Below are 57,671 nucleotides of genomic sequence, written 5' to 3'. Positions count from 1 at the left end.
TCGTAACAAACTATCAAACATTTTTTGAAACCAAAGCATATTTAAAAATATTTTTTACATTCCTATTTTGCTCACCTGTACTTTTATTTATTAAAAAATGCACAGACAAAAAAACGTTTATTCTCATCTTGTTTTTTTCAGCATCTCCGTTGGCGCTAACCTTAATAGCATTTGATTATATTAGATGGATTGCACTATTCTTATTTAACTTGTCTGTAATATTCATGTCATTAGCAATAATGAATAAAATTGACAGAAATTTAATTACATCAAACTTCATGAGTTTTAAAAAGCTCATATACTCTTATGCTCTTGTTTGCTTATTACTTGGCCCTTTAGGGATAGGCAATACCTTTATCAACTTCTATGAAGTAAACTTCCCTTGGGAAAAAAGAGAACAATGGGACCAAGACTTACTTGTTAAATTGAATGATCCAATCCCCTTATCTAATATTAGGTTAAGTATTGATGATGTTAACTCAATTACACAACTTTACTTTTTAAACCAAGAAAAAGTTAAGCAAGAGAAGATAAACAAAGCTGTTATTCGTTACTATATCAAAGCTTCAAATGAAGGAAATAGTGACGCCCAAAATACTCTCGGTTTTTTCTATTTCTATGGGATACATACATCTATAAACTATTGCTCGGCTTTAGAAATGTTTAAAATGGCTGCCCAAAATCAAAACAAGCATGCCTTATATAACTTATCTACTTTATATAGAAATGGAATTTGTGTCGAAAAAAACATTAAAAAGGCGAATAATTTATTAGCACAGGCCTCTTTACATGGAAATGACTTAGCTAAATTCATGTTAGCTATTAATTATTTACATGGTAAAAATGGGTTTGTTAAGAATAAAAAAGAAGCCTTGAAAATATTAGCTGAATTAAAAGGTAAAGGAAATTTACCAGCAGAAATTTCGTTGGAAGTACTTAAACTAAAATAACATCCAATATCTAAGTTTAACAGCAAGCCGTTCTAGAGTTCAGTACACTGGAGCGGCTCGCTGGTAATTTTTATTTTTTAAACCATTATCAGCCAGAACCAATCAAATAAATTAAATAAGCAAGCCTCAGATATTTTTATAGCCCAAACTTAGCTCTTGACCTCAATCTAAGTTGAGTTTTTATAGTTGTCCCTTAATCTACAAAATACGGATAGATAAATGGATAACTTGAATAAAACATTTCTCATATACGGCGTCAGTAAGGGACTAGGGAAAGCCATTGTTCAAGCTGTGCCAAAGCCAACAGATACCATCTATGGTGTATCTCGCACCCAACCACAAGAAATGCCGAATTTAAACTGGATTCGTGCTGATCTTTCTAAATCTGAACAAGCTGTAAGTGATATAAAGACGACAATTAGGCAGCAAAAAATTGATGTGCTGATTTACAATGTCGGCATTTGGGAACAACAAGCTTTTAGCAATGATTATAATTTCGAAGATGTTTCTGCTGCTGAAATCAACCAAATCATCAATACCAATATCACCACCTGTATACTGTCGGTTCAATCATTGATCGAAAATCTCAAACTATCCAACAATGCCAAAATCATTCTGATCGGGTCGACATGGGCTGTTGATAATCATAACGGTAAAGAGCTTGTTTTCTCCGCAACTAAATTTGCGTTAAGAGGCATTGCGCAATCCCTTCGAGAAATCTTGCGTGAACACCTGATTGGGGTCAGTGTACTGAACTTAGGCTACCTTGCCAGCGAATATGAAATTGATAAACCCACTAAAGACGTTTTAGAACAAACCGAATATTCCCTTATCCCTTTAGCCGATGTGATTCAGACAATTCATTTTATTCTTTCAACCAGTAAAGCAAGCTGTGTTAAAGAAATTTTGATGCCTGCAATGTTGGACACAAATGTTTAGCTGTTTATGAATAACCTAAATAGCCGACATAAGATGAGCCAATGTCTTCCAAGCCCATTTGGTGATAGAGTTTTATTGCTGGGAAATTATCGATGTCGACAATCAAATGTGCGATGCGTCCACTCTCAACGATTTGGTTGATTGCAAACGCTAATACACGCTCAGCATAACCCTGCCGTCGATATTCAGGAAAGGTGTAAGTTCCGCCTATACTGACCAGACGATGAGTTTCAATCCCGAATCGAACGATAGAGACAATTTGACCATCAACTTCATGCACAACAACCTTAGCCTGCTGAATAAGCACATTCCAATCAGATCTTTCATCTACCGAACGTTCTTGATTGTATAAGTGTTGATATTCAATTAGGCGAGGAATATCTGATGTCATGGCGAAACGGCCACTCGCCTGTGGGAAGCGATGCGAACAGACCATGACTGATTGATCATACTCTTGCAATATGCTCATTTGATGCCCCATCATAGAACGCAGTATATCTCGCCCAAAAGACGTAGTAATAATACGATGGGGTTGAAGTTTAACAATCGTTGAACAAAGTAATCCAGCAGAGCTGCTTTCCTCTGGTAACCAAAAACAAGTCCCTCCAACAAGTATGACTGCAACACCGAGGAGTTCATCAGACTGATTAGAATCATATAGTCTTAACAGTTGCCACTGTGTATCAATGCCTTGTGTACGATCAAGAAATACAGTGATCCCAAGAGAGTGATAAAATTGAGCATCCAGCCATTGAAAAATGAGTTGGCGCTCACTTTGAGATGTAAAAGATCCTCTTATAATTTTCACATCAGGATTTGCCTGCTCAATCTTGTTTTTCACTTTTCTTTTCTCTAACTCTGGTTATATCAATTTGAAACAAATGAAAATATCTGTGATATCCAAGCTAAGTTAATTTTCAACAATATGCTAAATATTTTAATTCTTTATTTTATTAAAAGATTATTGAGCTTTAGCTAACCTAGAAATGAAGAAAAATATGTCGTAACCATTAGTAATCAATCCTTCTGTAATGGCTTCCCTTCTCCCTTGATATTCAGATAAATTTAGCTAAGTGTCACAAATATTAATCATGATGTTACATCATTCAGAGGTACATTAAGGTTTGGTTTTTAGCTGAAAATTTAGTAAATATTTAAGGAAATATAGGGATGCAGAAGAAAAATATTGGCATTATATTTGGGGGGAAATCTACCGAGCACGAGGTTTCGCTTCAGTCTGCAAGAAATATTGTTGATGCGATAGATCGAGAAAAATTTGATGTGACATTGATCGGTATCGATAAAAATGGAATATGGCACCTGAATGAAAGTACTCATTTTTTATTAAATTCAGATAATCCATCTCTCATTTCACTACATCAATCAGGACGAAATATTGCGTTCATTCCAGGGAAAAATGAAAAACAAATCATAGAGTTTCAAAACAAAACTCTATCGCAATTGGATGTGATCTTTCCGATCGTTCACGGAACACTTGGAGAAGATGGCTCATTGCAAGGATTGCTAAGAATGGTGAACCTTCCATTTGTTGGTTCTCAAGTCCTCAGTTCTGCCATGTGTATGGATAAAGATATAACCAAAAGATTATTAAGAGATGCTGGCTTAAATATTACCCCCTTCATAAAGCTAACGAAGAAAAATAGAAAAGATATAAGCTTCGAAATTGCCAGTTCACAATTAGGCTGCCCATTATTTGTTAAACCCGCTAATCAGGGTTCATCAGTAGGTGTGAGTAAAGTCAGCACTCAAGATGAATTTGAAACAGCTCTAGATACAGCGTTCATTTACGACAATAAAGTTTTGATTGAACAAGGAATTAATGGCAGAGAAATAGAATGTGCCGTTATCGGTAACGATGAGCCTTCAGCAAGTGTTTGTGGGGAAATTGAGCTTGAAGATAGCTTCTATTCGTATGACACAAAATATATTAATGATAAAGGCGCAACAGTAACGATACCTGCAAATATATCTGATGAAATCAGCCAAAAAATTAGAGAGATCTCCATCAAAGCTTATGAAGTTTTGGAATGCACTGGACTCGCAAGGGTTGATGTTTTTTTAACAAAAAATGGAGAAGTTTTTATTAATGAAATAAATACCTTACCAGGTTTTACTAATATAAGTATGTTTCCAAAGCTATGGGAAGCGAGTGGGTTAAATTACTCTGACCTCATTACCCGTTTAATAGAATTAGCAATTGAACAGCATGAAAATGACGCTCAACTACAAAATACAGTTTTTTTAAATGAGATAGATTAATCGTATTTTCCCACTCAAAACCAAGGAATAAAAAAGGAAGCCTTCGCTTCCTTTTTCTTTACATCTAAAACTTAGATGCCATATTTTTCACGATAAGCCTGCATATTGGCTAAAGCGTCTTTTTCGCCTTTCGTATCTAGATAATCCATCAAATCTTTCATGGTGATCAATGCATGCACAGGAATTTCGAGTTCTTTTTGCACTTCCTGAATCGCAGAAAGCTGACCTTGGCCACGTTCTTGACGATCTAACGCCACCAATACACCTGCAATTTCAGCACCTGCATTTTTTAAGATGGTCACAACTTCACGAATCGCTGTTCCCGCAGTGATCACATCATCAATGATCCAGACTTTTTGACCTGCAACCGACGCACCCACCAACACACCGCCTTCACCGTGATCTTTGGCTTCTTTACGGTTAAAGCCCCAAGGTACACTTTTGCCATGCACTTGAGACAATGCCACAGCTGTTGCTGCGACAAAAGGAATCCCTTTATACGCTGGGCCAAAAATCACACCGACATTGTCACACTGTACCAGTTTGTCGGCATAGCCTTGCGCTAACAAAGACAGTGCTTCACCATCGTTTAACAAACCTGCGTTAAAGAAATAAGGACTGACACGGCCTGATTTTAAGGTAAACTCACCAAATTTAAGCACTCCACGTGATAATGCGAGTTCGATAAAAGCTTGCGGATGAAATGACACAGGCGTTGTCATATAAAGTGCTCCAAATTCTTCAATTGAGGTTAAACAGACGTATGATACCAAAGGATAGCTATCCAAGTGATGTAAAAATTCTTCGAGTCGTTTCAATTAACGTAAATGGCTTGCGCTCATCAGTTACCAAAGGTCTACTCGAATGGCTAGAACAGTCGGGTGCTGATGTGGTTTGTATGCAAGAAAGTCGCATTACCCATGAACAATGGACCGATAAATTTAAACCTGAAGGTTGGTATACCCACCTGTTCCCTGCTGAACGTGCCGGTTATGCAGGTACGGCGATTTATAGCCGTCTGCCATTCGTTTCAGTGAAAGATGGTTTAGGCTTTGAACTGGCTGATTCTCAAGGACGTTTTACGACTGCTGAATTTGATTTAGGGCTGTCACAAACTGTTCATATTGCCTCGCTATACTTGCCATCAGGATCAAGCGGTGACGAAGCGCAAGCACGCAAAGACGTGTTTTTACAAGAATACGCCAAAATACTCAAACAGTGGCGAGATGAAAATAAATCAATCATCGTGTGTGGGGATTACAATATCGTGCATAAACGCATCGATATTAAAAACTGGTCAGGTAACCAGAAATCTTCTGGGGTACTGCCACATGAACGTGCTTGGCTCGATCATATGTATGATGAGTTAGGTTATGTGGATACTTTCCGCGAAGTTCGCCCTGAAGCAGAATTGTATTCGTGGTGGTCCAATCGTGGTCAAGCACGTGCGAAAAATGTTGGGTGGCGTATTGACTACCATTCATGCTCTCCAGACTGGAAAGCACGTACAACAAATGCATGGGTCTATAAAGAACAATGGTTTAGTGACCATGCACCCGTGATTATCGACTATAAAATACACGAATAAGTGAACACCTGTTCACTTTGATCGCTTCTTTAGCTTACATAACTTGTCGCTTTTGTGTATTTTTATTTCGCATCTAGAACGGCATTATAGCTTCACGGCACAGGGAAGCGGTCAGGATGACCAAAAAGGGATAGGAAGCCGTAGGAAGATAAAATAAACTTAGATTAAGTTTATTTGCAAGGATGAGACATTGGACGTTGAAATGAGACCCGCATAATCAGGAAGATTATATGCGGGTTTTCTCTTTTCTAGATATTAGATTTTCTTTCTTGGCTTTGTCTTTAGCCCTTATGCTCAAATCACATGATCATTTTTGTCATTTAATTTCTGCTTCACATATTCTACCGATCAACTTGATAAAAAATTTCAACTGGTATACCACCCTTCTTTTGCGTTAGGCTTTGGCCCATATCTTTTATTCTTTTTATGGTTTTCGGTATGTTTAAAATTTACGGCATTAAAAATTGTAATTCGATGAAAAAAGCTTTTGATGCTTTACAAGCCAAAGGCATCAATTACGAATTTCATGATTATAAGAAACAAGGCATTGATACAGATACTTTAGCGATCTGGTTAAAAGAGATTGGCGCAGATAAAGTACTGAATAAAAAAGGCACCACATGGCGCAAATTAAGCGCGGATGAGCAAACACACGCGACCAGCAATGAACAGAACCTGATTGAAACCCTGATCGCGCAACCAAGCCTGATTAAGCGTCCTGTACTGCAAACCCCACAAGGTTTTGTGATTGGCTTTGATGAAGCCACTTATCAAGCTTTATCGGCTTAAATTCTATAAATCAACAATAATAAAAAACCGAGTCTTAGGACTCGGTTTTTTATTATTTAAATCTGGCTTAGTTAGTACGAATCCAAGTTTGGTTACGACCTAAAGCAGCTACACCGATATAACCACGTAATTTCAGCTTTTTACCACCTTCGATAATTTCAGCTTTCAATTTATAGGTTTTACCATTTTTAGGATCGATAATTGAACCACCATCGTAGTTCACACCACCGACATTTTTCAGGCCATTTACAATAGTCACGCCTTTCAGTGGTTTGTTATGGTACGTTCCTTCACATTTAGAACAAGCATTTTCCTGACCTGCCACTAAATATTTTTGAATCGACGCCGTTAACGTTCCATCCTTTTGCTCCGTGAACTTCACGATCGCCTTTGGCTGTTTTGTTTCATCATCAATGGTCTGCCAAACACTGCCATTCAGCGCATCCGCTGCATTGGCAAAAGTTGTCAAACCGAGCAATCCAAATGCTAAAGCAATTTTCTTCATTTTTGTAATATCCTTAAGGGGTCTTTCAAACTGAAAGTATTGAGAACTTCAATCAATATTGCAATTCTTGATTATGACTATTTGGTATAACCTGAGTAAGAGTGTCGTAGTGCACATTTTTTCAGATTTTATCGTCGTGCTTAGACATAGCTTATTTTCAAGAACTTTCTTATTGCTATACTGATCTAACAATATGGAAAAATTATGAAATTTGCTACTGTTTGGAAATATTATTTTACTGAATCCTTACTTAAAGCGACGATTCGGACACCTAGTCAATTTAACTTGGCTCCAAATGCATTACGTCCGTTGCTCGATCAACTGTGCCGTCTATTTCCACAAGATTCAACAGTACAAGTCCGTCCAATCCGTCTGGCTGGTGTGCGTGGTGAAGAAATCAAAGCGCAAGCAGCTGCTACACAACTGATTTTCCACATTCACGGTGGTGCTTTTTTCCTTGGCAGTTTAAATACTCATCGTGCATTGATGACAGATATTGCTGCACGTACTCAAATGCAAGTGATTCATGTCGATTATCCACTTGCGCCTGAGCATCCATATCCTGAAGCCATCGATGCAATTTTCGATGTTTACCAAGCACTATTGGTACAAGGGATTAAACCGAAAGATATTATTATCTCAGGTGATTCTTGTGGTGCAAACCTTGCCTTGGCGCTGTGTTTACGTCTCAAACAACAGCCTGAACTGATGCCAAGTGGCTTGATTCTGATGTCGCCTTATCTTGATCTCACCTTAACCAGTGAATCACTACGCTTTAATCAAAAACATGATGCCTTATTGTCGATTGAGGCCTTACAGGCAGGTATCAATCATTATCTGACCGATAATATTCAAGCCGATGATCCACGTGTTTCACCCTTGTTTGATGATTTAAAAGGGCTACCACCAACTTTGGTGCAAGTGGGTTCGAAAGAAATTTTACTGGATGACTCAAAACGCTTTAGAGAAAAAGCAGAACAGGCTGATGTCAAAGTTCAGTTCAAACTGTATACCGGTATGTGGCATAACTTCCAAATGTTTAACGCTTGGTTCCCTGAAGCCAAACAAGCATTAGCAGATATTGCTGAATTTGCACATGCGCTCGATCGTGACTAAGCAAAATAAAATCGTGTAAAAAATGGTCAGCTATGTCTGACCATTGTCATTCTTAATTCACTTTTGTCATCATAAAATAAAATTGATTGGATATTCAGATAACAGCTGATTTTTCAAAGAATTTTTCCCGTCCTATTTTGCACTCAAAAGCCCAGAACTAGACTTTTTTCTCATTCTAAAGATGCTATTGTTATTTTAATTATCGTTCCTCAATATTTTGACGACAGATATACAGTTCCTAGGAATCTCATTGCATAAAAGGATGCATGCCAATGGTGAAGATTCGTTTTAATAGGTCAACTGACACAACAGGATGGGGCTTTAGGCTTTCTTGGGAACATCACATTGTAGTCAATTGGACCATACTCAAAAAAAGTATTTTATTGCTGATCCTTGCGGCATTTATGAATCTGTTTTGGATCAGCTGGGATATTTTTGTCTTAATCAACCCACAGTACAATCAATGGGTGCACTTGAATCTGGTACGTTCACAACTATGGACCAGTTTGATCATGCTGGTCGTTTTATTATTGCTGATTATCCCTTGTCACCTATTTAGAGAACAGCTTTGGGCACAAAGTATTTTGCCCATTCTGAGCGTTCAGGTTTTTACTGCAATGCTGTGTCATAACAGCTATTTGGTTGGAAGTTTCAGTCCTGCTACTATGGTGGGTTATGTCAGCGTAGTCGGTGTAGGTTTGGTGCTGTTTGACCGTAGGATGGTCTACTGCGCACTCATTCCTGCAACATTTGCCTTATTGCTATGCAACTACCTCAGTATGGTTGGGGTACTGACTTATGCACCATTGTTTAATATGCAGCGGCTGAATGAAGTATCGATGCACCCATTTTGGGTCGGCAGTATGATGTTTTTCTTATTGCCGATCATGTTGGCCTGTTTATTTCTGTTTGAAATTCTGCTGACGCAATGGCGGACTCGGGAGATGACCATTCAAATCCTGAGTCGACTGGATCCACTGACCAATGTGCTGAATCGACGCAGTATCGGCAGTCACTTAGAAAAGTTACATCAGCAACCAGACCCGCTTTATTCGATTGTTCTGCTTGATCTCGATCATTTTAAAAGTATTAATGATCATTTTGGGCATAGCATGGGTGATCAAGTGTTGGTCACTGTGGCAAAATGCTTGGCAAAAAATTTACGTGACCAAGATATTATTGGTCGTTTTGGTGGTGAAGAATTTATTTTATTACTTCCCAACACCACCACAGTACAAGCAAGGAATGTAGCTGAACGCTGCCGCCTAGCGGTATCACAACTACAGTTTATTAGCGAAGATAAGCAAGAGTTTGTAGTAAGTGCCAGTTTTGGAATCAGTAGCTCACTCAGTGCCGATGAACCGCATCTCATCATTAGCCAAGCAGATCAGGCACTGTATGCGGTCAAAGCTGCGGGACGTAATCAAGTTAAAATTTTTACCGAACTTACTGCGAGTTAGAACAATGAAGGCACAATATGCCTTCATTGCAATATTGATTAATCTTTCAAAAACTCTTCGCGATGTTGACGATAAGGCTCATCAAAAGGTACGAACATCTGCTCTTGTCTAGCTTCGGTAATCCATTGCTGTACCGATGCCAAAGACAAGATCTTTTGTGCATAGGCTTGGCCTGATACTGACAGCGGTAGCTTAAAACATTCGAAGCGCATTACCACGGGTGCATAGAACGCATCCGCAATACTAAATTCACCACATAAAAAACTGTCTTCACTCGGACGTTCTGACCAGATCTGATCAATTCGAGCAACTTCGGCACGTAACTGTACATGCTCTGCCCAGAGTTGCTTGCCAATATGGGCCAAATCCGCTTCCACATTCATGGGGCAAAGATTTCGTAAGCTTTGAAAGCCACTGTGCATTTCTGCACTAATACAACGTGCTCTGGCACGTAATGTCTTCTCTTCTGGCCACAACCTCAGTTCAGGATGCTGTTCGGCAATATATTCACAAATCGCCAAGCTATCCCAGACCACCAAATCACCATTCACAAGTGCAGGGACTTTACCCGTTGGATTAAGTTTTAGAATCTCTGTTTTAAATTCACTTTCCGGTTCAAAGCTATCAAACTGAATAAGCTGTTCCTGAAAGGAAATCCCCGCTTGTGTAAGTAAAATCCATGGACGCATCGACCACGTGGAATAATTTTTATTGCCAATAAAGAGTTGATACATTGTTATTGTTTCCCTTTAAATAAAGCCAATTGTTGTAATAGCTCAGCTTTTTGGAATGCACCCGTTAAGCGTAGCGAGCGAATTTCTTGTTGTTGCTGATCTAGGAACAAATAAGTCGGTGGTCCTAAAATATCCCACTGTGCTAACAATGCTTGGTGTGACGCATCATAATGGCTTAAATCCATTTTAATTAAATAATAACCTGATAAAGCCTGCTGGACTTCGGCATCTTTTAAAATACGATGCTCAATCGGCTGACAAGCCACACACCAATCCGCATAGACATCAATCACAATGCCACGGTCTTTGGGTGCATTGGCTAAAATCTGCTGAAATTCATCTGCTGTTCTTGCTACATGCCATTCGGCCAATTTATCTGCCTGGACTGAACTGAGACTTTGAAAATGCTGATATTGATTAAAGGTCAATGCTGGAATCGCTAAGATCAGTAACAGTGCATATAACCATTGCAGCTTACTTTTCTGCCAAAACAAGCGATACGCTGCATAAATAATAAAGGCTAAACCCAGAATTAAGCTGAGAATTTGAATCGCTAACTCTGGCAGCAAAGGACGGATAAAGTAAATGCTCAATGCCAGCATTAAAAAGGCAAAAATCACCTTGATTTGGTTCATCCAGTCACCTGCTTTGGGTAAAGCTTTTGCCCCCAAAACACTGGCCAACAGCAATGGAATGCCCATGCCGAAACCCAGTGTAAACAGTAACAACCCACCTTGCCATTGACTCTGTGTTTGCGAAATAAACAGTAATACCCCAGCCAAAGGTGCGGTCATACATGGCCCGACCAACAGTGCAGAGATCATGCCCATAACACCAGCACCGACCAAAGTACCGCCTTTTTGATTGGACTGCAGTTGATCCAGTCGATTGACCCAGTTCTGTGGTAATTTCAACTCGAACAGGCCAAATAGATTGAGGGCAAACAGTACGAACAATAAGCTAAATGCAATCAGTGTCGCGGGTTGTTGTAACCAGCGTTGGAAATTCAATCCGGCCGCTGAAGCAATTAGACCTAATACTGCATAGACCAAAGCCATACTCACGACAAAAGTCAGTGCAATCGACCAAGCTTTAACACCTTTATTGTCACGCACAATCAATGAGGTCAGAATGGGTAACATCGGTAAGGAACACGGCGTAAATGCCAGTAATATCCCTAAACCCAAGAACAATAAAATGCTATAAGCCAAGGAATGCTGTTCGAGTGCACTTGACCATTTTTGGTCTTGTGCCATTACACCTGAATTATTTGAATTTGTCGTTTTTGCTGTAGGCTCAGTTTGTACTTCATCACTTGCTGCCATTTGAGCATTTAAGGTGTTGGATGAACGCGCCACATCCAAAAAGCTTTTTTGTGAGTTTGCACTGACATTCTGAGCACTGACCAGACCATCTGCATCGGTCTGAAATTCAATATTTTGTGGAGGATAACAAATTCGGTCTTTGGCGCAGCCCTGCCAAGTGACACGATAATGCTGCGAGGCTTGAGTTGGAATACTAAATTCAGCTTGTTGATAATAAACTTGGCTGTGACCATAGTTCTCATCATACTGCTCTACCGCTTTCGGTAAAGTTAGTGCGACGGGCTGATTGCCCTGCTGCACTTCAAACTTATGCTGATAGAGATAATAATTTGGCTGGATCGACCAATGCAAACGTGCCTGATTCTGTGCAGTCGATTCAACCGTAAATGCAAAAGCCTGTTCAGGACTAAGCAATGGTGCGGATGAATTCTCTTGGGCGTAAGTCAAAGACCCACATAACAGCAATAAAGTCCCAAGAAAGTAACTCATCAGCGGGAAAGATTTCCCAGCCTGAACAGACATTTTCATGATTATCTCACTATCACTCTCCTGAGCCTCCCTCCCACTTATGCAGAAGTAAATTTAAGAGAATTCAGGAGCATTCATTATTGTTAGAATAAAACCGATACGCCAAAGCCACCGTTATAACTTTTTTGATCACCATTGAGATCAACGCCAATGCTTGCATCTAATTGCGTGCGATTATTCAAGGCATAAATCAGGCCTGTACCGAGACCATACTCATAGTCTTGGCTCTCTGCTTTACGATAAACAAACTCTGAATAGCCTGATAATTTTCCTGCAATTTTATAATCAATCGTTGGAATGGCAGTCACTGCCCAGTCACTGTTCTGTGCTTCATAACGCATGGTGATCGACGTACCGATCAAATCACTAAATTCATAAGCAACAGCTGAAGTGAGACTATAAATATCATCATGATTGGTGAATTCATCATTACCCGTTGCAATAATCGCTTCAGCCAACAATGCCATTGATAAACGATCATCTTTTAGATCAATGGCTTTTTTCAAACCAATGCTCACATCGCCTAGACCATTACTTTCTTTTTTAGTGCCTGCACGTTTGTATTGCTGCCATACTGGACCTTGCCAGCCCAATTGTAATTCCAGTCCATCGGCCAAACCAGTACGCAATAACATGTCACCATTCAGCGTCAAGGTCTTGTCTTTGACACCATCAACTTTGCCTTCTTGGTAGCTCACGCTTGGTAGACTTTGCTCCCATGCTAACTTTCCAACAGGTGTGATCCCTGTGCCCATACCCGCGCCTGGGCGGTCAAAGGAAAAATCAGCCGCGAAAGCACTCGTGGTTATCATTGATGCAGCAATTAAGCTCAATGTTTGCAATGTTTTCATTCTATTCCTCGTTCTATTTCTAATGGCTTGGTTTATGCACCTAGCTCTTTTGACATTTTTGCACCATGCTGACGTAACAATTCCAGTGTTGCACGTTCTTCTGGCAAGGATTCTGACCAGTCAATTTCATCAAATTCACAGTCAAAGAAAAGCTGGCTAATAGATGATAAAACGGTTAAACCTTCTTCATCACGGGTATTTGGATCTACTTTTTCATCAAGTAAGCGTTGTACTACAGGCACGCAAGCAGAACTCGCCGCATCCCAAAGCGGACCATAGAACTCTTCTGAATCCCATAAATGTAAATTTGCTTTGGCTTGAATCAAAGCTTCTAAAATATCGATATAAACTTTGAGCTGTTGTTGCTTTTCTTCTTCAGTGAAAGGCTTGCCTGCTTCATAAGCTTCACAAATTTGTTCCCACCAAGCGAATAAACCATCGCAAACCACCGATACAGGCGGTCCTTGCTCAGGGTCAATAAAATTCGGGTCGAGTCCTTCAGCAAGTAAAGATTGCACTTGGTCCAAATCGAGTTGTTGTATGGCTTGCACCAAGGCCTGCTGTTGCTTATTTAACATGACCAGTTCTCACAATATTTTTTAATGGCTCTATTATGCCGAATATCCTGACAGGATTTTATAAAACCATCTAAAAAATCATGTAGAAATTTGATACAGGCATAAAAAAAGCCCAACAATTGGGCTTTTTCTTTAGGTTTGTGGCTATGCTTCATCATCCACTTTTACGTCATCATCGACATCAACATATTCGGGTAAACCACCACGATGGTGCTCTTTTTTCTCATAAAGATGCTCCAGACTACGTTTCAATTTATCAATCGCACCATGAATCGAGTTATCAATATTTGCTGCTTTATGTGTCACTGCGACAGGTTTCATTCCTGCTGGGCGAGCTTCAATCATACAACGTTTGTCATGATCGCCCGTTTTATCCCCGTTTTCATCACTAATATGAACCGAAAAATGTGTAATACGCTCGCTATAACGTTGGAATTCTTGTGTAAGTTCTGCACGAACATAACTGTTTAAGCGTTCACTACCTTGAATGTTTTTATCTGTACGGATTTCAATATTCATAAATATCTTCCTCTCTTTTCTGTGAGACGGTGCTACAAAACTTTTTTCTTTGCACACTTTGAGCTTGCAGTCATTCAGTGCAGTTGTATATTTTGATTATGTAAATGCTTGTTGTCTCCTCGCTTTGCATCTGTTGCTTTTCAGTATGTAAGAAGATCTTCTATAATTCCAATATCTGTCTTTCCTCGAAAATATGCAAGCTGATTTTTGACATTTTCATTAAAACTTAAAACAAAAATATTTTTAACTTTAGGGGCCATTTTATTTTGGCCTGCTATATACAATTCTTTTGTTCATTTGGTCAAATTTGGCTTTATTTTTGCTTAATACCTTGTATCCTTTACACGCCTTTTGGGGGGAGATTTTTTAAATGCAATTGAAGCAACTTGCAGCAACATGTTTATTGGTATCTACAGCAGCTTTCGCTCAGGCGAAGCCGATTTGGCAAGATTTCAGCTTGACGGGTTTGTATGGTGAAAACTACGAAGTTGTTGATGAAAAACAAACAACTGTAACGGTTGAATATGCAGCAAAAGTCAAATATGCCGATGTATTTTTCTTTATGGACCGTATGCGTGGCAGCGATGACCATAAAAGCACCTATTTCGAACTTTCTCCACGTTTAAGCTTGGGTGAAATTTCAGGTCAGAAACTTGCGTTTGGTCCAATTAAAGATGTGTTGATCTCAACCACTTGGGAAAGCAACAATGATGACTTCGCTAGCTTTGACAACTTCTTGTATGGTGTAGGTTTTGATCTTGCCATTCCATATTTCCAATATGCGAATGTGAACTTCTACCGCGCCAACAATGAAAATACGGCTGATGACTATCAAATGACCATTGCTTATGCTTTGCCATTTAAAGTATCAAACGAAGATTTCTTGGTGGATGGTTTCCTTGACTGGTCTACAGGTGAAAAAGATCACGCAAGTGAACTCAACTGGACCACACAATACAAGTGGAACTTGGGTAAACACATTTCACCTGATACTCGCCTTTATTTAGGTGTTGAGCATTCTGTTTGGAATAACAAATTTGGTATGAAAAACCGTGACGAAAACAACGTCAGCGCTTTGATCAAATACCACTTCTAAGCCTTTTAGAATGTGAAAAAACAGCAAGGATTTCCTTGCTGTTTTTGTTTGTATCATCGAATATAAATGTGAGCTGACCTTTTGCTCTATCCACATCATACCTGTTTATTTTGTCTAATTTGATGACCTTTGCTTATGGTTGAAAATATTGCACTTGCCCCATCTACCTTAGCTGCACATTTCCACATGCGTTTTGCCACAACAGATGACCTAGAACAAATCCTCGCGATCTATAATCACGAGATTTTAAATGGCACAGCCAACTGGAATGATCAGGCGGTTCCCTTAGCAGATTATCAGCAACGTTTTCACGGCATGCAGCAACAGCACTTCCCCATGATCGTGGTTGAAGACTTGAATAGCCATCAAGTCGCTGGTTATGCCTATTACACTGCATTTCGAACCATCAGTGGTTATCGCCAAAGCATTGAACATTCTGTTTTTGTAGATCCCAGCTATGCTCGCCAAGGGCTGGGCAAAGCCCTGATGCAGCAATTGATTCATCTTGCCAAACAGCAAAACATGCACATCATGGTTGCCGCGATTGATAGTGAGAATAAGGGATCCATTGTGCTACATGAACAATTGAGCTTCGTGCAAACAGGTTATATGCCACAAGTGGGACAAAAGTTTGGCACATGGCGAGATTTGGTCTGGATGCAACTGCAACTCACAGAATCTCAATAAAAACCTCACTTTTACCCTACTGTCTTACGGCTGAATTGTGGCTTAGAATGAAAGCAATACTTGATTTCAAAAATAGCCAAAATGATTAAAACATCTCAACTCGGTCTGTGTCTTTCCATCGCAATCGCTTCAAGCGCGAGCTTTGCAGAACTTTCCTTCGAGCAAGAATTGCAACAGGGCTGTGCCAAAGTAAAACAATATGCACAAGCAGGTAAAAAGTTCTACGATCAAAAGCAATATCTCAAAGCAGCCAAGCAATTTCAAGACCAAGCCGCATGGGCACATTTCTGTCAGGCCAATGCAGATGAAAGCGGCATTCAGGTCAGTGACCGAGACATCGAAATCGCCAACAATAATGTGGGGTTAAGCTACGCCAAACTCGGCAAACCGCAATGGGCCAGAGTTTGGTTTCTCAGAGATAAAGACTCGAAAACCAGTCAATACAACTTAAAACAATTGCCCAAGCCAAAACTACCTTCCGATCTACAAGGGACTTATGTCCGCGCCAATGGTTTTGGGCAATGGGATTACATCAAGGTCAGTAAAAAGCAGAATAAATATGCGATTGCATTTGATGGCTATTACTTTGGCCTACGCGGTTTGATCTATGGACCCAATATGGGACAGTTTGAAACCAGCATGCCAATCAAGTCAAAACAAGCCAGCTATCGCTATGAGGACTGTCAGATCAAACTTCAATTTGCCAATGATGCAAATCTAGGTCAAAAAATTGAGGTTGAACAGCACAATGGCGAGTCCTCATGTGGCTTTGGACACAATGTCTATGCAGGCGGAACATTTTATAAGGTTGAAGACAAATAAATCTAGGCTAACCATTTAATGTTCTAAATTGCATTTTCCCAACGTTCACTATCGTGATAGGCGACATGGATGTCGCCATGTTCGACTGCCTTGCGCTGCTTCCAAAGCCATGCTTTGGAATTGCTCAGGATGTAACGTCAGTCGAACAAAAGATTTTTGCTTACTTTTGATCTCTCAAAAGTAAGGTCCATCATAAAGATACATTCCTTAGAACAAGGATAAAGTAACTGTTAGCCAAGAAATACTAAATCGCCACCAACTCCCGAATCCCCTTCTCAGGCATATCCTCCCCCCGCCCCTGTGCAATCACCTGCCCACGCGCCATCACGGTATACGCATCCGCCAACTCTTCAGCAAAATCATAAAACTGCTCGACCAAAATAATCGCCATCTCACCTTGATCCGCCAATTTACGAATCACCCGACCAATATCTTTAATAATTGAAGGCTGAATCCCTTCGGTCGGTTCATCTAAAATCAAAACACTCGGCTCCGAAGCCAACGCTCTAGCAATCGCAAGCTGCTGTTGCTGGCCACCCGATAAATCTCCGCCACGGCGATGTTTCATTTCATCGAGTACAGGGAAAATTTCATATAAATGGCTTGGCACCTTACGCGTCTTGGCACCCGAAAATTTAGCCATGCCAATTAAAATATTTTCTTCTACCGTTAAAGTTGAAAAGATATCGCGACCTTGCGGCACATAGGCCAAACCTGCACGTACCCGTTGCTCAGGGGACATCTTGGCGATGTCTTTGCCATCTAACAAAATCTGCCCTGACTTAATCGGCAGAATCCCCATCAGGCATTTCAACAAGGTGGTTTTGCCTACGCCATTACGGCCTAGCACCACACTACACTCACCCACAGGCGCGTTAAAAGACACATCACGCAGAATATGACTGCCACCATAGAATTGATTAATTTGTTTCACTTCTAACATGTGCCTCTCCTAGCGTCCCAAATATTTTTCGATCACATCTTCATTGGCCTGAACCTCTGCCAATGTGCCTTCTGCCAAAATCGCCCCCTGCGCCAATACCGTGACTTTTTCACTGATGGTATCAATAAAGCTCATGTCATGTTCCACCACCACAAGGGTGTGATTTTTTTTCAGTTCCAGACACAGTTCAGCCGTGCGCTCGGTTTCAGCATCGGTCATACCTGCGACAGGCTCATCCAATAAAATCAACTTCGGCCGTTGCATCAGCAACATGCCGATTTCCAACCACTGTTTTTGTCCATGTGACAGCAGACCTGCTGGCTTGTGTACAAACTCCTTTAAACGAATCTGTTCCAGACTTTCATCCAAAGCCAATTGCGCTTCTGGGTCTAAACGAGAAAAGAAGCTTTTCTTCACCCGTTTATCTCGTGGTGCTGCCAACAGTAGATTTTCCATGACTGTAAAATTTTCAAACACCGTTGGTTTTTGGAATTTTCGACCGATGCCCGCTTCGGCAATTTGCTCGGTACTCATTTTGGCAAGATCATAGTTTTGCCCAAAAAATGCCGTACCTGTGGTTGGACGCGTTTTACCAGTAATCACATCCATCAAGGTGGTTTTTCCTGCGCCATTCGGCCCGATGATGCAGCGTAATTCACCCTCGGCAATGTACAACGACAAATCATTGAGGGCTCGAAATGAGTCAAACCAGACACTGACTTTTTCCAGATATAAGGCAATACCGTGGCTAAAATCCGCACCTTGCGGCTTGGCACGACCATAGCCCTCGCCCAGTTGACCGCCATGTTGAGCTGAGTCTATTAATACATCACTCATTTAATCACGCTCCTTTTTAAAACGGTCAAATAAACCAATCACACCTTTTGGCAAGAATAAGGTCACCACGATAAACAGTGCGCCCAAAATCAATAACCATGCTTCTGGCGCAGCCACAGTGAAATAGGTTTTCACTGCATTAATTAAACCAGCCCCTAAAATCGGGCCAATCAAAGTGCCACGTCCACCCGCAGCCACCCACACCGCCATTTCAATTGAGTTGACTGGGTTCATTTCACTTGGGTTGATAATACCAGCCTGCGGCACATACAACGCCCCCGCGATGCCTGCAATCACCGCGGACAATACCCATGCCGACAGCTTGTACCACAGCGTACGATAACCGAGATATTGCAAGCGATTTTCACTGTCACGAATCGCACCCAACACACGACCATAAGGACGATTCATCAGTTGGCGCAGACCAAGGAAACACAACATCAACATTAACGCAGTCACAAAGCACAGCGTTGCGCGCATTGGTGCAGAGGTAATGTCAAAACCCAAAATAGTTTTAAAGCCTGTAAAACCATTGTTGCCACCAAAGCCTGTTTCATTACGGAAGAACAGTAATGCGGTGGCAAAAGTCATGGCTTGGGTAATAATGGAGAAATACACGCCTTTGATTTTGGAACGAAAGGCGAAGAATCCAAAAATAAACGCGATCAAACCTGGTACCAGCACCACCAGTGCCAGCGCCCAAGCAATGTGCTCGGTACCGATCCAATACCAAGGCAACTCAGTCCAACTCAGGAAACGCATAAAATCAGGCAGTCCGTCACCTGCGGATTGGCGCATGAGATACATGCCAAAGGCATAACCGCCCAAGGCAAAATACAAACCATGTCCCAAGCTTAGAATCCCGGCATAGCCCCAGACCAGATCCAGTGCAAGAGCCACCAAAGCCAAACACATGATCTTGCCAATCAAGGTGATCCAGTAAGCAGATAGGTAAAAGGCCGAGTCAGGAGACAACAAGTGTAGCCACGGCAACAGCAATAACACGCCAAAACACAGTGCAATCGCTACCGCGCTATAGGGCTTGTCGGCAAATAAGGAAGTGATTTTCATTGGCTTACTCCACAAAACGGCCTTTGATGGCAAACAAACCTTGTGGACGCTTTTGGATAAACAAAATCACAAGAACCAAGAGAATAATTTTTGCAAGCACTGCGCCTAAACCAATCTCTAAAACTGTACCGCTAATCCCCAGTCCGAGTGCCGCCAATACCGCCCCCCAAACTTGACCGACACCACCCACAACGACCACAAGGAAGGCATCGATAATGTAGTTTTGTCCAAGGTCAGGTCCAACATTACCAACCTGTGCCAAGGCACAACCAGCCAAACCCGCCAAGCCTGAACCCAGACCAAAAGCCATCATGTCAACCCGTGCAGAACGGATACCAACAGCGCGGGCCATTTGACGGTTTTGTGTCACCGCACGTACAAATAAACCAAAACGGGTTTTATTGAGTAAGAACAGCAACAGCAATAACACTGCGATGGTAAAACCAATAATCGCAATACGGTTATAAGGCAGCATTAAGCTTGGCGTCACCGCGATACCACCACTCAGCCATGCCACGTTAGAAACCTCGACATTTTGCGCACCAAACACCATACGTACCAATTGCATTAAGATCAGACTCACTCCAAAGGTCGCAAGTAAAGTCTCCAATTGACGACCATATAGCGGACGAATCACGGTGCGTTCAATCAACATACCAATCAAGGCACTCACCAGAAATGCCGCAGGAATCGCAGCCAACAAATACCAATCGACTAATCCAGCAAAATGGGTTTTAAAAAAACTCTGGATTACATAGGTGGTATAGGCACCAATCATGATGAGCTCACCATGTGCCATGTTAATTACCCCAAGCAGACCATAGGTAATGGCTAAGCCAAGTGCTGCAAGCAGCAAAATGCTGGCCGTACTTAAGCCTGAAAAGACATGGCCTGACCATTCACTGATTTGTAGGCGGGTTTTAATTTTATTGTGTGCATCCAACAACGCTGCCTTTAATGCAGGATTGCTTTGTGGTTGTTCTAAAGTTTGGTTAATTAAGGCGAATACATCAGGACGATTTGAATCTGCCAAGACTTTGACTGCTTCAAGCTTGGTAAACTCATCAGCACTGTTAAAGTCCAAACGAGCTTTGAGCTGTGCTAAACGTGCTTTAACCTGATCATTTTTTTCATTCAAATAAAGCTGCTTCACCATCGCCACATCAAGTTCAGCCAAATTATTTTCTAAAATATCAACTGCAGCTAAACGTTGTGAGGCATCGGTAGAATTGAGTTTGGCCTTGGCTTGACCAAAATTCAGCGCCTTGCGTAAGGTATTCACCAAAGTCACTTGAGATAGATCGGCTGGCCATTGTTCCAATGCTTGCTGCTCAGGATAGCTGAACAGCTTGTCATCATTTTTCAGCAAATAGGTATTGCCTGCGCTATCGGTATAAAGTTCATTTTGATCAATATATGCCACCAACTGATCCAGTTGTTCAATACTGGCAGGCCATTGATTGAGCATGGCACGACGCGTCGCAAAATCGGACTTCACAAAGGTCTGAATGGCATCTTGAGAAGCTGTAGACGTTGCGGATGTGGCTTCTGCCCATGCTGGACTAAAAATCATCTGTGCCATGATGCAGAGCAGTGCCAAAACATAGTGTTTCGCCATAGAACTCCCCTTATTATTACGGTTTTAAATAGATCAAACAAAAAATCAGAATAGAAAAGCCTGCTGTGAATACAGCAGGCTAAAAGTCACTTATTTCGGGATATACGGACTCCAAGGCTCCGCCTTGATCGTTTGTGGTGTTTTATAGACCACGTCGAATTGGCCATCGCCACGGATCTGTCCAATCATCACTGGTTTATGTAGATGGTGATTAGTTTCATCCATTTTTAAGGTATAGCCTGATGGCGCAGCAAAAGTCTGACCTGCCATCGCATCACGGACTTTGTCGACTTCTGTAGAGCCAGCTTTCTCAACCGCTTGCTTCCACATATTGATACCGACATAGGTTGCTTCCATCGGATCATTGGTCACCACTTTGTCAGCATTTGGAAGTTTGTATTCCACCGCATATTGTTTGAATTTATTCACAAACTCAGTGTTTTTAGGATTTTTCACTGACATGAAGTAATTCCATGCCGCTAGATGACCCACCAATGGTTTGGTATCGATCCCACGTAATTCTTCCTCACCAACAGAGAACGCCATCACAGGAATATCCGATGCTTTGATGCCTTGGTTACCTAGCTCACGATAGAACGGCACATTGGAGTCGCCATTGATGGTCGAGATCACCGCAGTCTTTTTACCTGCAGAGAACTTCTTAATATTAGAAACAATGGTTTGATAATTGCTGTGACCAAATGGCGTGTATTCTTCCATGATGTCGGCATCAGCCACGCCTTTCGACTTCAAGAAAGCACGAAGAATTTTATTGGTAGTACGTGGATAGACATAATCTGTACCGAGTAACACAAAACGTTCTGCTTTACCGCCTTCATCCCCCATCAGATATTCAACCGCAGGAATCGCTTGTTGATTTGGTGCTGCACCCGTGTAGAAGATATTTTTAGACTGTTCCTGACCTTCATATTGCACTGGATAGAACAATAAGCCATTTAGCTCTTCCACCACAGGCAAAACTGACTTACGCGAAACGGATGTCCAACAGCCAAAAATAACAGCTACTTTATCTTGGGTAATCAACTGACGGGCTTTTTCTGCAAATAATGGCCAATCCGATGCAGGGTCAACAATCACAGGTTCTAATTTTTTACCCAGTACTCCACCATTGGCATTGATCTCATTAATGGTCATCAAGGCAGTGTCTTTCAGTGAGGTTTCAGAAATCGCCATGGTGCCTGAAAGCGAATGTAGAATCCCCACTTTAATGGTATCACCGCCGGCTGCGGGTGCAGTTTTGGCTTCTGTTTTGGTCTGTTCTGTTTTTTCTGCTGGTTTTGAACAGCCAACTAGACCGATCCCCATCATGGCTGCCATGAGCACTGACATCGACATCAAATTGTTTTGCATCTTGTTTCTCCACCCATCAATAATTGTGATTTTTACTGGGTGGAGTTATTCAATTTCTGTGCCAACACAATAAGATATTGTTTTTAATTAATTTAAATAAAATTTAAGTCTTAATTCTTTCATCTTGTATACAACATTGCATACAAAAAATACGCAACGACCTAAAATGATGCAAATTTGTTCAGCTCGGATATTAAAAGTTCAACAAAAGAAAAAGCCAAGCTAGTGCTTGGCTTTAATCCGATAATGAGACAAAGGGCTTAAACCGTAATATCTGCCAAATTACCCTTTTGTTCTAACCAGTGTTTACGATCTGCTGAACGCTTTTTCGCAAGTAATTTATCCAATAACCCTGCGGTTAAATGTGCATCATCCAAGTCCAATTGCACCAAACGACGCGTATTCGGGTCCATTGTGGTTTCACGCAACTGGCTGGCGTTCATCTCGCCCAAACCTTTAAATCGGGTGATCTGAGGATTTTTATTGCCTTTAACTTTTTTCAGGATACTTTCAAGCTCATCATCATCCAAGGCATAGTACACCTCTTTACCAATATCGATACGATAAAGTGGTGGCATAGCGACGAACAGATGCCCTTCCTCAACCAAAGTCGGGAAATGTTTTACGAATAAAGCGCATAATAAAGTTGCGATATGTAGACCATCCGAATCCGCATCGGCAAGGATACAGATCTTGCCATAACGCAATTCAGACAGATCATCACTGCCTGGATCGACTCCAATTGCGATGGCAATATCATGCACTTCTTGAGACGCCAACACTTCGTCTGAAGAGACTTCCCAAGTATTCAGGATTTTTCCACGAATCGGCATAATCGCTTGGAAATTCTTGTCACGTGCCTGTTTGGCACTACCGCCCGCAGAATCCCCTTCGACAATAAACAGCTCACTATCTTCACGGGTTAAACCAACACAGTCTGCCAGTTTTCCAGGCAGCGCAGGGCCTGCAACAATCTTCTTACGTTCAACTTTTTTCGCTGCTTTTAAACGACGTCCTGCTTTGGCAATCGCCATTTCCGCCAGTTGCGTCGCAATCTCGGCATGCTGGTTTAACCATAAGGCAAATGCATCTTTGGCAATGTTCAGTACAATATTGGATGCTTCACGACTGGATAAACGTTCTTTGGTTTGCCCAGAAAATTGTGGCTCTTGGAATTTCAGCGATAGAATAAAGTTTACGCCATCCCAAACATCTTCCGCAGAGAGCTTCATATTACGCGGCAACAAATTGCGTAATTCACAAAATTCACGTAAAGCCTCGGTCACACCTGAACGCAGACCATTGACATGGGTACCGCCTTGCGCGGTTGGAATCAAGTTGACATAGCTTTCCTGAATTTGCTCGCCACCTTCAACATTCCAGCAAATCGCAAATTCACAGGCTGCGCGGTCTGCTTGTCCACTGCTGACAAAAGCAGGATCTGGCAAGATGTCTCGATCTTGCAGTTCATCCATCAAATAGTCGACCAGACCATTTTCGAACTGCCATTCGATCTTTTCGTTATTGATTTTATCGTCATAAATTATTTTTAAGCCCGCAGCTAAAACAGCCTTGGCTTTTAAATTATGTTTTAGCGCCTTAAGTGCAAATTTAGGGCTATCAAAATATTTGGTTTCAGGCCAGAAACGTACTGTGGTGCCTGTCGCACGCTTAGCGACCTTACCTTCTAAAACCGACAAAGGTGCAACTGGCTCGCCTTGTTCAAAGGCCATTTGATACAGATTACCTTGACGCTGTACGGCCACTTCAACACGGGTCGACAAAGCATTGACCACCGAAATCCCAACGCCATGCAAACCACCTGAGAACTGATAGTTATCGGTACTGAATTTGCCACCCGCATGTAACTTGGTCAAAATAATCTCGATACCACTTTGCCCATATTCAGGATGAATATCGACTGGCATACCACGACCATTATCTTCAACCGACAATGAACCATCTTCATAGACCGTGACACAAATCTGGTTGGCATGACCTGCAAGCGCTTCATCGACTGCATTATCAATCACCTCTTGCGCCAAATGGTTTGGACGTGAGGTGTCGGTATACATACCCGGTCGACGACGCACTGGATCTAAACCAGAAAGAACTTCAAGAGATTGTGCCGTGTATTGTGTCACTTGGTCTGACTTCCTTATTGGATGGCTGCCGATAAAAATTCGAGAACTAAAGGTAATTTTTCTTCAAAATCATCCATTGCATGATTACCATCTGCGTCGGTTAAAATCAATGAGGATGGATGAACTGCACTATAATAGCGTTGAGCTTCACGATAATCCAAAACTTCGTCGCCTTGTTGCAAAAGCACTAGAATTTTATCAGCATGAACGAGCTTCGTGTCAGCAATCGATTGTAATTGCTGCAGTTGATTAGCATCAAGTGTCCATGATGCAGTGACTTTGAGTGGGATTTGTTCAACCCCAAATAAATCTTCGAATAATTGCCATGGTCGCATAGCAGGATTAATCAATACAGCAGCACAGCCATATTTTGCGACAAGATATGTCGCATAGAAACCACCGAGACTGCTTCCCACTAAAACTACTTTATCCTGTGCTAAATTTTCGATAAGCTGAGAGAGTTGTTCTAGCACTTGATCGGGTGGCTGATTTAAATCAGGTAAATGCACTTGTATCGCCTCATGCTGTGCACAATATTGTTGCAACTGCTGTCCTTTTATCGACATCGGACTGCTTCGGAAACCATGTAGATAGATAATTTGCATACGCACCAAAATAGGCAATGACTTGACATAAAGTGAAATAAATCACATTATTTTGATTAATGGTTAAACAAATAACAATATAAATTACATTTAAGCTGGATATTGTCTGACACAAAAAACGATACTGTACTCCGTTCATCAGTATTCTAAAAAAATTACGTATGAAAGACATAAGATGTAAGCGTTTGTTGTAGTTTATCTAAACAATATTCAGAAAAAACACTTCAAACCTTCGGTATATATCAAGGATGGGGAAATCAATATGCCAAGTTTAACACCTCTGCATGAAACCTATTGTAAGTGGGATCGCACGCCCCCGAGTCAGGCAGATGTTTTGGAAGGTTTGGCACAGCTGGTCAGTACCAGCCTTAGTGGCGTACATGAGCTGATCCAAGTGGTACAAACTGAGGTATTAAGGACAACGCTCGGTTTAAGTGCACAAAAAGCCAAACAATTACAAAAGCACCCTCAACTGCAAAAGTTTTATCAGTTTTCTTATGTTGCCCTACAAAAATATGGCAGTCATTTTCTTGCGCCAAATTTACGTCGCATTATTGAAAAATTTCCAGTTTTGCATGACAAGCCTTTAACGCCAACCCTACATTTTGTGGTCGGTGCGTTGAATGGAATTTTCGGTGATTTCTTTTTAAAGCAACACAATCCAATGGCTTTGCCGATGGTGCTTTATGATCACTACGGTTCTTTACAGCAAGGCGAACTAACAGGCCGTGTGGTGATTCTTGCCCATGGTTTATGTATGAATCATTTGACTTGGTCTAATCATCGTTATGGCGGTATTGGTGAGCGTTTGCTCGCGCAACGTGATAACAACACCATGCTATATTTGAACTACAACACTGGACGCCGAATTTCAGCGAATGGCCGTAGTTTTGCCAATACGCTAGAGGATTTGGTGCAACGTAATCCCCGTATCACCAGTATCGACCTGATCGGGCACAGTATGGGCGGCTTGGTTTCACGTAGTGCTCTATTTTATGGCAAACAAAATCTGTATCAATGGGTGCATATGGTCGAGAATCTAGTTTGTATCGGTTCGCCACATCATGGTGCAGTACTTGAACGCTTTGGTTTTGTATTGCAAGACAAACTTGGTGGATTCCCATTTATCAATTTACTTGGTCAGTTGGTGAATGTTCGCAGTAACGGCATACTCGATCTACGTTACGGCAGTGTCCGTGATGATGACTGGGAACATAATGATGCGCGTATTGGTTTTGCCGACGACAATCGTAAACCTGCACCACTACCGTCCCATATCAATACCTTTTTGATCGCAGGAACCTTAGAGTTCGAGAAATTGCGTAATAAAGCACTTTCTGTGATTGGGGATTATCTGGTCAGTGTGAAGAGTGCTTTAGGTGAACACCAGAATCCACGTTTTCAGTTGAAATTGCCAGACACCCATAAAGCAGTTTTCTATGGGCTGAATCATTTTGAAATTCAGTATCACTCCAGTGTCGCTGAGCAGATTACGCGCTGGTTGTACCCTGATGCTAAAGAAAAAGTTGAAGCTGGTGTACAAACCCATATGATCAATGTACCCCATAACTATACCTTTGATGATTTAGAAGGCATTGTTGAGACCTAAACGATAAAAGCTCAGTTAGGTTCTAGCTGAGCTTTTTTAGTCAAAGACCGCAACTAGCTCAAAAATCTATAAATATCTTTATTTAACAAAGTCACCCTGTTCATTTAACTTCAGTTTTAAATCTTTCTCATTTTCTTTGTATAAAATCTCATAGTTTTGATTAATTTCAATATTTTTAGATGCATCCAAAGTAATGCTTTTAACCGAACCCGACTTATTCACAGAGGTCAGATTGATTTCTAGGTGCCCACTTTCACTTGAAAAAGGTGAAGCAATTAATAGAACACCATCGCTTGTTTTTGGAAAAATGACTGAATCAACATAACCTGGGTTAATAAAATTATAAACTTTAATCAGACTCGTGCTATCGATTAAATTGATTGGACCACAATTCAGTCTTTGTGCCGACAAAATACAATTCAGATGTGCATTTGAGTTGTAAGGAAGCGAAGTAATATCAAATCCATCATCATTTTTTATCTTCATAGATGTTGAGAGAGTGCTTTTTGTTTGGCTGTGATGATTAGACTCGCTACTCCCTTCTAAAGTATTCATGCACGAAGAAAGTAAGAGGCTCAAACTTGCCAAGCCGAAATTATATGCATATTTTTTATAAGAAGATGGCATGATAAATCCTTTAAAATCAATGTATCTCGTTAATAATTTTTATCTGACCACTTTCTGGATTAGTGTAATATGAACTAATCCAGTCTTGAGAAAATAAAACCCGAAACATGAATTCATATTTCGGGTTTTAAAATGAATATTATGAAAACTGTCCTATTATTTTAGAGAAATACTATAGTTTCTAAACAGCTGCCATAAGCAAATCAATAAAATTAAACTAAAATAAACAAGAGACCAAACTGGCAATGATTGTCCGAGGAAAGTCCAATCAACCGCGGCACATTCACCTGAACCCGAAAGTACTTCTTGCAATACTGTTTTCATCGGTAAAGCATCAACCAAATAATCTAAACCGGGTCCACAACTCGGCACTTTATCAGGCGGTAAGCTTTGCAACCAAACATGGCGTGCAGCAACACCAACAGACCAGCCAATGGATAAGGTTGCCAAGAATGCATAAAAGCGTTTGAAACCATTTGAAACTGGATTATGGATAAATGCGACAAGTGCAATTAAACCCATTCCAATCAAGCCAAGGCGTTGGAAAATACAGAGTGGACAAGGATCCAACCCCTGCACATGTTCTAAATACAACGCAAATGAGATACCAATAATGCTGGTCAGTACAAGCAATGCACTAACTAAGCGGTAATTCCATCGCATGGGAAGTCCTCTAAAATTTTAACGATATTGTGCAAGATATTGTTCAAAACTCATGTCGTTATCTTGTTCAAGTTGCGCCTGTTTTTGCAACGAAGTTTGCGCCAATTGTTCAAAATAGTGTTTGCGTTCTTCACTCAATGGATGCTGGTCATAATGATCAATATGTTGCTGTGCCATAACACTACCAAAATTCCATGTGCCACCATGTTGTAAGGTATCTGCAATCACATGGGCTGAAGGCGTGTTTTCGACATGATCTAAGCGTTGTTGCATCACCTGAATCGCATCACGATACAGCTGAGTATCATCCATTTGATCGAGGATATTGGCACAGGCTTGAATCGCAGTTAAATGGTTTTGTGCCCAGTCTTTCAACGAAATCGAGCGATCTCCCTCTTCGATCTTGGCGTCTGCCGCACGACCGCGATTCACCACTTCAGTTTGGTTACGATCAATTTGCTCTTGTTCTTCGGCAAAGAGATCTGGACTGTCTTTGAGTAAGCAGTACAAGGCTAAACTCTCAAGGAAGCCTGCCGAAATTTCATCAATTCCAATCGCACTATACGGATTCACATCCACAGCACGCAATTCGACATAACCAACGCCACGATTTTTTAAGGCTTGTGACGGTGTTTCACCTGCTTGTGGGACCTGTTTCGGACGCACCAGACTGTAATATTCATTTTCAATCTGTAGCACATGATCATTAATCTGAATTGGCTCGCCCTGTTCATCATTTAAACCGAGCTGAGTAAATTCTGGATATGGGGTATGCACAGCTTTTTGTAAGCCATCGAGATAATCATGCAGGTCGTTATAATGAATTCCTAACTCTTTTTGTGCTGAGTTTTGATAGCCCAAACGCCCCATCCGCAATGCAGTCGCTTCAGGTAAATATAAAGTGCCTTTGACTAATGGTTGTAAATGATGCTGTCGACCCGTCAGGAAGCAACGGCACACCGATGGACTCGCGCCCAACATATACATCACCAAAGGAATCAGACGAATAAAATTACGGATCAAGCCAAAATAACGGTGACTACGATAATCTTGAAGGCTGAGCTGTTTTAACTCTGGATTGCTTTCATGCTGCTGCAAAACAGCAAACAGTTGTTCTGGAAAAGATAAATTATAATGAACCCCTGAAATGGTCTGCATACGGCGACCATAACGTACGCCTAAACCACGACGGTATAAGGTTTTAAAGCGGCCAATATTGGAACTACCATATTGCGCCAGTTTAATATTTTCTTCGTTATCATCCAGCATACATGGCATCGATAAAGGCCAGAGCTTCTCACCCTCTTCTAGCTGCTGATGCACGACACTATGGATATCACTCAACTCATTTAAAGCGGCAGCAATAGTCGTTTGTGGCGTCGTAATAAACTCCATCAATGCTTCTGAATAATCGGTGGTGATATGCGGATGTGTGAGTGCTGAACCTAAAGCAATTGGGTGATTTTGTTGTGATAAGAATCCATTGCTTTGCATGCGTAGGCTTTCACGCTCAATACCGCGTAACATCCCCTTTAATAGCGAGGCATCTACCCAAGTTGGTATCACAGAGGAAGTAAGGCTGGGTTGATTCATATTCTATGCTCGCTTATTCAAGATCAGTCGACCAAATTCATGGTAGCGACTTCGTCGACTCTACAGACATAATGAAAATGCCAATCCCTTCGACTCAGCCAATTATAACGACAATTACGATCTAGTCATCTGATTTAGTTTGGCAATTTTTATCACAATCTTGTTACATAAGACACGCTGAAATTGTGATTTTATTGAAAAATAAATCTTCCAGTGGATACTCGCCCATGCAAGCGCAGGACATTCTTAATTTTTGGTTTGACCCCGATCATCGTGCACTTTGGTTTGCCAAAAGTGATGATTTTGATGCGAAAATTCGCGCATCATTTGCAGATATTCATCATCAGGCAGCTCAGGCAGAGCTGTGGTCATGGCGTCAAACACCTGAAGGCCGTTTGGCTGAAATCATTGTCCTCGATCAGTTCTCACGAAATTTATATCGAGATCAGGCACAGGCCTTTGCCTATGACAGTTTAGCTTTGACCCTGTCGCAAGAGGCGATTAGCTTACAACTGGATGCACAACTCAGTCCAGATCAGCGTTCATTCTTATATATGCCTTTTATGCATAGTGAATCTAAGCTCATACATGAGTTTGCACTGAAACTGTTCCAACGTTTAGGCAATGAAATTAACCTAAACTTTGAAAAAAAGCATAAAGTGATTATTGATCGTTTTGGGCGTTATCCGCATCGCAATGCAATTTTGGGCCGTAGCTCAAGCACTGAAGAACTGGAATTTTTAACTCAACCCAATAGCAGTTTTTAAGTCGATCTCCCTCGACACTGAATAAAGGAATGGCATATGAAAGCTTTATTAATATGCACCCCGCTCCTTGTCGCATTGACATTTGCAGGATGTGCAACGGTTCCTTCCAAACCCAGAACCTTTGACCAACTCGGTCAGTTCACCGCTTATCCGTTAAATAACAAAACTTACCGCGTTGGTTTCCAAGCAGATAACAATTTGAGTTATGGTACGGCTGAGGAAATCACTCTACTTAAAGCAGCGCAAACCACGGTCAAAAATGGGTTCCGTTATTTTAGTGTGGTGGATGATCCAAGTAATGCCCGTCATAAAACACCTCGTCAGGCGGTAATTTATCCGACACCATCTTATTATCCTTATGGTTATTATCGTCGTCATCCTGCTTTTTGGCCGGATCCATTCTACGATACTCCACAAGTGGTCAATATTGATCCAATTCAAGTGTCGTATACTATCGAGTGCTTTAAGACGCAGCAGCAATCACCAGATGCCTTTGATGCACAGCTGATTTTACAATCCTTAGGGCCTAAATATGGCTTGAGTCCAACAGGAGAAGTGTTGCAGCCACCTGCACCACCTCAAAACAAAAAGTAAATTAAAAGGATGGCTCAATGAGTTCAGTCGAAGAAATCCACGTCCCAAGCTTACAGAGAAGTAAATACTTCGCCACCATGGCACTGATTATTGCAGTGGTGTCATGGGTCGCTTTAATGGTCGCGGCACATTTTCTCCCTGAATATAAATGGCTTATCCATATTTTTATGCTCGGTGCAGAAGCTGGTGTAGTCGGTGGCTTAGCCGATTGGTATGCGGTCACCGTATTATTCCGCAACCCTTTCGGTAGAATGCCGCTGCCCAAACTGTTGCGTGATCACACTGAAATTATTCCACGGAATAAAGCGCGTATTGCCGAATCAATGGGACGCTTTGTACAGGAAAATTTCTTATCACCACAAATTGTGGAACGTAGCTTACAAAATGCCGATATCAGTTTGGCGGTAGGTCAATGGTTGGCTAATCCTAAGAACAATCAGCATGTGGTACAGATGATCCAACACACTGTGCCGAGAATTTTTGAATTTGTCAGCCAAGATCAGATTGCCCACTTTGTGCAAAATAACAGTGTGCAATGGGTCAGAAGTACCAAAGTCAATAAATTGGCCAGTGAAATGCTGCGTGCTGTATTGGAAAATGACTTCCATCAAGATGTGTTGCAGCGTGGACTGGATCTCGCACATGAATGGATGGTGTCTCATCCTGAAGAAGCACGTGATTTATCACGTAAATTATTCCAAGAACTCGGTGTTTGGAAACTAGCTAAAGGCGCAAGCTGGATCGGCATTGATGTACAGCAACGTACCATTGATTCACTCATTGAAAAAGTTGAATCGATGCTAGCTAATCCTGACCACCCTTGGCGTCAGGATATTGAAGCCACCACGCATAACTTGATGCTGGAATTAGCAGAAACAGACAGTGAAGCCAGCCAACGCTTAAATCGTGGCAAAGATGCCTTGCTCGATAGCCCACAAGTACTGAACTTTATCAGTGGTGCTGTGGCGATTTTATGTGATGCAATTAAAACCGATTTAATGCAGAAAGATTCAGGCATTGCCACCAATTTACAAGCCGCTATTCAACAGCTCGGTGAAAGCCTGATTCAGAATGAAAAAGTCCGTCAGGTACTGAATGAAAAAATGGTGGGTTTAGCCACCAATTTCAGTGAGCAATATAGCGACAAGATCATTCGTTATATCAGTGAGCGCATTCATGAATGGGATTCTCGGGAAATGATTGCCAAAATCGAAAGTGAAGTTGGCGGTGATTTGCATATGATCCGCGTCAACGGTGTGATTGTCGGTGCGTTTATTGGTTTAGCACTCGGTGTGATTCGTGCCATTGTTGAAAATGTTTTGTAAATAAATCAAATCGTAAAATTATCTAGCTCAATTTAAGTCGGGATCAACTATCGTGACGGCGGCATGGATGCCACCCGTAGTGCTGCGGCCTCAAGGATGGGTCGTCAGCACTACAAAGGATTTTTGTTACTTTTCATCCTTGAAAAGTAAAACATGCCTATGCAAATTACATATAATTTCTCACAGCATACGAGGCTGTGCAGAGTCATCGTCAAAAAGAAATTAGATATTAAAAAGGACATCCGATGTTGCAACTTCAGTCAAAACTCCCAAGCCAAGGCGTCACCATTTTTAGTGTCATGACTGAACTCGCACACCGACTCAATGCCCTGAACCTGTCTCAAGGTTTCCCCGATTTCCCTGCGCCACCAGCATTGCTCGAAGCCCTTAGCCAAGCCACACTTTCAGGCTATAACCAATATCCTGCGGGTGATGGTGTACTAGCCTTAAGACAACAACTGGCGACGCAATTCTTAGCACGCGATCAACTGCAACTCGATCCAGTCACTGAAATCACCATTACCCCTGGCGCAACTATTGCAATTTTCTGCGCCATTCAAGCCTGTATCCATGCAGGCGATGAAGTGATTATTTTCGATCCAAGCTATGACAGCTATGCCCCTGCGATTCAGTTAGCAGGTGGAAAATCAGTACATATCCATTTAGATGCACCAAGTTTTCAGGTGAATTGGCAAAAGGTCAAAGACAGTATCAATGCCAACACTCGCATGATTATTGTCAACACTCCACACAATCCAACAGGTGCAATTTGGTCAGAACAAGATTGGCGTCAGTTAATTGATTTGATTCAAGATAAAAATATCGTGGTGCTCTCCGATGAAGTCTATGAACATCTGATTTTTGATGGGCACAAACACCATAGTGCACTGCAATTCCCAGAATTACGTGAACGCAGTTTCGTAATTGGTTCTTTCGGCAAAACCTATCATGTCACAGGCTGGAAAACCGGCTATTGTGTTGCTGCACCACAACTCATGCGTCTATTCCGCCAGATTTATCAATTTGCCAATTTCTGTGGCACCACCCCATGCCAGATTGCACTGGCCAACTATATGCAACAACACCCTGAACATATTCAGGAATTGCCTAGCTTTTATCAGGCGAAACGTGACTTGTTCAATGCCCAAATTCAAGATTCACGTTTCGACTTCATTCCATCTCAAGGCACCTATTTTCAAAATCTGGATTACAGCACTATTCGCCCTGATCTTAATGATATTGAGATGTGCCAATTCCTTGCAGAGCAACATAAAATTGTGGCCATTCCAATTTCGGTGTTCTATCAACAAGCACCAGCCTCATTACGTCTGATTCGCTTCTGCTTTGCCAAAACCGATCAAACACTACAACGCGCAGGTGAAATCCTCGTACAATGTTGATCAACAAAAAGAAACTGAACCCTCATCTTCAACACAATTGATCATGTTATGTTGAAAAAAATACAATCGTTTCAGGATGAAGCGTGAAGGAAATTGAATGACACCACGCCAACCCTTGGTCATGCAACCGAATCTCTGGAAAACCTTTTTTGTGTTTCTGGTGCCGCTGATTGCCACCAATATTTTACAAAACCTGTCGGGAACCATTAATACCATCTTTGTCGGGCAAATGATGGGGGTAAATGCAATTGCCGCTGTATCGGTATTCTTCCCCATCCTGTTCTTTTTACTGGCTTTTGTGATTGGAATTTCCGCAGGCTCCACGGTACTGATTGGGCAGGCATGGGGTGCGCAGAATCTAGAAAAAGTCCGTTCCGTGATTGGCTCAACCGTCTTTATGACCTTGATCGGCGGCAGCATTATTGCTGTCTTGGGTCTAATCTTCGCCAAACATATTTTGGAGTTGCTGGGTACCGATCCTAAAGTGATGCACCTGTCCTTGCCTTATGTGCAATGGATGTTGGTCGGTAGCCCCTTACTGTTCGTCTATATTATTTATACGTCGATTCTGCGTGGGGTCGGTGATAGTGTGACACCACTGATTGCACTGAGCCTCACCAGCTTGATTGGTTTGGGCGTAACCCCCGTTTTACTGAAAGGTTATTTTGGTTTTCCAGCTTTAGGTATTGTTGCCCCTGCGATTGCAACCATTATCGGTTATGCCGCTGTGCTGATTTTCTTAGCAATTTATCTAAACTATAAAAACCATCCACTAAAAATTGATGGGCTATTGCTGCAACATATTCGCCATGATGCTGAGCTGAGTAAATTAATTTTAAAACTCGGTATTCCAACAGGGATTCAAATGGTCACCACTTCCTTAGCGGGTTTGGTGATTATTGGCTTGATTAACCATTATGGTGCACATGCTACCGCAGCTTATGGCGCAGTCAATCAGGTACTGAATTATATTCAATTTCCAGCCTTGTCGATTTCGATTGCCGCTTCGATTTTTGCAGCACAAGCGATTGGTGCAGGTAAGCCTGATTTATTGGCCAAAGTCACCCGTACCGCTTTAGGCATGAATTTCTTATTTACGGGTAGTTTGATTGCTCTGGCTTATTTGTTCTCAAAATATCTGATGGCGCTGTTTATTACCGATCACAGCGTAATTGAGCTGGGTCAACAACTGTTATTTATCGTGTTGTGGTCGATTCTATTCTTTGGTGCCAGTGCTATTTTTGCATCGATTATGCGTGCCAGTGGCGCGGTCAATATCCCGATGTTGATCAATATTTTCACGATTGTTCTGATCGAAGTGCCTTGTGCCTATTGGTTTAGTTCATTGTGGGGCTTAACAGGCATTTGGATTGCCTATGCACTGTCCTTTGTTTGTCTATGTCTATTCCAAGCCTTTTATTATCAATTCTTTTGGAAAAAGACCAAGATTAAAGTACTGATCTAAAATCACCTTCTGATGGATATAAAAAAGCCATTCACAGAGAATGGCTTTTTTCATGCTGACAACTTACATCATCTTGGTTGCAAGCGCTGCAATACGTTGATAACCCGTCGGGAATAAACGTTGGAACGAATCCACGATACGCGCATCCGTACCAATCAATAAACGGCGTTTATCTTTCAATACCGCATTTAAAATTTGACGTGCAGCTTCTTCTGGTGGGGTACGCAGGAACTTGTCAAATTGCTTGATCGATTTGTTCGGGTCCATGCCCAAGCTCTTCAAACTGTCATTCATTTTCGCTGCTTTGGCGATATTGGTACGAATCCCGCCCGGATGTACGCAGAGTGAGCTGACACCGCCCTTCTCAATATCCAATTCCTGACGTAATGATTCAGTAAAACCGCGTACCGCAAATTTAGTTGCGTTATACGCTGATTGCGTTGGTTGCGAGGTTAAACCAAAAATACTGGAGATGTTGATGATATGACCATCTTTGGTTTGTTTGATGAATGGCAGGAATTCTTTGGTGCCATAGACCACACCCCAGAAATTAATCCCAACGATCCATTCTAAATCTTCATAGCTTGCGCCTTCGACAGTTGAGCCAAGTGCTACACCTGCGTTATTGAAGATTAAATTGACTGAGCCATGATCCTGTACAGTCTCTTGCGCCCACTGTTTCACCGCATCACGGTTTGAAACATCAAGTACTTTGGTCGTCACTGTCACAGGGTACTGCTTCACTAATTCAACAGTTTGCGTCAGGCCTTTTTCATTGATATCACTCAATGACAAATGGCAACCTTGTTTTGCCAATAAAACTGCCAATTGTTGTCCAATCCCAGAACCTGCACCGGTGATCGCTGCGACTTTATTTTTAAAATTTTTCATTGCCTATCCTTTGTACTGCGAATGATACGCACATATTCGCTCAGACGATGTGCTGTTTAACCTGTAACCAATATAATTTTGACAATACGTGTTGTCAATATAGTACACTCTAGCTTTAAGACAAATGGCAATAACCAACATCCTACATGTAATAATAGGCCTATTTACATTTCATGACTGATGATGTTTAAAAGAGACAAGGCATATTTTCAAAATTTGGTTATGCTAGTCAGCACAACATAGTTGAAATGCAAATATTAGACACACGATTTAAAGACTTTTTAGGGAACGGTTTTCTCAATGGCAACTCAAGATCAAGCGACAAGCAAGAAAAAGAATACAGAAGCGAAAGAACGACAATTTAAAGGTCTGTCTTTAACCGAGCGCAAAGAAGCACGTCGTGAAAAATTGATTGAAGCAGGTATTGCAACCTATGGCACACAAGGCTTTTTCTCGGTTACCGTCAAAGATGTCTGTAATGAAGCCAAGCTGACTGAACGCTATTTTTATGAATCTTTTAAGAAAAGCGAAGAACTGTTTCAAACCGTGTTCTTAAAAATGATTGAAAAAATGCAAACCTGCTTAACCCAAGCTGTTCTGATGGCTGCGCCAGAACCGAAGAATATGGTGAATGCTGGCCTCTCTGCATTACTGAATGCCATTAAAGATGATCCTCGTATGGCACGGATTATTTATATTGATGCCATGCTGGTGCAAGATCTGCATAATCAAGCCACCATTCAAGAGACGCTGACCCAGTTCGATCGTATCATTCAAGGCTTTGTGATGATCACCATGCCGAATGCGCCACAAAGTGCTGAAGAAGTCTCGCTCATGGCAACGGGCTTAAATGGTTATGTTACGCATATTATTATTCGCTGGGTCTCAGAAGGCTTCAAACAGCCTCTAGAAGATGTTTTGTCAGCCTGCTGTGCTGTCTTTTTGTCTTTTATCGAAACAACCTCGCAAAAAAATTAAAATCGTTTTACAGTTTTGTGACACGCAAAGCTGTTAAACTACACGTCAGTTAAGCAAATGAATTTATTTGCTTTATTGCTAAGCAGATTGTCATAAATTCGTCACCATGCTGCCCTACGATTGTCACAATTTATTGCTAAATTCGACTTTATTAATTCTTTTGCAATGATATTGTCATAATTAATCTTTGTAATAAGCCTGTCATAACAACAAAACGGTTAAACCGTTACAGATTTTAAGGGTATTGCGCTGTGAAAGATGACTATATTTTAATTGTCGATGATGAGCTACCGATCCGCGAAATGATCCATACCTCTTTAGATATGGCAGGCTTCCAATGTTTACAAGCAGAGGATGCCAAACAAGCGCATCAGATTATCGTTGATCAGCGTCCTGCGCTTATTTTGCTGGATTGGATGCTACCAGGTGGTGTGAGTGGTGTAGATTTATGCCGCCGCCTCAAACGCGATGAAAACTTGGCAGAGATTCCTGTAATCATGCTGACTGCACGTGGCGAAGAAGACCATAAAGTACAAGGTCTTGATGCGGGCGCAGACGATTATATGACCAAGCCATTTTCAACCCGTGAACTGGTGTCTCGTATCAAAGCGGTATTACGTCGTGCCAATGCATTGAGCGGTGAGAAAGTGATTGATGCCAATGGCTTATTACTTGATCCTGTCAGCCAACGCGTGAGTTTCGGCAACAGTATTTTAGAGATGGGTCCAACCGAATATCGTTTATTAGCCTTCTTTATGACCCATCCAGAGCGCGCCTATACGCGTGCTCAACTCCTAGATCAAGTCTGGGGTGGCAATGTCTATATCGAAGACCGTACCATTGATGTGCATATTCGTCGTTTACGCAAAGTGTTAGAGCCTTTTGGCGTCGACCGTTTTGTACAAACCGTTCGTGGCACAGGTTATCGCTTCTCGACACGAGCAGATTTAGCAGTAGGTTAAAAATCCTTTATGTATGAACCCTATCCCGTCCCTGAACTGGCACGTGAACACCAACGTTTTCGCTACAGCAGTTTGTGGACCTTTGCAAAACAAGATTTAAGACTGTTACTTTTTTTCTTATTGATTGCGAGCTTAGTCGGATTCGGGGTGGGTTACTTCTGGAGCTGTATTTTTGTCGCTTTTGTGCTGTTCTTCATGCTACAGCTCCGCTCACTTTATCTAGTGAATGAATGGATTTCCAATCGCCCTTATGATGTCCCGCCCAATTTGAATGGGATCTGGGGTGCATTGCTGTTTAATGTCTACCGTGCGCAGCGTCAAGAACGTATTGTTCAAGCCGAAATGGTGGGTTTGATTGATCGCGCGCAATCTTCTTTGGTGGCATTGGCCGAAGCCGTGGTCTTAATTGATGATCAACATCAAATTGAATGGTGGAACCCTGCTGCTGAAAAGCTGTTAGGGATCAGCCCCTTGGATCGTGGCCGCAATTTATTATCGATTCTGCGCCAACCCAGTTTTATTGAATATTTTAACCATAGTGATCAATCTCCTGATGGTATCCGTCTCCAAGCACAGATGGATGAAGAACGTTATGTACAAGTCAAACTGACCCGCTTCGGTGGCGAAAGTCGTCTATTGGTCGCTTATGACACCACGCGAGTACACAACCTCGAGCAAATGCGTAAAGACTTTGTCGATAATATTTCACATGAATTACGTACACCGCTTACCGTCCTCAGTGGTTATATCGAAACCTTTATTGATCAAGATGACATTACCCCGCGCTGGAAACGTGCTTTCACGCAAATGCAGTCGCAAACCAAGCGTATGAATGCTTTGGTTAATGATTTATTGTTGCTATCTAATTTAGAAAATAATAAAAAAGTCGCGAAAAATCAGATTATTGATATGGCCAATCTGATGAATCAAATCTTTGATGATGCCCGCGCCTACAATCTCGATTATGGTCATACCTTGAATCTGGATATTGATAGCCATTGCGACCTGATCGGTTCCGATATCGAAATTGCCAGTGCATTCAGCAACTTAATCACCAATGCGATTAAATACACCCCTGCTGGCGGTATTATCACCATTGGCTGGCATGAAGATGGTGATCATGCGTACTTCACCGTACAGGATAATGGGATCGGGATTAACCCAAAACATTTGCCGCGTTTAACCGAACGTTTCTACCGCGTCGATAGCGCACGTAGCCGTCAAACAGGTGGAACAGGATTAGGACTTGCAATTGTGAAACACGTGTTAATGCAACACGGTGCGCACTTGGAAATTACATCCAAAGAAAATGAAGGCTCGACCTTTACCGCAGTGTTCCCGAAAGAACGCTTATATCGCATGATTTAAACCTGAAGGGAACTGCCAAGTTCCCTTAAATATGATGTGATCATTCCACTAAAATAATATAATAAATTATTGTTTCATTTCATTATTTCTATTTTTTGATGCCATGCTCATGCTAAATACTTCTTTTCTTCGCACTTGTGTTCTATTACTTGGGCTCAATACGCCTTTGGCGATTCACGCTGCTCCGACAGATCCACTGATTGGTACTTGGAAAGTCGTGGATGAGCGTACGGGGTCGTACCTGTCTGATATCGTGATTCGCAGACATTCTGCAACCGAGCAATACAGTGCAGTGATTGTCAAAATGTATCCTTCTGCCAAGGAGGCTGCGCCAACCTTATGTACAGCATGTACGGGTGCTTTAAAAAATCAGCAGATTATCGGCATGGAAGTCCTAACAGGTCTAAAGATGTTGAATCAAAATGAGGAATTTGGACAAGGCGTTTGGCTCAATCCTTATGATGGCCATAAATACAACCTGAATGCACGTTTAAGCAAAACAGGCAAAATGCTGAGTATCAATGCCAAAAACCCAAGCAATAATAGTTTCCGTAATATGACCTGGATTCGACTTTAATGATTTAAATTCAGTCACAGTAATAATTTATATTTCACATAAAAAAGAGTGCAATTTATGCACTCTTTTTTATAAATTTAACCATAAAACTGTAGATTAAGAGCTGGTTTTGGCACTCAGCGCTGCTGGCTCAACCAAATGGCTGGGTAAACCAAAAATATGATCAAAAAAGTAATTATAAACAAAGGTATAACATGGAATCAGCACCATCAAACTAAAATCGAGCAAGAAGGCTTTGACTAAGCTGATCTGCATCCACCAGGCAATCAGGGGAATCAAAATCATCACCAAAACAATTTGAAAGCCAATGGCATGTGCCACACGTCTGAGTACCGTACGTTTTTTTGATGTCTGCTTCTTTTCCCACATCTCAAAACCATAGTTATAAAAGAAATTGACTGTCACTGCGATCACAGCAATCAAGATCGACAAAGGTCCTGTATGGCTGATGGTTGTGCCTGAAAGCACCGCCAACACCATCGCACAGATAAAAAAGCTCAAAACTTCATAGAAAAATACGTAAGTGACTCTTCTCTTGGTTCCTTGCATGACCACACCTTAAAATCAATAATGAGTGGATTTTACGCTTTAAATTTGATAAAAAAAGTCAATCGTCATCAGATTCACTGACAAGGGAATACCCATGAAACTCAGTAGCGAACAGCTTGAACTGATTCTTGAAATTATTGATCGTGGTAATTTTTCCGCAGCGGCGCGCGCTCTAAATCGAGTGCCTTCAGCAGTCAGCATGGCGATTGCCAATCTTGAAGCAGAATTGAATTTAAAATTGTTTGAACGCAGCAAAAATCATCTTGCCCCCACCGAGGTCGCGCTTTCAATCGAACCGCATGCCCGACTGATTGTGACCAAATTACGTCAGCTCGACCTGCATCTGACTGAACTTTCAACGGGACTCGAGACTAGCCTCTGTATTGGTATCGCCGCAGATGTGAATCAAAAGTTTTTATTGGCAGGGATTGAACAGTTGATTCAACGCTATCCCTTGTTAAATATTGAAATAGTCAGTGCACCACAACAAGAGCTCAAAACACGGCTACACCGTAACGAGATCGATCTGTATATCGCATATAGCTCATCACAACTCGATAACAATGAACGCTTCCGCTTGCTGGGTATGGAACAATTCGTTGCTGCGGTTTCACCTAAAGATGCGCAACAACTCAAAGCACATAATAAAAATGAACTCACCATGTTGTCTGAACTCAGACAGATTATTGTTGCAAGCAAGCATTATCCATTACCTGATAGTCGGGTTTTGGTCTCCGATTCTTATTGGTACAGCGATAATTTATCCATGGCCATTGATATGGTGGAACAAGGTCTCGGTTGGGGTAATTTCCCGCTTTCCGTAGTACAAACACATTTTGCCAAACAAAGTCTGGTGCGCTTAGCCTTTCTCGATACCACCAATGGGCTGGATATGCCGATTCATGCCATTTGGCCAGCTTATAAACCACTGAGTAAGTCGATGCAGCTTTTGATTGAACTGTGGGAAAAACAAATCCATCGCGCATAAAAAAAGCCCAACATCCAAGTCGGGCTTTTTCGTATTCCTTTCACTAGATATAACTCCTGTCATATCTCACGTCCTGATGCGCAAACTTATCATTCTTGTTTTATGTTTTGGAACTTCCTGTTCCTGATGAGTTCATATTAGGCAATTCAGCCTTGGCTGAGAATGGGACATTGCCCCTAATCAATGTAAGAAAAAGCGTACACTGCTGAGCTTTCTCACCCTTTAAAAAGTCAGTGATTATATAGAACTGGGTACGGAAAACTTATCAATCTCCCAATAAATCAATAGTCTGCTCTGTCGTCATCACACCCATATAATGATCGTAGCTTTGAGCCAATAAACAAATCACTACAGCAGCAATCAAGGTCAAAATCTTATTTCTCATGGTCATGTTCAGCTACCTGAATCAAGGATCTATAAAAAAGGTATAAGATTTCTTTCATCTAATCTAATATAGAAAAAACAAGCACTGATCTAATTTTGAGATATGTGGACATTCAAACAATTCAATTATCTAATCACGATTGTTGAAACTGGGGGCTTTATTGCTGCCTCGGAAAAGCTATTTATTGCTCAATCAGCCCTAAGCAGACAAATTAAAAATTTAGAAGAAGAAATCGGTTTTGAAATTTTTGATCGATCTGAGAAGAAAATTAGACTCACACCTGCAGGTGAAGCACTATATAAAAGTTTAAAAACCAATATCGATCATTTAAAGAGTTCCATTGTCAGTGCTCAAAGCATCAGCCGTGGTGAAGGTCGAATCATTAAAATTGCGCACTCCAGTAGTATTGTATTGGATCAAAACAAGTTAGCAATCTTTGAGCAACTCTGTGATACCCATAACATTGATATCGAAATGAATACCCTATCCTCTGAATTACAGCTCGAATATTTGTTGAATGGGACAATTGATCTGGGTTTTATTCGTCCCCCGATTTATCACAATTTAAATGACGTCAATTCGATCAGTTTATACACTGCTCCCTTATATGTTGCTGCCCATATCGCAGACCCATTATTAAGTGAAAAAGAAAGTATATCGATCCGTGAATTAGAGCCATTAAATTTTGTTTCTGTACCGCATAAAGCCCGTGGTGGCTTAAGCTATTTGGCAGCCAATTTATGTTTGGTCAATGGTTTTAGTCCCAAAAGAACCAGAATCTACTCAAGGAAAAGATCTCAACTGGAACTGGTCGCTAATGGTTTTGGCATTTGTATTGTGCCTGAAGAGTTTAAAGTGATTTTGCCCAGCAATGTCAGACTGATTCCGATTCAGGACGAGAGCACCCTCAGTGAAGTGAAGCTCATCTGGAAAAAGGATGAAGATCTAATCGTTGAGCGTTGTGCAGCATCGATTCATGCTTATTACAGCGCTAAGCAAATGAACTAAACAACTGACTGAGTTTTAGCTTAAATGAAAAAAAGCCCGACATCCTGTCGGGCTTTTCCGTATTCCTTTCACTAGATACAACTCCTGTCATATCTCACGTCCTGATGCGCAAACTTATCATTCTTGTTTTATGTTTTGGAACTTCCTGTTCCTCATGAGTCAATATTAGGCAATTCAGCCTTGGCTGAAAATGGGACATTGCCTCTAATCGATGTAAGCAAAAACGTACATGGTTTTTAGTTTATTAATTAAATGAAAATTTCACCTTCTAGATATAAGCGACACTCGCCTGCGATTTCAATTCGATCATTTTCAAGTAACTTACAATGCAGCACACCACCTCGTTTTGAAGCCTGATAAGCGACAATATTTTCTTTTTTAAGTAATGGCTGTCACAGTGGTATCAGTGACGTATGTAATGAACCTGTGACAGGATCTTCATCAATTCCCATAGATGGCGTAAAGTAACGGGAAATGATATCAAACCGAGCAAGTCTTTCATTTATAGCATCATTTAGTGTGGTGATTGCAACACGACGCCCACCGAGTTTTTTAATCAAATCAAAATTAGGACATTCATTTAAAACAGCCTGCGTATTGGGATAGACCACAATATAGGCCTGTGGATTGATATACACTTCAGTAATTTCTTGAGACAGGCTGTCTTTTAATGTTTTGGGAATCGTCTCCAAGCGATCTGGCATTTGTATCGGAAAGTTCATTTTGATCTGGCCCTTTTCACCACGAGTAATAAAAAACTCACCTAAATGCGCAACATGAAAGACCAATGACTCAATTTCAGGCTGATTTCTAAAAATAATAAAACTGGTCGCTAGTGTGCCATAACCACAAAACTGTACTTCTTTTACGGGTGAAAACCATTTAATTTCATAATTTTGATCATCAATTTTTCTAGCAAAACTGGTTTCAGACAAATTATTTTCTAATGCAATATTCTGCATAATATGATCATCTAACCACTGCTCTAGTAAGACAACTGCAGCAGGATTTCCTTTAAATAATTGATTACTGAATGCATCTACTTGGTAAATTTTCATTATTTCTAACAGCTATAATTTTTAGATAAGATACCCAATTGATTAGCCAAATAATGTTTATTTTTTGATAAATAAAATGCATTACCTTTTAGCTTTAAACCTCCAAAAAATCAAAATCTGCTTTTGATAAAACCAGACTAATCTTATTTAAACCACGCTGTATCATCTGCTTTTAAGATTGATCTCAAAAGACGATAACAATGCAGTTTTCCATTCTTTTAAGTATGTTTATTTTCTCATTCACGATGTCCATCTCACCGGGACCCATCAATATTTCCATTCTCTCATCCAGCTTAATGCATGGATTTAAAAAAACACTGCCCTTTATTTCAGGTGCAAGCATTGGTTTTAGTTTACTGCTTATATTTTTAGGTTTTGGGATATCTAAAACCATCATGCATTACCCAACATTTTTTATGATCATTGAGGTTTTAGGCAGCTTATTTATTTTCTATATCGGGCAAAAAATTATCTATTCAAAAGCAGAAGTTGAAATATCAAACAATATTGCAGCAGCCAATTTTATAGATGGGTTTCTCTTACAGTGGCTCAATCCCAAAGCATGGATTGCCTGCCTCTCCGGTATCTCATTATTTTCTTCCCCCGTGAGTTATCATCCCTTGATTCTGTTTATTCTCATCTATTTCATTACCTGCTATATCTGTTTAATGCTTTGGGGCATTTCTGGGCATCAACTCGCCAAAATATTAACCAATTCACGCCAGCTCAAAATCCTGAATAACTTAATGGGTGGTTCATTAATCATCCTATCAATCTATATGCTCATCAAATTATTTTGGAGTTAAATGATTGATAAATTCGCTCAATCAAAGCATGTGCAATACTATTGATTGGAATATTTGCAGGCCAAACCGCATACACACTCAATGGCTCAAGTGTCCAAGAGGGTAGAACTTTCACGATATTTTGCTGTTCAAGATCAGCTTGGATTAATTCATCAGGAGGCGCTGCCAGTCCTGCATTTAATTTTGCCAGACGATATGCAGCTTCAACATTATTCACATAAATATGAGGCTGATAGGAAATTTCGACTTCCTCTCCTGTGAGTTGATGCCGCAACATTCTTTTATTTTTTCTCATGCTCAAACCAATCCATTTCATATTGATCAGCTCTTCAGGATGAGTAATGGGTTGATGTTGGCTTAAAAATTCAGGTGTTGCAACAATACTTCGGGCTAAAGGAAATAGATAACGAGCTTTAAATGAACTATCTGGAAGCTCACCAATTCGAACAGCAATATCCACATTCTCAGCGATCAAATCTGTCCGACTATCATCACAGGTGATATGCACAGTTAAGCCTTGATATGCCTCACAAAATGTCGTGATACAGCGCATCAACTCACTGTGAATAAAAACTGCGGGAATAGAAATATGCAACTGTGTCTTTCTAAGAATGGAACGTTGCTTAAAATCTGAAATACCGGATTCATAGGTTTCCAACATGACTTTGGCAGTATCTAAAAGTTTTTGTCCATCATGGGTTAAAGTCATTTTCCGTGTATTTCGATAAAATAAGGCACACTCTAAATTCTTTTCTAACTTGGCTAAATGCATACTGACGGTTGCGGTAGATAGGCCTAATGCTTTAGCACCTTTTGAAATTGAACCAAACTCAGCAATTTTCGCAAAAATAATTAAATATCTTATATCTTCAATCATATGTTTGACCTACCGAAGATGAGCCCATACACAGCAATCGTAATTAATCAGAAATAGCGGTATTTCTTTTATAATGGATATACAAATTTAAACTGGATAATATCCCTGCAAAAAATACAATACAGTATAAAAACCGTCATATTTATCAATGATCGATCCAGAAATAATTACTGAATATTGTTGCAAAAGTGAGCATTCCTAAAAATTCAAAAAATGAGAGTTGTGGTATTAAAAATTTCATCATTATTTACCTTTATTTTAAATTATCTAAGAATATTTCACGTCATACAAAATATATAAGAATTAAATTATAAATAAAAAGCCCCAATTTTGGAGCTTTTTAAAATCATATCTAAATTAAACCGAATGACCTAAACGCTCACCCATCACCACTGTCGAATTGGCTTTAAACTGCTCTTCCCAAACCATTTTATCTTTTTCAAATAAAACTACAGCAGTTGAGCCTAGGTAGAAACGACCTAACTCTGCACCTTTATCCAATTTCATTTGATGATGTTGCAATTCAACTTTGCCCGATGGTTTTACTTTGCCTGTGGCAACCGTTTCAATCCCCGCCACAATCATTGCACCAACTAGAACGACCGCCATACGCCCCAGTTCGGTATCAAACAAGCACACCATACGTTCATTACGTGCAAACAAGCCCGGTACATTTTCAGCCGTAGTTTGATTGACTGAGAACAACTCACCCGGAATATATAAAGTTTCGGTCAATGTCCCCGCCAATGGCATATGGACGCGGTGATAATCTTTCGGCGATAAATACACGGTAGCAAATTGACCATCAATAAATGGTTTCGCCAACTGCGGATCACCAATCAATTTTTCAGCAGAAAAGCTTTGGCCTTTGGCTTGAAAAATATCACCCGCTTCGATTTTACCGAGCTGCGAAATCGCACCATCCGCAGGACAAACAATGCTATCTGCTTGCTCATCAATACCACGTACACCATCTTTCAATGCACGGGTAAAAAACTCGTTGAAAGATTTATAGTGTTGCGCATTGCTTTGTTCAGCAATGCTCATATCAATTCCGTATTTTGCTTTGAACGCTTGAATAACAGCAGTTTTTACCAAAAGATTTTCACTTGCGGCAACCTTACCCACAACACGGCTGAGTTGATGTTGCGGCACAAGATTCTGTGCTTTGATAAATAATTGTTTTTTTAAATCTGCTGCAAAACTCAAGACGGTGACTCCCCTGAAATAATAGGACTATCGAGGCGATTGCCCCATTCACTCCACGCACCATCGTAGGCCCTAACTTGCCAGTTGAGCAATCTTGCCAAAATATACGCCAAGCCAGAACGGTGATGAGACTGACAGTACACCACCACAGGTTGTTGTAAATTAAAGCCTAATTGTTCTAAACGTTGTTGTGTGCGTTCAAGCGGGTGTAATTTTAGATGATTTTCACGGTTTAGGGCAGTACTCCATTCAAAATGCAGTGCATTTGGGATGTGACCGCCGCGTCGCGCAGCAAGGCGCAAGCCTGTATATTCCTCGTTGGTACGGCAATCCCAGAGCTGAATATTGTCTTGTTCGACCTGTTGTAACAATTCGTGATATTCAATTCGATGCTGTTGCACGGTGTCTAAATCGATCTGGAACAGATCGGCAATGGGCTTTACGGGATCAATTTCCGCGGTAGTCGGCAAACCAGCCCCCAACCAGCCATGAATGCCACCATTAATCAAACTGGTGCGGTTAAAACCAAGGCAATGTAAATTCCAGATTAAACGCCCTGCCCAAGCCCCACCTTCATCGTCATAAACCACGACATGATGCTGAGGTGAAATATTTAATTTTTCGATTAAGGCTTGTAAACCTGCTAAATCAGGTAGTACCCCATTGGCTTGTTCTTGTTGTGCAACCAAGTATTTAGGTTGTAAATGAATCGCATGAGGAATATGCAATTGTTCATACACCGAAGCTCGGCTTAAATCGACAATACGAATCAACTCGCTGCCTAAATAAGGCACTAGTTGTTCAGGTTCAATCAGTAAACCCAGTTTAAAATCTACGTCAGTCATGGTTATGCTGTTTTATCATCCGCATTGGGGATGATATTAACATAGCCGACTTTTTATCTTTGTCTGATTTTTTGCATTCATTTAGCAGAAAAGTAGATATACCATCTGACGAATATGCATAATGCTTTTGAGATTTAATATAAGCTATCACATGAAATTGGATACTCGAAAACGTCATCCACAACCTGCGAAATATCTACAAGATATTGTTTCTGCGAAATATAAAATAGAAGAAAGAAATGAACAGGTTTTGTGGATGACAATGGTTTTGCCTACTTTTCCCGAAAGAAAAGTAGGTCGAACCGAAGGTTGAACCTAATATTTAAAAAATGCCCAGTAAGATACCGCCATCACCATCCTCTAAACTTGTTTGCTTAGACGCTAACTTCGTTCTCTTCAATATCAAACACCTGACGCAAGTACGCCAAGAAGGTATCATTATCCGTCATGGTCTTACCCGGACTATCCGAAATCTTCGCCACCGACTGACGATTACACTCCACCAATTTCAACACAATATTCAACGGCTTCTGCCCCATATCATTGGTCAAATTGGTGCCAATCCCAAAACTCACTTGGAAACGGTCTTTAAAATATTGATGCAGTGACCATGCTTTTTCTAAATTCAAACCATCACTAAAAGTTAACATCTTGGTCTTTGTATCAATCTTGAGTTTGCGATAATGTGCGAAAGCCTTATCACCCCATTCATACGGGTCGCCACTGTCATGACGCAAACCATCAAATAACTTGGCAAAATACAAATCGAAATCACGCAAAAAGGCATCCATTCCCACCACATCGGTCAAAGCAATACCTAAATCACCACGATACTCTTGTACCCATGCCTCAAGTGCTGCTTTTTGGAAATTACGCAAACGTACATCAAGTGCTTGAAAAGCCTGTAAGAACTCATGAGCCATGGTACCAATCGGACTAATTCCCAATTGCTTTGCCAATAACACATTACTGGTCCCCCGAAACACTTTTGGTGCAGCCGCATGAAATGCCTGCACGACATGCTTTTGCCACTCAAAACTATAGCGACGACGGGTGCCAAAATCAGACACTAAAAATGGTGGATCATTTTCTTGTTGTTCTTGCTCATATTGTTGCAACTGCACCAGCTTTTGCTGCAATCGTCGCTCACCTTCAACCCAAACCTCATCATTACGGATACGGCTGAAATACAACTCATTGACGATCGCCAAGACAAAAATCTCAAACATCATCGCCTGAACCATCGGGCCTTCAATGCGAATATCTAAACGCCCAGCCTCATCAATACTGGCTTGAATAAAACGACGTTTAAGTTGGAACAATTCCAGATAATCAACAAAATCACTTTTAATAAAACGCAATGAACGCAAGTACTGCAATTCATCTTCTGCAAAACGCAGTTCACACAGCAAATCCAGCTGCTGATTCAAATCATCCAAAATTTCAACCAATGGATAAGCCGTATCTTCTAAATTACGACAGCGGAATAAATAAACACTATGCGTTTGCGGAAACTGATGTAACACCACCTGTAGCATGGTGAATTTATATAAGTCGGTATCCAGTAAAGATTGAATAATTGGTGTAGACATGACTGAATTAGGATCTATTCTATTTCAAGCATTAAAGCATACTTTTACGCAGAAATGAGTCTGTCTACGACGATGGATATTGTTCTCGAAATCATTTGATTCAGCGTCTTTTAGAATTCAATAGCTTAGAGTAATAGCAAAGCTTAGTTGGATAGCTCAGCCTGAATCTGTTTTAAACGTTGCTGTTGTCCAAATTGAATCGCGAACTGTTCAGCAGTGAGCTGTCCAGTTTTCTCTGCATTAATGTCACAGTCGACCTGACGTAATTGTTTGGCAATACTCCATTCAGCTTTGACAATCGCCCCCATTAAAGCGGTATGTCCACGTTTGTCTCGTAGACAACGATTGGCATTGTGTTGCAACAATGTTTTTACTGCATCTTTCTGCCCATAATAACTCGCCATCATCAATGCGCTATAACCAGAATGATCTTGAATATCAACGGGGAACCCGTGCTTTAAAAACTCTTGCAAGACCTCGATATTGCCGACTTTGGCTGCGGAGAAAAATAGCTCAACCACCTCCTCTGATCCTTTGTCTGTGACAGAGGGTGTGTCTGTACTGGCAGAAACAGAGAAACTGCCACAAAGTAAGCTGATCGTAAATAATAAAGACCGAAAATGAAGCATTATTCACATCCAATTAAAAGCCTAAAAAGGAATGCCTGTAACACTCGCCCTAGGTGCAGGAAAGGCTGTTGAGGTTACAGGACTTTCTGGGGGTAACATTCAGGCACCTGTTACCACATCATGAAAACGTTTATTCGTCTTTTAGTTGAGACGCTTTGGTTTGTACATTTTTTAGATTCACATTTAGCACTTTGGCAAGACGTGTCCCATAATCGGCATCGGCCTTGTAGAAGTAAGACAGCATAATGGTCTTGGTTTCTACATCTTTAACTTGGCCTAAATCAGCCGCAAGGTTACGAATCAAGTCATTCTTTTCAACAGCTGAATAGCTGCGATAAAGCTCGCCTGCCTGTTTAAATGGCTGTTGTTTCTGAATCGCCTGTTGCATTACTGTACCTTGCAACGGCGTTTGTACAGCTCTGGCAATCTCAGTGGATGGTTTAGGCTCAATCGTACTTGGCTCATAATTCACATGGGATTCAGTCTGACCCATGTTCATAAAGCCTTCTTGGTTATTGTTATTCACCGCGACATGTGGACGATTTACTGGAATCTGCTGATGGTTCGCACCTAGACGGTATAACTGTGTATCCGAATAGGAGAAGATACGACCTTGTAATAAACGGTCTTCCGATGGCTCAATCCCAGGAATTAAGTTACCTGGAGCAAATGCCGATTGTTCTGTCTCCTGGAAGAAATTTTTCGGCATACGATTCAGTGTCAAGGTTCCGACTTTCACTTCAGGGACTAGATCATTTGGCCATATTTTGGTTGCATCTAATGGATTAAAATCAAATTTGGCCAAATCTTTTGGATCAAGTACCTGAATGTATAAGTCCCATTTCGGATAGTTTCCAGCATAGACATTTTTATACATATCATTGGTCAAGTGGCTCCAGTCACGGCCCTGTACTTCTCGTACCTGATCCAGATTCAGACCTTTCACGCCTTGTTTCGAACGCCAGTTAAATTTGACGTACTTATACTCACCTTTGTCGTTGTATAACTTGAATGCATGTACGCCAAAGCCATCCAGTGTACGGTAGCTTTCTGGGGTGCCTAAATTTGAATAGACATAGGTCAACATATTGATTGACCAAGGTTGAGTCTTCAAAAAGTCAAAAATACGGTTCGGATCTTGGACATTGGTGACTGGATCTGGCTTCATTGCGTGGACAAAATCAGGGAACTTGATTGCATCTCGGATAAAGAACACAGGCAGGTTATTGCCAACCAGATCCCAGTTCCCTTGCTGCGTATAAAATTTCACTGCAAAACCATGCGGATCACGTGCAGTTTCTGGAGAACCTTTAGGATGAATCACGGTTGAAAAGCGAACAAAAACAGGGGTTGTGGTACCTGCCTTAAACATAGAAGCGACGGTTAAATCAGACAAATCTTTTGTTGCGACGAAATCACCATAAACACCTGTACCACGTGCATGTACTACACGCTCAGGAATACGTTCACGGCCAAAGCGTTGTAATTTTTGAATCAGTTGCACATCTTGCAGTAGCGTTGCGCCATTCGCACCTGCTGTCATGGAGTTTTGATTGTCACCGACAGGTGCACCATTGTCTTTTGTTAAAGGCGCTGCATACGCGGTGCCAAGCGTTGCTGCCATTATCGTAAATAAAAAAGTTCGCTTAAACATGCTATTAAATCCAAAATCTAAATACCTTTCCTGCACGGGGACTATACAAAGATTTGAACAATAGATAAAAAAGATAATTTTAATGAAGTAAATCGAAAAATAAGATTAAGGCCAACCAAGCATCTTGCTGGGGTCGGTGTAGAACAACCAAATCTGTTAGACTGTTGCGCTGATTCAATACCGATCTTCATTTTTATGCGCGCATTAATTCAACGTGTCCTCGAAGCCAAAGTTGTGGTTGAGGGCGAAACTACAGGTGAGATTCAACACGGTTTACTGGTATTTTTAGGTCTAGGCAAAGAAGACACATTAGAAAAAGGCCAAAAGCTGATTGATAAGATTTTGAAGTATCGTATTTTTGATGATGAGCAAGGCAAAATGGGCTGGAATGTTAGCCAAGCCAATGGTGGGGTTTTATTGGTTTCACAATTTACCTTGATGGCACAAACTCAAAAAGGCCTACGTCCTGACTTTGGACCCGCCATGCCTCCAGCAGAAGCCAAAGCCTTATATGAACAATTGGTTGAATATGCACAACAACAATTCGACCATGTTCAAACAGGTATTTTTGCAGCGGATATGAAAGTTCATTTAATTAATGATGGACCAGTCACTTTCAATTTAGAGATTGAATAATTCTAGGCAATAAAAAACTCCCGATTTGGGAGTTTTTTATGTCAGCTTATTTGCCAGTTTTTTCTTTAATAAAGGCACGTGCTTGACGAATTTTTTCTTTGACTGGTTTTGGCACTTTAGGTGGAATCAACTTCGCCGCTTGGTTAAACCAAACTAGCAGGCTAAAGTCACCTTCCATTTTAATGCTGCCATCTTGCATACCGGTCATAAATGCAGTTGGGTCGCCTTTTAGCAATGTTTTTACACCTTGCTCACTCGATGCAAATTGTAAAATAAAATCAGCTTTTTCTGGGCTACCAGCCACTGTCTCGATCTTGCCACGGTTCACAATGATCTGACGTGCCAAACCTAAATCTGTACCAATCTGAATACGAAATTCACGGTCATGAACCAATTCAATAAACTTTGGGCTCGTACGTGCCAATTGCTTCATACGTAACGCCAAACCTGCCACTAATAAATCAAGTGGATCAGTGCTTACATCAACGATAGGTAACTTAACCACAGGTAAAGAAGAAAGCTTCATGACATTTATGCCTACAGTATTATGATGAAAATTAAGACAACCGTATCCTAGCACAATTGTATATGGGTCTGTAAAAGCTTTGTTGCAGAAAATTAGTACAAAAAAGGCATGCTGAGCATGCCTTTGATGTTATTCAAATTATTATAATTTATCTGCTAGAACATTGCTGCTGGTCGTCCTTATATACAGGTGTATGTTCAATATACTGACGATTTGCCAGCTGTTTTTGTGCTTGTTTGTCTTCACGTAAAAGGATAAATGTAACCGTTATCATCGCAAGGCTTAACGCAGTCAAATAACTATAGGCGACGGACATCTCGAATATGGTTTGAGCGCCAAAGCGCACCACTTCTAACAGTCCCCAGCACAGCATACCCGCCAACATAAAACCTAACCAACGACGATAAGGAGAAAAGAAAACAGCAATAACTGCGACAGCGATTAAGCCAAATCCAACCCACATGGTGAAATTCGCTGCTTCCATAGAAACCTCCGTCTTAAAAGGGGTGGCCTGTATTTAATTCAGACCTCTATATTTGTTCTGTAATCTCTAACAGTACTTCGTATTGCATTAACGTCTTTATGCATTATGGAGCGTTTTTTTTAGAAAAAAAGAGCCTGAAACTAACCTTACGACACAAGCTGTCGCAATATGCTTTTGTCATTACATTTTTAAAACATATAAAAGTCTTGAATGTCCATATAGCATCAATTACAGCGTGTCATTACAAAAAACTATGCCTCTTTTTTGCTGCAAAAAAACTTTTTTCGGAATTTTTTTATCGTTGTTTTTCTATACATTTAGACATAATTATGACGAATAAATGACGTACAAAAAATGAATAAGGCCGCAGTAAAAGCGACCTTATTAAAACGCGATAAATGTTACTCTAAGCGCGGTTTAAATCCTTATCATGCATACCTAATAGGTACAGCACGCCATCTAAACCCACACTTGAAATTGCCTGATTGGCATTTTGACGGACCAAAGGTTTAGCACGGAATGCAACGCCTAGACCTGCAATTGAAAGCATCGGTAAGTCATTGGCACCATCACCAACGGCCATCGCCTGCTCTAGCGAAATCCCCATTTTTTCGGCCAGCTGACGCAGTAACTCCGCTTTACGAGCACCATCAACAATCGCACCTTTCACTTCACCTGTCACAAAACCATCTTCTACATCAAGAATATTGGCATGTACTTCATCAATCCCAAGTTTTGCTTGTAAGTACTCAGCAAAGTACTGGAAACCACCTGATAAAATTGCAGTCTTATAACCCAAGGCTTTCAAGGTAGAGATCAAACGCTCTGCCCCTTCAGTCACCGTCAAACGTTCTGCAATTTTCGGCAATACCGAAGCATCTAAACCTTTTAATAAGGCAACACGAGCACGGAAACTTTGTTGAAAATCAAGTTCACCCAACATGGCACGCTCAGTAATTTCAGCAACTTGGGCGCCAACGCCTGCTTCTAATGCCAGTTCATCAATTACTTCTTGCTCAATCAAGGTGGAGTCCATATCAAAGCAAACTAAACGACGATTACGGCGATAGGCATTGTCTTCTTGCACAGCGACATCAATATTTAACTCACCAGATAGGCTTAAACATGCTGCACGCATCGCTTGTGCATCCAACATCTGTCCGCTGAGGCCAAACTGCACACAGGCACGACGTGGAAATTGGCTTTCTGCATCCAGATCTAAACGCCCCGATAAACGAGTGACCGTTTCAATATTAAAGCCTTGACTTGATACAATTTTAGTCACGGCTTGTAGATGTGCAGCGGTAAGTTCAGGTGCAAGCGCAGTCACAATATAGCGAGTTCGACCACCTTCACTTACCCATTGATCATATTCTGCGTTGGAGATTGGTTTAAATCGCACAGTTAAGCCAATATCATGTGCTAAAATCAAAATCTCTTTCATTGCTAATGCAGTTGCAGTCTCATTATCCGATGCAACAACGATCCCAAGGGTCAGTTGATTATGGATAACTGCCTGACCGACATCGAGTATTTGCAAAGAATGTACGGATAGTACCTGCATTAATCGAGTAAACTGATTCGGTTGATCTGGTCCTAGAAAGGATATAAGAATGATTTCTCGCATGAATTGACTCGTGGTTGAGCGACAACTATTGTAAGAATCATAACATAACCCATGAATCTATTTGCCTTGGAAATTTAACTTGAATGCGCCTCGCCAAGGGCTATTTGCTAGCCTACTGATCGTAAGTTTTGCATTGCATACCTTTTTATTGGTGATTGCAACGACACATCAACTCAATGAAAATCGCGCTAGCCAAGGACAACTGATGACCAGTCAGTTAGTGGCAGATAGTCTTGCTGAGTTGGAACCAGCCAATACCGTTTCGCTGGCATTGGTGGCGAATCGTTATGCAACCAACCCAAGTGTTGCATCCATTCGTATTTTAGACGCCAATAAACAAGTGCTTGCAACCAGTGGTATGGCTAAAACCCGCCAAGGTGAAGTGTTTGTTCGCGATGCGCTACAAAATGAAAAGAAAGTCGGTACCGTTGAAATTACCTTAATCCAACCGAGTATCGGTGAGATTTTGCGGACTCAATGGTTAGCGATTTTAGTTTCACTGTTCATTCATGGCTTGATTTGGTTGGCATATCGCGCCATCGCACGCCCAACACGTAGCGAATACTTAGCACGTATCAATCAAGAGAATCATCTCAAGCATGAGATTCAACGTTTAACCCAAGCTCTTGCCCTTGAAAAACAAAATGCCGTGACTTTGGTTGCTCAGGCACAACAACAGGCAAAAGCTCAAACCAAACCGCGTGTTGAAAAAAATCCGGCTGAATCCGTATCACTGGATGATCAAGCTTTAGCACTCAATATTCAATTTTATGATCCTAAACAGTTATTGAGTAGTGTGAACCAATCTGTTTCGGTCCCGTATTTCAAACTATGCCAATTATTTTTAGATAAAAGTATTGCGCTTTGTACCAAGCATTACCAAATTGATGCGGCTCAGATTCAGGTGGTTCAAGAATTCAATGCAGATGGTGCAAGCTTAGCCACGACGTCTGAAAACAGTCATGCCCTTGAATGTCTGATGATGGTCGGAGCTGTTTTCCAATTATTAGCTGATGTACTGTATAAACGTTATCGTGAAGATAAACGTTTTGCCTTACAAACTCGCGGTGCAGTTGCAAGTGCAGTCGATGCAATGCAGCTAGATGCAGTTGAAGCAGCGAAACGATTGGCACAACATTTACATGCCAAAGAAGCAGCTTTGCATTTAAATCATGAGCAGCTCAAAACCATTCAAAACAGTTATGAATTGGTGGCAATGCCAAACCCAAGTAATATCATGACCCGCCATGCCTTTATGATTAATGGTATGAATGAACAATGCGCGACCGTTGCTCAAACGTTACGTACAGAAATTTTAATGGGTAAAAAAGCCAAAGCATCGACAGAGCTTGAATAAATAGCACAAAGGCTCCGCGAATAGAGTCATTCTAAACACAAGGCTTTGTATCTAGACAAAGCCTTGTGTTTTTTTGTTTAGCCCATATACATATAAGCCTTACAATCGCATCACACCGCCTTGTAAAGTGGCAAAATTGGGCAGGATAAAGTGTTGCAAGATAATTTGTTTAGTCTGACTTTTTATTGATAAAGAAGCACAGGCGAAATTTTTTAAAATGCGGTAAACTATGCCAGATTTATCGAATACTAGTGCCTAAAAAGGCAAGATAAAAGGTGAAAGCGAATGCCGCTGAGTCATGTTGAAGAGCTTGTTGCAGATATTCGTGCAGGCAAAATGGTCATCCTAATGGATGATGAAGATCGTGAAAATGAAGGTGACTTAGTCATCGCCGCAACGCATGTTCGCCCTGAAGATATTAACTTCATGATTACCCATGCACGTGGTTTGGTTTGCTTAACACTCAGTCGCGACCGCTGTAAACAACTCAACCTTCCATTGATGGTTGATCAGAACGGCGCGCAACACGCAACCAACTTCACGCTTTCGATTGAAGCTGCAGAAGGCATCAGTACAGGTATTTCAGCTGCAGAACGTGCTCATACTATTCGTACTGCAGTTGCGGCACATGCCAAACCAAGTGATATTGTTCAACCGGGTCATATTTTCCCGTTAATGGCACAACCAGGTGGTGTTTTACACCGTGCAGGTCATACCGAAGCAGGTTGTGACCTCACCCGCTTAGCAGGTCTAGAGCCAGCTTCTGTGATCTGTGAAATTATCAATGATGACGGTACAATGGCGCGTCGTCCTGATTTAGAAGTGTTTGCAGAAAAACACGGCTTAAAAATTGGCACCATCGCGGACCTGATCCATTACCGCATGACCAATGAACAAACCGTTGAACGTTTGTCTCAAGAAACCATTGATACCGAATACGGAACGTTTGAGCTGTATAAGTATCGTGAAATCGGCAATCCTGATATTCATGTTGCCTTAGTTAAAGGTGAACCAAAACAAGGTGTCACTACGGTACGTGTTCATGGTTTCAGCCCGATTCGTGATTTATTAAAACTTAATAAAGCCGATGGTTCTCCTGCTTGGAACTTAGATCTTGCAATGAAAACCATTGCTGCAAGTGATCGCGGTGTACTGGTATGGATTGGTCAGGGTCAGTTAGAAGACCTAGGTCCTGCATTGCAGAATTTAAATCAGCCAAAACCGCTCAAATCCAATGCAGCACTTTCTCATCAATATCAAACCATT

The 57,671-nt window shown here is 41.1% G+C and carries 56 protein-coding genes and 1 pseudogene (2 of these 57 cut by a window edge); 26 read left to right on the top strand and 31 right to left on the bottom strand.

Going from position 1 to position 57,671, the window contains the following annotated elements; all coding sequences use genetic code 11:
* On the top strand, positions 1-950 hold the 3' portion of the coding sequence (locus GBI66_RS05325) for a tetratricopeptide repeat protein (protein ID WP_151715404.1). The gene continues 760 nt to the left of window position 1, outside the view; only the last 950 of its 1,710 coding nucleotides appear in the window; its start codon lies beyond the left edge, outside the window; it ends in the stop codon at positions 948-950.
* Positions 951-1,169: 219 nt separating this feature from the next.
* Complete coding sequence (locus tag GBI66_RS05320; protein ID WP_151715403.1) at positions 1,170-1,889, top strand: SDR family oxidoreductase; 720 nt, start codon at positions 1,170-1,172, stop codon at positions 1,887-1,889.
* A gap of 4 nt (positions 1,890-1,893) precedes the next feature.
* On the opposite strand, the gene GBI66_RS05315 is transcribed toward GBI66_RS05320, so the two are convergent.
* A complete protein-coding gene (locus tag GBI66_RS05315; protein ID WP_151715402.1) occupies positions 1,894-2,730 on the bottom strand; it encodes a GNAT family N-acetyltransferase in 837 nt (278 codons plus the stop codon).
* 329 nt (positions 2,731-3,059) lie between these two features.
* Between GBI66_RS05315 and ddlA the strand changes: the two genes are divergently transcribed.
* Positions 3,060-4,169, top strand: a complete 1,110-nt coding sequence (ddlA, locus tag GBI66_RS05310; RefSeq protein WP_151715401.1) for a D-alanine--D-alanine ligase — start codon at positions 3,060-3,062, stop codon at positions 4,167-4,169.
* Positions 4,170-4,240: 71 nt separating this feature from the next.
* On the opposite strand, the gene pyrE is transcribed toward ddlA, so the two are convergent.
* Positions 4,241-4,891 carry an orotate phosphoribosyltransferase gene (gene pyrE, locus GBI66_RS05305; RefSeq protein WP_016162422.1) on the bottom strand — a complete coding sequence of 217 codons (651 nt, stop codon included), beginning with the start codon at positions 4,889-4,891 and terminating at the stop codon, positions 4,241-4,243.
* Between the two features lie 41 nt (positions 4,892-4,932).
* Here pyrE and GBI66_RS05300 point away from each other — a divergent pair, with 41 nt between their 5' ends.
* Positions 4,933-5,757 (top strand): exodeoxyribonuclease III, encoded by an 825-nt coding sequence (locus GBI66_RS05300; RefSeq protein ID WP_005201607.1) that lies wholly within the window; start codon positions 4,933-4,935, stop codon positions 5,755-5,757.
* 438 nt (positions 5,758-6,195) lie between these two features.
* The gene (locus tag GBI66_RS05295; RefSeq protein WP_151715400.1) at positions 6,196-6,546 is read left to right on the top strand and encodes an arsenate reductase; all 351 of its coding nucleotides are present in this window, start codon (positions 6,196-6,198) and stop codon (positions 6,544-6,546) included.
* Between the two features lie 67 nt (positions 6,547-6,613).
* Here GBI66_RS05295 and GBI66_RS05290 read toward each other — a convergent pair whose 3' ends face one another.
* Positions 6,614-7,051: a DUF2147 domain-containing protein gene (locus GBI66_RS05290; RefSeq protein ID WP_005147721.1), complete on the bottom strand. Its 438-nt coding sequence runs from the start codon at positions 7,049-7,051 to the stop codon at positions 6,614-6,616.
* A gap of 204 nt (positions 7,052-7,255) precedes the next feature.
* Here GBI66_RS05290 and GBI66_RS05285 point away from each other — a divergent pair, with 204 nt between their 5' ends.
* Together GBI66_RS05285 and GBI66_RS05280 are read left to right on the top strand one after the other, a co-directional pair.
* The gene (locus tag GBI66_RS05285; protein WP_005185925.1) at positions 7,256-8,167 is read left to right on the top strand and encodes an alpha/beta hydrolase; all 912 of its coding nucleotides are present in this window, start codon (positions 7,256-7,258) and stop codon (positions 8,165-8,167) included.
* 272 nt (positions 8,168-8,439) lie between these two features.
* A complete protein-coding gene (locus GBI66_RS05280; protein WP_151715399.1) occupies positions 8,440-9,627 on the top strand; it encodes a GGDEF domain-containing protein in 1,188 nt (395 codons plus the stop codon).
* 38 nt (positions 9,628-9,665) lie between these two features.
* Here the strand turns inward: GBI66_RS05280 and GBI66_RS05275 are convergent, their stop codons facing one another.
* The 5 genes from GBI66_RS05275 to GBI66_RS05255 all read right to left on the bottom strand — a co-directional run bounded on the left by GBI66_RS05275 (position 9,666) and on the right by GBI66_RS05255 (position 14,162).
* Positions 9,666-10,361: a glutathione S-transferase family protein gene (locus GBI66_RS05275; protein ID WP_151715398.1), complete on the bottom strand. Its 696-nt coding sequence runs from the start codon at positions 10,359-10,361 to the stop codon at positions 9,666-9,668.
* Positions 10,362-10,363: 2 nt separating this feature from the next.
* Positions 10,364-12,214 (bottom strand): protein-disulfide reductase DsbD, encoded by a 1,851-nt coding sequence (gene dsbD, locus GBI66_RS05270; RefSeq protein WP_151715397.1) that lies wholly within the window; start codon positions 12,212-12,214, stop codon positions 10,364-10,366.
* An 83-nt stretch (positions 12,215-12,297) separates the two neighbouring features.
* Positions 12,298-13,065: a transporter gene (locus GBI66_RS05265; RefSeq protein WP_005185941.1), complete on the bottom strand. Its 768-nt coding sequence runs from the start codon at positions 13,063-13,065 to the stop codon at positions 12,298-12,300.
* 32 nt (positions 13,066-13,097) lie between these two features.
* Positions 13,098-13,643 (bottom strand): ankyrin repeat domain-containing protein, encoded by a 546-nt coding sequence (locus GBI66_RS05260; protein ID WP_151715396.1) that lies wholly within the window; start codon positions 13,641-13,643, stop codon positions 13,098-13,100.
* 144 nt (positions 13,644-13,787) lie between these two features.
* Positions 13,788-14,162 (bottom strand): HPF/RaiA family ribosome-associated protein, encoded by a 375-nt coding sequence (locus GBI66_RS05255; RefSeq protein ID WP_004803557.1) that lies wholly within the window; start codon positions 14,160-14,162, stop codon positions 13,788-13,790.
* Positions 14,163-14,532: 370 nt separating this feature from the next.
* Between GBI66_RS05255 and GBI66_RS05250 the strand changes: the two genes are divergently transcribed.
* The 3 genes from GBI66_RS05250 to GBI66_RS05240 all read left to right on the top strand — a co-directional run bounded on the left by GBI66_RS05250 (position 14,533) and on the right by GBI66_RS05240 (position 16,767).
* Positions 14,533-15,258, top strand: coding sequence for an outer membrane protein OmpK (locus GBI66_RS05250; protein WP_151715395.1), 726 nt, complete (start codon positions 14,533-14,535; stop codon positions 15,256-15,258).
* A gap of 135 nt (positions 15,259-15,393) precedes the next feature.
* Positions 15,394-15,945: a GNAT family N-acetyltransferase gene (locus tag GBI66_RS05245; protein WP_151715394.1), complete on the top strand. Its 552-nt coding sequence runs from the start codon at positions 15,394-15,396 to the stop codon at positions 15,943-15,945.
* An 81-nt stretch (positions 15,946-16,026) separates the two neighbouring features.
* Positions 16,027-16,767, top strand: coding sequence for a hypothetical protein (locus GBI66_RS05240; protein WP_151715393.1), 741 nt, complete (start codon positions 16,027-16,029; stop codon positions 16,765-16,767).
* A gap of 244 nt (positions 16,768-17,011) precedes the next feature.
* Here the strand turns inward: GBI66_RS05240 and urtE are convergent, their stop codons facing one another.
* The 7 genes from urtE to GBI66_RS05205 form a co-directional block, all read right to left on the bottom strand.
* Positions 17,012-17,710 carry an urea ABC transporter ATP-binding subunit UrtE gene (gene urtE / locus GBI66_RS05235; RefSeq protein WP_004657106.1) on the bottom strand — a complete coding sequence of 233 codons (699 nt, stop codon included), beginning with the start codon at positions 17,708-17,710 and terminating at the stop codon, positions 17,012-17,014.
* Positions 17,711-17,719: 9 nt separating this feature from the next.
* Positions 17,720-18,547 carry an urea ABC transporter ATP-binding protein UrtD gene (urtD, locus tag GBI66_RS05230; protein WP_004657105.1) on the bottom strand — a complete coding sequence of 276 codons (828 nt, stop codon included), beginning with the start codon at positions 18,545-18,547 and terminating at the stop codon, positions 17,720-17,722.
* Positions 18,548-19,618 carry an urea ABC transporter permease subunit UrtC gene (gene urtC, locus GBI66_RS05225; protein ID WP_151715392.1) on the bottom strand — a complete coding sequence of 357 codons (1,071 nt, stop codon included), beginning with the start codon at positions 19,616-19,618 and terminating at the stop codon, positions 18,548-18,550.
* Positions 19,619-19,622: 4 nt separating this feature from the next.
* On the bottom strand, positions 19,623-21,236 hold the full coding sequence (gene urtB / locus GBI66_RS05220; RefSeq protein ID WP_151715391.1) for an urea ABC transporter permease subunit UrtB: 1,614 nt from the start codon (positions 21,234-21,236) through the stop codon (positions 19,623-19,625).
* Positions 21,237-21,326: 90 nt separating this feature from the next.
* Positions 21,327-22,607, bottom strand: coding sequence for an urea ABC transporter substrate-binding protein (gene urtA, locus GBI66_RS05215; protein WP_151715390.1), 1,281 nt, complete (start codon positions 22,605-22,607; stop codon positions 21,327-21,329).
* A 260-nt stretch (positions 22,608-22,867) separates the two neighbouring features.
* Positions 22,868-24,751, bottom strand: a complete 1,884-nt coding sequence (parE, locus tag GBI66_RS05210) for a DNA topoisomerase IV subunit B (protein ID WP_004803540.1) — start codon at positions 24,749-24,751, stop codon at positions 22,868-22,870.
* Between the two features lie 14 nt (positions 24,752-24,765).
* Positions 24,766-25,356: a YqiA/YcfP family alpha/beta fold hydrolase gene (locus tag GBI66_RS05205; RefSeq protein WP_005185961.1), complete on the bottom strand. Its 591-nt coding sequence runs from the start codon at positions 25,354-25,356 to the stop codon at positions 24,766-24,768.
* Between the two features lie 262 nt (positions 25,357-25,618).
* On the opposite strand from GBI66_RS05205, the gene GBI66_RS05195 reads away from it, so the two are divergent.
* Positions 25,619-26,965 carry a hypothetical protein gene (locus GBI66_RS05195; protein ID WP_005185964.1) on the top strand — a complete coding sequence of 449 codons (1,347 nt, stop codon included), beginning with the start codon at positions 25,619-25,621 and terminating at the stop codon, positions 26,963-26,965.
* 78 nt (positions 26,966-27,043) lie between these two features.
* Here the strand turns inward: GBI66_RS05195 and GBI66_RS05190 are convergent, their stop codons facing one another.
* The 3 genes from GBI66_RS05190 to gshA all read right to left on the bottom strand — a co-directional run bounded on the left by GBI66_RS05190 (position 27,044) and on the right by gshA (position 29,848).
* Positions 27,044-27,592, bottom strand: a complete 549-nt coding sequence (locus tag GBI66_RS05190; RefSeq protein ID WP_005185967.1) for a hypothetical protein — start codon at positions 27,590-27,592, stop codon at positions 27,044-27,046.
* Between the two features lie 156 nt (positions 27,593-27,748).
* Positions 27,749-28,255 (bottom strand): disulfide bond formation protein B, encoded by a 507-nt coding sequence (locus tag GBI66_RS05185; RefSeq protein ID WP_005185990.1) that lies wholly within the window; start codon positions 28,253-28,255, stop codon positions 27,749-27,751.
* 18 nt (positions 28,256-28,273) lie between these two features.
* The gene (gshA, locus tag GBI66_RS05180; protein ID WP_005185993.1) at positions 28,274-29,848 is read right to left on the bottom strand and encodes a glutamate--cysteine ligase; all 1,575 of its coding nucleotides are present in this window, start codon (positions 29,846-29,848) and stop codon (positions 28,274-28,276) included.
* 227 nt (positions 29,849-30,075) lie between these two features.
* Between gshA and GBI66_RS05175 the strand changes: the two genes are divergently transcribed.
* From GBI66_RS05175 to GBI66_RS05155, 5 genes are all read left to right on the top strand, one after another.
* On the top strand, positions 30,076-30,615 hold the full coding sequence (locus tag GBI66_RS05175) for a DUF924 family protein (protein WP_005185996.1): 540 nt from the start codon (positions 30,076-30,078) through the stop codon (positions 30,613-30,615).
* A gap of 36 nt (positions 30,616-30,651) precedes the next feature.
* Positions 30,652-31,209: a hypothetical protein gene (locus GBI66_RS05170; protein WP_016542268.1), complete on the top strand. Its 558-nt coding sequence runs from the start codon at positions 30,652-30,654 to the stop codon at positions 31,207-31,209.
* A 17-nt stretch (positions 31,210-31,226) separates the two neighbouring features.
* Positions 31,227-32,534: a DUF445 domain-containing protein gene (locus tag GBI66_RS05165; RefSeq protein ID WP_151715389.1), complete on the top strand. Its 1,308-nt coding sequence runs from the start codon at positions 31,227-31,229 to the stop codon at positions 32,532-32,534.
* Positions 32,535-32,779: 245 nt separating this feature from the next.
* On the top strand, positions 32,780-33,934 hold the full coding sequence (locus GBI66_RS05160; protein ID WP_151715388.1) for a pyridoxal phosphate-dependent aminotransferase: 1,155 nt from the start codon (positions 32,780-32,782) through the stop codon (positions 33,932-33,934).
* Between the two features lie 97 nt (positions 33,935-34,031).
* Positions 34,032-35,399 (top strand): MATE family efflux transporter, encoded by a 1,368-nt coding sequence (locus GBI66_RS05155; protein ID WP_004803509.1) that lies wholly within the window; start codon positions 34,032-34,034, stop codon positions 35,397-35,399.
* 63 nt (positions 35,400-35,462) lie between these two features.
* Here the strand turns inward: GBI66_RS05155 and GBI66_RS05150 are convergent, their stop codons facing one another.
* Entirely contained in the window at positions 35,463-36,290 is an 828-nt protein-coding gene (locus GBI66_RS05150; RefSeq protein WP_004657060.1) for an SDR family oxidoreductase, read from the bottom strand.
* Between the two features lie 300 nt (positions 36,291-36,590).
* Between GBI66_RS05150 and GBI66_RS05145 the strand changes: the two genes are divergently transcribed.
* The 4 genes from GBI66_RS05145 to GBI66_RS05130 all read left to right on the top strand — a co-directional run bounded on the left by GBI66_RS05145 (position 36,591) and on the right by GBI66_RS05130 (position 40,175).
* Positions 36,591-37,268 (top strand): TetR/AcrR family transcriptional regulator, encoded by a 678-nt coding sequence (locus GBI66_RS05145; protein WP_005186013.1) that lies wholly within the window; start codon positions 36,591-36,593, stop codon positions 37,266-37,268.
* Between the two features lie 251 nt (positions 37,269-37,519).
* Positions 37,520-38,230, top strand: a complete 711-nt coding sequence (gene phoB, locus GBI66_RS05140) for a phosphate regulon transcriptional regulator PhoB (protein WP_004803505.1) — start codon at positions 37,520-37,522, stop codon at positions 38,228-38,230.
* A gap of 9 nt (positions 38,231-38,239) precedes the next feature.
* Positions 38,240-39,598, top strand: a complete 1,359-nt coding sequence (gene phoR, locus GBI66_RS05135) for a phosphate regulon sensor histidine kinase PhoR (protein WP_151715387.1) — start codon at positions 38,240-38,242, stop codon at positions 39,596-39,598.
* A gap of 109 nt (positions 39,599-39,707) precedes the next feature.
* A complete protein-coding gene (locus GBI66_RS05130) occupies positions 39,708-40,175 on the top strand; it encodes a DUF2147 domain-containing protein (protein WP_151715386.1) in 468 nt (155 codons plus the stop codon).
* Between the two features lie 96 nt (positions 40,176-40,271).
* Here GBI66_RS05130 and GBI66_RS05125 read toward each other — a convergent pair whose 3' ends face one another.
* Positions 40,272-40,724 carry a PACE efflux transporter gene (locus GBI66_RS05125; RefSeq protein ID WP_151715385.1) on the bottom strand — a complete coding sequence of 151 codons (453 nt, stop codon included), beginning with the start codon at positions 40,722-40,724 and terminating at the stop codon, positions 40,272-40,274.
* A 94-nt stretch (positions 40,725-40,818) separates the two neighbouring features.
* On the opposite strand from GBI66_RS05125, the gene GBI66_RS05120 reads away from it, so the two are divergent.
* A complete protein-coding gene (locus GBI66_RS05120) occupies positions 40,819-41,712 on the top strand; it encodes a LysR family transcriptional regulator (protein ID WP_005186023.1) in 894 nt (297 codons plus the stop codon).
* Between the two features lie 265 nt (positions 41,713-41,977).
* Here GBI66_RS05120 and GBI66_RS19810 read toward each other — a convergent pair whose 3' ends face one another.
* The gene (locus GBI66_RS19810) at positions 41,978-42,103 is read right to left on the bottom strand and encodes a hypothetical protein (protein WP_266095275.1); all 126 of its coding nucleotides are present in this window, start codon (positions 42,101-42,103) and stop codon (positions 41,978-41,980) included.
* Between the two features lie 96 nt (positions 42,104-42,199).
* On the opposite strand from GBI66_RS19810, the gene GBI66_RS05115 reads away from it, so the two are divergent.
* On the top strand, positions 42,200-43,105 hold the full coding sequence (locus GBI66_RS05115) for a LysR family transcriptional regulator (protein ID WP_151715384.1): 906 nt from the start codon (positions 42,200-42,202) through the stop codon (positions 43,103-43,105).
* A gap of 248 nt (positions 43,106-43,353) precedes the next feature.
* Here GBI66_RS05115 and GBI66_RS05110 read toward each other — a convergent pair.
* A pseudogene (locus tag GBI66_RS05110) lies at positions 43,354-44,163 on the bottom strand (PhzF family phenazine biosynthesis protein).
* 200 nt (positions 44,164-44,363) lie between these two features.
* On the opposite strand from GBI66_RS05110, the gene GBI66_RS05105 reads away from it, so the two are divergent.
* Positions 44,364-44,969 carry a LysE family translocator gene (locus GBI66_RS05105; protein WP_151715383.1) on the top strand — a complete coding sequence of 202 codons (606 nt, stop codon included), beginning with the start codon at positions 44,364-44,366 and terminating at the stop codon, positions 44,967-44,969.
* On the opposite strand, the gene GBI66_RS05100 is transcribed toward GBI66_RS05105, so the two are convergent.
* The 6 genes from GBI66_RS05100 to GBI66_RS05070 form a co-directional block, all read right to left on the bottom strand.
* Positions 44,950-45,846, bottom strand: a complete 897-nt coding sequence (locus tag GBI66_RS05100) for a LysR family transcriptional regulator (protein WP_151715382.1) — start codon at positions 45,844-45,846, stop codon at positions 44,950-44,952. The genes GBI66_RS05105 and GBI66_RS05100 overlap by 20 nt on opposite strands.
* A gap of 357 nt (positions 45,847-46,203) precedes the next feature.
* Positions 46,204-47,055, bottom strand: coding sequence for an archaetidylserine decarboxylase (asd, locus tag GBI66_RS05090; protein WP_005209584.1), 852 nt, complete (start codon positions 47,053-47,055; stop codon positions 46,204-46,206).
* Positions 47,052-47,900: a sulfurtransferase gene (locus GBI66_RS05085; protein ID WP_151715381.1), complete on the bottom strand. Its 849-nt coding sequence runs from the start codon at positions 47,898-47,900 to the stop codon at positions 47,052-47,054. Before GBI66_RS05085 ends, asd begins: the two co-directional genes overlap by 4 nt.
* Positions 47,901-48,274: 374 nt before the next feature.
* On the bottom strand, positions 48,275-49,492 hold the full coding sequence (pncB, locus tag GBI66_RS05080) for a nicotinate phosphoribosyltransferase (RefSeq protein WP_151715380.1): 1,218 nt from the start codon (positions 49,490-49,492) through the stop codon (positions 48,275-48,277).
* Positions 49,493-49,635: 143 nt separating this feature from the next.
* The gene (locus tag GBI66_RS05075; protein ID WP_151715379.1) at positions 49,636-50,121 is read right to left on the bottom strand and encodes an ankyrin repeat domain-containing protein; all 486 of its coding nucleotides are present in this window, start codon (positions 50,119-50,121) and stop codon (positions 49,636-49,638) included.
* Positions 50,122-50,251: 130 nt separating this feature from the next.
* Complete coding sequence (locus GBI66_RS05070; RefSeq protein WP_151715378.1) at positions 50,252-51,775, bottom strand: catalase; 1,524 nt, start codon at positions 51,773-51,775, stop codon at positions 50,252-50,254.
* Between the two features lie 195 nt (positions 51,776-51,970).
* Between GBI66_RS05070 and dtd the strand changes: the two genes are divergently transcribed.
* Complete coding sequence (gene dtd / locus GBI66_RS05065; RefSeq protein ID WP_005186058.1) at positions 51,971-52,411, top strand: D-aminoacyl-tRNA deacylase; 441 nt, start codon at positions 51,971-51,973, stop codon at positions 52,409-52,411.
* A 46-nt stretch (positions 52,412-52,457) separates the two neighbouring features.
* On the opposite strand, the gene GBI66_RS05060 is transcribed toward dtd, so the two are convergent.
* From GBI66_RS05060 to serB, 3 genes are all read right to left on the bottom strand, one after another.
* Positions 52,458-52,937 carry a hypothetical protein gene (locus GBI66_RS05060; RefSeq protein WP_005186060.1) on the bottom strand — a complete coding sequence of 160 codons (480 nt, stop codon included), beginning with the start codon at positions 52,935-52,937 and terminating at the stop codon, positions 52,458-52,460.
* Between the two features lie 148 nt (positions 52,938-53,085).
* Complete coding sequence (gene aciT, locus GBI66_RS05055; RefSeq protein WP_004803470.1) at positions 53,086-53,421, bottom strand: ciprofloxacin tolerance protein AciT; 336 nt, start codon at positions 53,419-53,421, stop codon at positions 53,086-53,088.
* 406 nt (positions 53,422-53,827) lie between these two features.
* Entirely contained in the window at positions 53,828-55,048 is a 1,221-nt protein-coding gene (serB, locus tag GBI66_RS05050; protein ID WP_004803468.1) for a phosphoserine phosphatase SerB, read from the bottom strand.
* A gap of 61 nt (positions 55,049-55,109) precedes the next feature.
* On the opposite strand from serB, the gene GBI66_RS05045 reads away from it, so the two are divergent.
* Together GBI66_RS05045 and ribBA are read left to right on the top strand one after the other, a co-directional pair.
* The gene (locus GBI66_RS05045) at positions 55,110-56,405 is read left to right on the top strand and encodes a hypothetical protein (RefSeq protein ID WP_171494266.1); all 1,296 of its coding nucleotides are present in this window, start codon (positions 55,110-55,112) and stop codon (positions 56,403-56,405) included.
* A gap of 285 nt (positions 56,406-56,690) precedes the next feature.
* Positions 56,691-57,671, top strand: partial view of a bifunctional 3,4-dihydroxy-2-butanone-4-phosphate synthase/GTP cyclohydrolase II gene (gene ribBA, locus GBI66_RS05040; protein WP_151715376.1) — the 5' portion only. 141 nt of this gene lie beyond the right edge of the window; the window shows 981 of its 1,122 coding nt (coding positions 1-981); it begins with the start codon at positions 56,691-56,693; its stop codon lies off the right edge, out of view.

It is taken from the genome of Acinetobacter sp. TUM15071 (assembly GCF_008980925.1).
GTDB classification, from domain to species: Bacteria; Pseudomonadota; Gammaproteobacteria; order Pseudomonadales; family Moraxellaceae; genus Acinetobacter; species Acinetobacter dispersus.
This window is presented reverse-complemented; position numbering and strand designations above follow the sequence as displayed.

Coding starts and splice junctions, on each gene's coding strand:
- GBI66_RS05320 (WP_151715403.1), top strand. CDS start 1,170: ATGGATAACTTGAATAAAACATTTCTCATATACGGCGTCAGTAAGGGA.
- ddlA (WP_151715401.1), top strand. CDS start 3,060: ATGCAGAAGAAAAATATTGGCATTATATTTGGGGGGAAATCTACCGAG.
- pyrE (WP_016162422.1), bottom strand. CDS start 4,891: ATGACAACGCCTGTGTCATTTCATCCGCAAGCTTTTATCGAACTCGCA.
- GBI66_RS05300 (WP_005201607.1), top strand. CDS start 4,933: ATGATACCAAAGGATAGCTATCCAAGTGATGTAAAAATTCTTCGAGTC.
- GBI66_RS05295 (WP_151715400.1), top strand. CDS start 6,196: ATGTTTAAAATTTACGGCATTAAAAATTGTAATTCGATGAAAAAAGCT.
- GBI66_RS05290 (WP_005147721.1), bottom strand. CDS start 7,051: ATGAAGAAAATTGCTTTAGCATTTGGATTGCTCGGTTTGACAACTTTT.
- GBI66_RS05285 (WP_005185925.1), top strand. CDS start 7,256: ATGAAATTTGCTACTGTTTGGAAATATTATTTTACTGAATCCTTACTT.
- GBI66_RS05280 (WP_151715399.1), top strand. CDS start 8,440: ATGGTGAAGATTCGTTTTAATAGGTCAACTGACACAACAGGATGGGGC.
- GBI66_RS05275 (WP_151715398.1), bottom strand. CDS start 10,361: ATGTATCAACTCTTTATTGGCAATAAAAATTATTCCACGTGGTCGATG.
- dsbD (WP_151715397.1), bottom strand. CDS start 12,214: ATGAAAATGTCTGTTCAGGCTGGGAAATCTTTCCCGCTGATGAGTTAC.
- GBI66_RS05265 (WP_005185941.1), bottom strand. CDS start 13,065: ATGAAAACATTGCAAACATTGAGCTTAATTGCTGCATCAATGATAACC.
- GBI66_RS05260 (WP_151715396.1), bottom strand. CDS start 13,643: ATGTTAAATAAGCAACAGCAGGCCTTGGTGCAAGCCATACAACAACTC.
- GBI66_RS05255 (WP_004803557.1), bottom strand. CDS start 14,162: ATGAATATTGAAATCCGTACAGATAAAAACATTCAAGGTAGTGAACGC.
- GBI66_RS05250 (WP_151715395.1), top strand. CDS start 14,533: ATGCAATTGAAGCAACTTGCAGCAACATGTTTATTGGTATCTACAGCA.
- GBI66_RS05245 (WP_151715394.1), top strand. CDS start 15,394: ATGGTTGAAAATATTGCACTTGCCCCATCTACCTTAGCTGCACATTTC.
- GBI66_RS05240 (WP_151715393.1), top strand. CDS start 16,027: ATGATTAAAACATCTCAACTCGGTCTGTGTCTTTCCATCGCAATCGCT.
- urtE (WP_004657106.1), bottom strand. CDS start 17,710: ATGTTAGAAGTGAAACAAATTAATCAATTCTATGGTGGCAGTCATATT.
- urtD (WP_004657105.1), bottom strand. CDS start 18,547: ATGAGTGATGTATTAATAGACTCAGCTCAACATGGCGGTCAACTGGGC.
- urtC (WP_151715392.1), bottom strand. CDS start 19,618: ATGAAAATCACTTCCTTATTTGCCGACAAGCCCTATAGCGCGGTAGCG.
- urtB (WP_151715391.1), bottom strand. CDS start 21,236: ATGGCGAAACACTATGTTTTGGCACTGCTCTGCATCATGGCACAGATG.
- urtA (WP_151715390.1), bottom strand. CDS start 22,607: ATGCAAAACAATTTGATGTCGATGTCAGTGCTCATGGCAGCCATGATG.
- GBI66_RS05205 (WP_005185961.1), bottom strand. CDS start 25,356: ATGCAAATTATCTATCTACATGGTTTCCGAAGCAGTCCGATGTCGATA.
- GBI66_RS05195 (WP_005185964.1), top strand. CDS start 25,619: ATGCCAAGTTTAACACCTCTGCATGAAACCTATTGTAAGTGGGATCGC.
- GBI66_RS05190 (WP_005185967.1), bottom strand. CDS start 27,592: ATGCCATCTTCTTATAAAAAATATGCATATAATTTCGGCTTGGCAAGT.
- GBI66_RS05185 (WP_005185990.1), bottom strand. CDS start 28,255: ATGCGATGGAATTACCGCTTAGTTAGTGCATTGCTTGTACTGACCAGC.
- gshA (WP_005185993.1), bottom strand. CDS start 29,848: ATGAATCAACCCAGCCTTACTTCCTCTGTGATACCAACTTGGGTAGAT.
- GBI66_RS05175 (WP_005185996.1), top strand. CDS start 30,076: ATGCAAGCGCAGGACATTCTTAATTTTTGGTTTGACCCCGATCATCGT.
- GBI66_RS05170 (WP_016542268.1), top strand. CDS start 30,652: ATGAAAGCTTTATTAATATGCACCCCGCTCCTTGTCGCATTGACATTT.
- GBI66_RS05165 (WP_151715389.1), top strand. CDS start 31,227: ATGAGTTCAGTCGAAGAAATCCACGTCCCAAGCTTACAGAGAAGTAAA.
- GBI66_RS05160 (WP_151715388.1), top strand. CDS start 32,780: ATGTTGCAACTTCAGTCAAAACTCCCAAGCCAAGGCGTCACCATTTTT.
- GBI66_RS05155 (WP_004803509.1), top strand. CDS start 34,032: ATGACACCACGCCAACCCTTGGTCATGCAACCGAATCTCTGGAAAACC.
- GBI66_RS05150 (WP_004657060.1), bottom strand. CDS start 36,290: ATGAAAAATTTTAAAAATAAAGTCGCAGCGATCACCGGTGCAGGTTCT.
- GBI66_RS05145 (WP_005186013.1), top strand. CDS start 36,591: ATGGCAACTCAAGATCAAGCGACAAGCAAGAAAAAGAATACAGAAGCG.
- phoR (WP_151715387.1), top strand. CDS start 38,240: ATGTATGAACCCTATCCCGTCCCTGAACTGGCACGTGAACACCAACGT.
- GBI66_RS05130 (WP_151715386.1), top strand. CDS start 39,708: ATGCTAAATACTTCTTTTCTTCGCACTTGTGTTCTATTACTTGGGCTC.
- GBI66_RS05125 (WP_151715385.1), bottom strand. CDS start 40,724: ATGCAAGGAACCAAGAGAAGAGTCACTTACGTATTTTTCTATGAAGTT.
- GBI66_RS05120 (WP_005186023.1), top strand. CDS start 40,819: ATGAAACTCAGTAGCGAACAGCTTGAACTGATTCTTGAAATTATTGAT.
- GBI66_RS19810 (WP_266095275.1), bottom strand. CDS start 42,103: ATGACCATGAGAAATAAGATTTTGACCTTGATTGCTGCTGTAGTGATT.
- GBI66_RS05115 (WP_151715384.1), top strand. CDS start 42,200: ATGTGGACATTCAAACAATTCAATTATCTAATCACGATTGTTGAAACT.
- GBI66_RS05105 (WP_151715383.1), top strand. CDS start 44,364: ATGCAGTTTTCCATTCTTTTAAGTATGTTTATTTTCTCATTCACGATG.
- GBI66_RS05100 (WP_151715382.1), bottom strand. CDS start 45,846: ATGATTGAAGATATAAGATATTTAATTATTTTTGCGAAAATTGCTGAG.
- GBI66_RS05085 (WP_151715381.1), bottom strand. CDS start 47,900: ATGACTGACGTAGATTTTAAACTGGGTTTACTGATTGAACCTGAACAA.
- pncB (WP_151715380.1), bottom strand. CDS start 49,492: ATGTCTACACCAATTATTCAATCTTTACTGGATACCGACTTATATAAA.
- GBI66_RS05075 (WP_151715379.1), bottom strand. CDS start 50,121: ATGCTTCATTTTCGGTCTTTATTATTTACGATCAGCTTACTTTGTGGC.
- GBI66_RS05070 (WP_151715378.1), bottom strand. CDS start 51,775: ATGTTTAAGCGAACTTTTTTATTTACGATAATGGCAGCAACGCTTGGC.
- dtd (WP_005186058.1), top strand. CDS start 51,971: ATGCGCGCATTAATTCAACGTGTCCTCGAAGCCAAAGTTGTGGTTGAG.
- GBI66_RS05060 (WP_005186060.1), bottom strand. CDS start 52,937: ATGAAGCTTTCTTCTTTACCTGTGGTTAAGTTACCTATCGTTGATGTA.
- aciT (WP_004803470.1), bottom strand. CDS start 53,421: ATGGAAGCAGCGAATTTCACCATGTGGGTTGGATTTGGCTTAATCGCT.
- serB (WP_004803468.1), bottom strand. CDS start 55,048: ATGCGAGAAATCATTCTTATATCCTTTCTAGGACCAGATCAACCGAAT.